General features: G+C 64.1%; 56 protein-coding genes, 1 other RNA gene and 1 pseudogene (1 of these 58 only partly in view). 28 read left to right on the top strand and 30 right to left on the bottom strand.

Annotated elements, in window-relative coordinates:
- Both FJ970_RS15640 and miaA read right to left on the bottom strand, forming a co-directional pair.
- On the bottom strand, nucleotides 1–666 hold the 5' portion of the coding sequence (locus FJ970_RS15640) for a GGDEF domain-containing protein (RefSeq protein ID WP_140758093.1). It extends 129 nt beyond the left edge of the window; the window shows 666 of its 795 coding nt (coding positions 1–666); its start codon is at nucleotides 664–666; its stop codon lies off the left edge, out of view.
- A gap of 105 nt (nucleotides 667–771) precedes the next feature.
- Complete coding sequence (miaA, locus tag FJ970_RS15635) at nucleotides 772–1,761, bottom strand: tRNA (adenosine(37)-N6)-dimethylallyltransferase MiaA (protein WP_140758094.1); 990 nt, start codon at nucleotides 1,759–1,761, stop codon at nucleotides 772–774.
- Here miaA and serB point away from each other — a divergent pair.
- The gene (gene serB / locus FJ970_RS15630; RefSeq protein WP_140758095.1) at nucleotides 1,751–2,638 is read left to right on the top strand and encodes a phosphoserine phosphatase SerB; all 888 of its coding nucleotides are present in this window, start codon (nucleotides 1,751–1,753) and stop codon (nucleotides 2,636–2,638) included. The genes miaA and serB overlap by 11 nt on opposite strands.
- Nucleotides 2,635–3,207 carry a GNAT family N-acetyltransferase gene (locus FJ970_RS15625; RefSeq protein ID WP_140758096.1) on the top strand — a complete coding sequence of 191 codons (573 nt, stop codon included), beginning with the start codon at nucleotides 2,635–2,637 and terminating at the stop codon, nucleotides 3,205–3,207. Before serB ends, FJ970_RS15625 begins: the two co-directional genes overlap by 4 nt.
- Nucleotides 3,208–3,249: 42 nt before the next feature.
- On the opposite strand, the gene FJ970_RS15620 is transcribed toward FJ970_RS15625, so the two are convergent.
- Entirely contained in the window at nucleotides 3,250–4,767 is a 1,518-nt protein-coding gene (locus FJ970_RS15620) for a DegQ family serine endoprotease (RefSeq protein ID WP_140758097.1), read from the bottom strand.
- On the opposite strand from FJ970_RS15620, the gene FJ970_RS33625 reads away from it, so the two are divergent.
- Complete coding sequence (locus FJ970_RS33625; RefSeq protein ID WP_263489008.1) at nucleotides 4,757–4,882, top strand: hypothetical protein; 126 nt, start codon at nucleotides 4,757–4,759, stop codon at nucleotides 4,880–4,882. The genes FJ970_RS15620 and FJ970_RS33625 overlap by 11 nt on opposite strands.
- A 30-nt stretch (nucleotides 4,883–4,912) precedes the next feature.
- Here FJ970_RS33625 and FJ970_RS15615 read toward each other — a convergent pair whose 3' ends face one another.
- From FJ970_RS15615 to FJ970_RS15595, 5 genes are all read right to left on the bottom strand, one after another.
- Nucleotides 4,913–5,101: a DUF2065 domain-containing protein gene (locus FJ970_RS15615; RefSeq protein ID WP_140758098.1), complete on the bottom strand. Its 189-nt coding sequence runs from the start codon at nucleotides 5,099–5,101 to the stop codon at nucleotides 4,913–4,915.
- Between the two features lie 6 nt (nucleotides 5,102–5,107).
- Complete coding sequence (hflC, locus tag FJ970_RS15610; RefSeq protein ID WP_140758099.1) at nucleotides 5,108–6,091, bottom strand: protease modulator HflC; 984 nt, start codon at nucleotides 6,089–6,091, stop codon at nucleotides 5,108–5,110.
- Complete coding sequence (gene hflK, locus FJ970_RS15605) at nucleotides 6,091–7,206, bottom strand: FtsH protease activity modulator HflK (RefSeq protein ID WP_140758100.1); 1,116 nt, start codon at nucleotides 7,204–7,206, stop codon at nucleotides 6,091–6,093. Before hflK ends, hflC begins: the two co-directional genes overlap by 1 nt.
- A 166-nt stretch (nucleotides 7,207–7,372) precedes the next feature.
- Nucleotides 7,373–7,891 carry a dihydrofolate reductase gene (locus FJ970_RS15600; RefSeq protein ID WP_140758101.1) on the bottom strand — a complete coding sequence of 173 codons (519 nt, stop codon included), beginning with the start codon at nucleotides 7,889–7,891 and terminating at the stop codon, nucleotides 7,373–7,375.
- The gene (locus FJ970_RS15595) at nucleotides 7,891–8,904 is read right to left on the bottom strand and encodes a DUF4424 domain-containing protein (protein WP_140758102.1); all 1,014 of its coding nucleotides are present in this window, start codon (nucleotides 8,902–8,904) and stop codon (nucleotides 7,891–7,893) included. The genes FJ970_RS15600 and FJ970_RS15595 overlap by 1 nt, the downstream gene beginning before the upstream one ends.
- A 148-nt stretch (nucleotides 8,905–9,052) precedes the next feature.
- Here FJ970_RS15595 and cobF point away from each other — a divergent pair, with 148 nt between their 5' ends.
- Entirely contained in the window at nucleotides 9,053–9,817 is a 765-nt protein-coding gene (gene cobF, locus FJ970_RS15590; protein WP_140758103.1) for a precorrin-6A synthase (deacetylating), read from the top strand.
- A 118-nt stretch (nucleotides 9,818–9,935) separates the two neighbouring features.
- Here cobF and FJ970_RS15585 read toward each other — a convergent pair whose 3' ends face one another.
- The 4 genes from FJ970_RS15585 to modA form a co-directional block, all read right to left on the bottom strand.
- A complete protein-coding gene (locus tag FJ970_RS15585; protein WP_140758104.1) occupies nucleotides 9,936–10,277 on the bottom strand; it encodes a winged helix-turn-helix domain-containing protein in 342 nt (113 codons plus the stop codon).
- Between the two features lie 74 nt (nucleotides 10,278–10,351).
- Nucleotides 10,352–11,464 carry a molybdenum ABC transporter ATP-binding protein gene (gene modC / locus FJ970_RS15580; RefSeq protein ID WP_140758105.1) on the bottom strand — a complete coding sequence of 371 codons (1,113 nt, stop codon included), beginning with the start codon at nucleotides 11,462–11,464 and terminating at the stop codon, nucleotides 10,352–10,354.
- A complete protein-coding gene (modB, locus tag FJ970_RS15575; RefSeq protein ID WP_140758106.1) occupies nucleotides 11,461–12,165 on the bottom strand; it encodes a molybdate ABC transporter permease subunit in 705 nt (234 codons plus the stop codon). Before modB ends, modC begins: the two co-directional genes overlap by 4 nt.
- Nucleotides 12,166–12,190: 25 nt before the next feature.
- Nucleotides 12,191–12,985, bottom strand: a complete 795-nt coding sequence (gene modA / locus FJ970_RS15570) for a molybdate ABC transporter substrate-binding protein (protein ID WP_140758107.1) — start codon at nucleotides 12,983–12,985, stop codon at nucleotides 12,191–12,193.
- A gap of 116 nt (nucleotides 12,986–13,101) precedes the next feature.
- Between modA and FJ970_RS15565 the strand changes: the two genes are divergently transcribed.
- A complete protein-coding gene (locus FJ970_RS15565; RefSeq protein WP_227792140.1) occupies nucleotides 13,102–13,296 on the top strand; it encodes a TOBE domain-containing protein in 195 nt (64 codons plus the stop codon).
- Nucleotides 13,297–13,307: 11 nt separating this feature from the next.
- Here FJ970_RS15565 and FJ970_RS15560 read toward each other — a convergent pair whose 3' ends face one another.
- Both FJ970_RS15560 and FJ970_RS15555 read right to left on the bottom strand, forming a co-directional pair.
- Complete coding sequence (locus tag FJ970_RS15560; protein WP_140758178.1) at nucleotides 13,308–14,102, bottom strand: thymidylate synthase; 795 nt, start codon at nucleotides 14,100–14,102, stop codon at nucleotides 13,308–13,310.
- Between the two features lie 361 nt (nucleotides 14,103–14,463).
- On the bottom strand, nucleotides 14,464–14,775 hold the full coding sequence (locus FJ970_RS15555) for a DUF2853 family protein (RefSeq protein WP_140758109.1): 312 nt from the start codon (nucleotides 14,773–14,775) through the stop codon (nucleotides 14,464–14,466).
- A gap of 168 nt (nucleotides 14,776–14,943) precedes the next feature.
- Between FJ970_RS15555 and ssrA the strand changes: the two genes are divergently transcribed.
- The 3 genes from ssrA to FJ970_RS15540 all read left to right on the top strand — a co-directional run bounded on the left by ssrA (nucleotide 14,944) and on the right by FJ970_RS15540 (nucleotide 16,497).
- Nucleotides 14,944–15,304, top strand: a transfer-messenger RNA (tmRNA) gene (gene ssrA / locus FJ970_RS15550).
- A 101-nt stretch (nucleotides 15,305–15,405) separates the two neighbouring features.
- Nucleotides 15,406–15,972: an AAA family ATPase gene (locus tag FJ970_RS15545; protein WP_140758110.1), complete on the top strand. Its 567-nt coding sequence runs from the start codon at nucleotides 15,406–15,408 to the stop codon at nucleotides 15,970–15,972.
- A gap of 87 nt (nucleotides 15,973–16,059) precedes the next feature.
- On the top strand, nucleotides 16,060–16,497 hold the full coding sequence (locus FJ970_RS15540) for a VOC family protein (protein WP_140758111.1): 438 nt from the start codon (nucleotides 16,060–16,062) through the stop codon (nucleotides 16,495–16,497).
- A 152-nt stretch (nucleotides 16,498–16,649) separates the two neighbouring features.
- Here FJ970_RS15540 and FJ970_RS15535 read toward each other — a convergent pair whose 3' ends face one another.
- The gene (locus FJ970_RS15535; RefSeq protein WP_140758112.1) at nucleotides 16,650–17,855 is read right to left on the bottom strand and encodes a multidrug effflux MFS transporter; all 1,206 of its coding nucleotides are present in this window, start codon (nucleotides 17,853–17,855) and stop codon (nucleotides 16,650–16,652) included.
- Between the two features lie 186 nt (nucleotides 17,856–18,041).
- Between FJ970_RS15535 and FJ970_RS15530 the strand changes: the two genes are divergently transcribed.
- The 4 genes from FJ970_RS15530 to FJ970_RS15515 all read left to right on the top strand — a co-directional run bounded on the left by FJ970_RS15530 (nucleotide 18,042) and on the right by FJ970_RS15515 (nucleotide 19,884).
- A complete protein-coding gene (locus FJ970_RS15530) occupies nucleotides 18,042–18,731 on the top strand; it encodes a TetR/AcrR family transcriptional regulator (RefSeq protein ID WP_140758113.1) in 690 nt (229 codons plus the stop codon).
- Nucleotides 18,732–18,877: 146 nt separating this feature from the next.
- Nucleotides 18,878–19,414, top strand: coding sequence for an SspB family protein (locus FJ970_RS15525; protein WP_140758114.1), 537 nt, complete (start codon nucleotides 18,878–18,880; stop codon nucleotides 19,412–19,414).
- A gap of 12 nt (nucleotides 19,415–19,426) precedes the next feature.
- Entirely contained in the window at nucleotides 19,427–19,660 is a 234-nt protein-coding gene (locus FJ970_RS15520; RefSeq protein WP_140758115.1) for a DUF4169 family protein, read from the top strand.
- Nucleotides 19,657–19,884, top strand: a complete 228-nt coding sequence (locus tag FJ970_RS15515; RefSeq protein WP_140758116.1) for a ribbon-helix-helix domain-containing protein — start codon at nucleotides 19,657–19,659, stop codon at nucleotides 19,882–19,884. The genes FJ970_RS15520 and FJ970_RS15515 overlap by 4 nt, the downstream gene beginning before the upstream one ends.
- On the opposite strand, the gene FJ970_RS15510 is transcribed toward FJ970_RS15515, so the two are convergent.
- On the bottom strand, nucleotides 19,881–21,680 hold the full coding sequence (locus tag FJ970_RS15510; RefSeq protein WP_140758117.1) for a chloride channel protein: 1,800 nt from the start codon (nucleotides 21,678–21,680) through the stop codon (nucleotides 19,881–19,883). The two genes, FJ970_RS15515 and FJ970_RS15510, sit on opposite strands and share 4 nt — an antisense overlap.
- Nucleotides 21,681–21,842: 162 nt before the next feature.
- Here FJ970_RS15510 and FJ970_RS15505 point away from each other — a divergent pair, with 162 nt between their 5' ends.
- From FJ970_RS15505 to FJ970_RS15495, 3 genes are all read left to right on the top strand, one after another.
- Entirely contained in the window at nucleotides 21,843–22,274 is a 432-nt protein-coding gene (locus FJ970_RS15505) for a MarR family winged helix-turn-helix transcriptional regulator (RefSeq protein ID WP_181178468.1), read from the top strand.
- A gap of 105 nt (nucleotides 22,275–22,379) precedes the next feature.
- Nucleotides 22,380–22,685, top strand: coding sequence for a hypothetical protein (locus FJ970_RS15500; protein ID WP_140758118.1), 306 nt, complete (start codon nucleotides 22,380–22,382; stop codon nucleotides 22,683–22,685).
- A gap of 33 nt (nucleotides 22,686–22,718) precedes the next feature.
- Nucleotides 22,719–23,612 carry a sigma-70 family RNA polymerase sigma factor gene (locus FJ970_RS15495; RefSeq protein WP_140758119.1) on the top strand — a complete coding sequence of 298 codons (894 nt, stop codon included), beginning with the start codon at nucleotides 22,719–22,721 and terminating at the stop codon, nucleotides 23,610–23,612.
- A 19-nt stretch (nucleotides 23,613–23,631) separates the two neighbouring features.
- Here the strand turns inward: FJ970_RS15495 and FJ970_RS15490 are convergent, their stop codons facing one another.
- Nucleotides 23,632–27,612, bottom strand: a complete 3,981-nt coding sequence (locus FJ970_RS15490; protein ID WP_140758120.1) for an AsmA family protein — start codon at nucleotides 27,610–27,612, stop codon at nucleotides 23,632–23,634.
- 133 nt (nucleotides 27,613–27,745) lie between these two features.
- On the opposite strand from FJ970_RS15490, the gene FJ970_RS15485 reads away from it, so the two are divergent.
- Nucleotides 27,746–28,708 carry a Dyp-type peroxidase gene (locus FJ970_RS15485; RefSeq protein WP_140758121.1) on the top strand — a complete coding sequence of 321 codons (963 nt, stop codon included), beginning with the start codon at nucleotides 27,746–27,748 and terminating at the stop codon, nucleotides 28,706–28,708.
- Between the two features lie 69 nt (nucleotides 28,709–28,777).
- On the opposite strand, the gene FJ970_RS15480 is transcribed toward FJ970_RS15485, so the two are convergent.
- Nucleotides 28,778–29,296 (bottom strand): hypothetical protein, encoded by a 519-nt coding sequence (locus FJ970_RS15480; RefSeq protein ID WP_140758122.1) that lies wholly within the window; start codon nucleotides 29,294–29,296, stop codon nucleotides 28,778–28,780.
- 101 nt (nucleotides 29,297–29,397) lie between these two features.
- Nucleotides 29,398–30,813 (bottom strand): FAD-binding oxidoreductase, encoded by a 1,416-nt coding sequence (locus FJ970_RS15475; protein WP_140758123.1) that lies wholly within the window; start codon nucleotides 30,811–30,813, stop codon nucleotides 29,398–29,400.
- A gap of 102 nt (nucleotides 30,814–30,915) precedes the next feature.
- On the opposite strand from FJ970_RS15475, the gene FJ970_RS15470 reads away from it, so the two are divergent.
- Entirely contained in the window at nucleotides 30,916–31,401 is a 486-nt protein-coding gene (locus FJ970_RS15470; protein ID WP_140758124.1) for a thioesterase family protein, read from the top strand.
- A 252-nt stretch (nucleotides 31,402–31,653) separates the two neighbouring features.
- Complete coding sequence (locus FJ970_RS15465) at nucleotides 31,654–31,851, top strand: hypothetical protein (protein WP_140758125.1); 198 nt, start codon at nucleotides 31,654–31,656, stop codon at nucleotides 31,849–31,851.
- A 102-nt stretch (nucleotides 31,852–31,953) separates the two neighbouring features.
- Here FJ970_RS15465 and FJ970_RS15460 read toward each other — a convergent pair whose 3' ends face one another.
- Nucleotides 31,954–32,433, bottom strand: a complete 480-nt coding sequence (locus FJ970_RS15460; protein ID WP_140758126.1) for an Lrp/AsnC family transcriptional regulator — start codon at nucleotides 32,431–32,433, stop codon at nucleotides 31,954–31,956.
- 89 nt (nucleotides 32,434–32,522) lie between these two features.
- On the opposite strand from FJ970_RS15460, the gene FJ970_RS15455 reads away from it, so the two are divergent.
- Nucleotides 32,523–33,443 carry an EamA family transporter gene (locus FJ970_RS15455; RefSeq protein ID WP_140758127.1) on the top strand — a complete coding sequence of 307 codons (921 nt, stop codon included), beginning with the start codon at nucleotides 32,523–32,525 and terminating at the stop codon, nucleotides 33,441–33,443.
- On the opposite strand, the gene FJ970_RS15450 is transcribed toward FJ970_RS15455, so the two are convergent.
- Nucleotides 33,440–34,339 (bottom strand): dienelactone hydrolase family protein, encoded by a 900-nt coding sequence (locus FJ970_RS15450; RefSeq protein WP_140758128.1) that lies wholly within the window; start codon nucleotides 34,337–34,339, stop codon nucleotides 33,440–33,442. The two genes, FJ970_RS15455 and FJ970_RS15450, sit on opposite strands and share 4 nt — an antisense overlap.
- A gap of 263 nt (nucleotides 34,340–34,602) precedes the next feature.
- On the opposite strand from FJ970_RS15450, the gene FJ970_RS15445 reads away from it, so the two are divergent.
- Nucleotides 34,603–34,749: a hypothetical protein gene (locus FJ970_RS15445; RefSeq protein ID WP_181178470.1), complete on the top strand. Its 147-nt coding sequence runs from the start codon at nucleotides 34,603–34,605 to the stop codon at nucleotides 34,747–34,749.
- A gap of 9 nt (nucleotides 34,750–34,758) precedes the next feature.
- On the top strand, nucleotides 34,759–35,190 hold the full coding sequence (locus FJ970_RS15440) for a hypothetical protein (RefSeq protein ID WP_140758129.1): 432 nt from the start codon (nucleotides 34,759–34,761) through the stop codon (nucleotides 35,188–35,190).
- Between the two features lie 405 nt (nucleotides 35,191–35,595).
- Here the strand turns inward: FJ970_RS15440 and FJ970_RS15435 are convergent, their stop codons facing one another.
- Nucleotides 35,596–37,911, bottom strand: a complete 2,316-nt coding sequence (locus FJ970_RS15435) for a glucose/quinate/shikimate family membrane-bound PQQ-dependent dehydrogenase (RefSeq protein ID WP_140758130.1) — start codon at nucleotides 37,909–37,911, stop codon at nucleotides 35,596–35,598.
- 259 nt (nucleotides 37,912–38,170) lie between these two features.
- Here FJ970_RS15435 and FJ970_RS15430 point away from each other — a divergent pair, with 259 nt between their 5' ends.
- Entirely contained in the window at nucleotides 38,171–40,873 is a 2,703-nt protein-coding gene (locus FJ970_RS15430; RefSeq protein ID WP_140758131.1) for an ATP-dependent helicase, read from the top strand.
- A gap of 38 nt (nucleotides 40,874–40,911) precedes the next feature.
- Here FJ970_RS15430 and FJ970_RS15425 read toward each other — a convergent pair whose 3' ends face one another.
- From FJ970_RS15425 to FJ970_RS15415, 3 genes and pseudogenes are all read right to left on the bottom strand, one after another.
- Nucleotides 40,912–41,226 carry a hypothetical protein gene (locus tag FJ970_RS15425; RefSeq protein ID WP_140758180.1) on the bottom strand — a complete coding sequence of 105 codons (315 nt, stop codon included), beginning with the start codon at nucleotides 41,224–41,226 and terminating at the stop codon, nucleotides 40,912–40,914.
- A gap of 156 nt (nucleotides 41,227–41,382) precedes the next feature.
- Entirely contained in the window at nucleotides 41,383–42,936 is a 1,554-nt protein-coding gene (locus tag FJ970_RS15420; RefSeq protein WP_140758132.1) for a trimethylamine methyltransferase family protein, read from the bottom strand.
- A 13-nt stretch (nucleotides 42,937–42,949) separates the two neighbouring features.
- A pseudogene (locus FJ970_RS15415) lies at nucleotides 42,950–43,141 on the bottom strand (glycine cleavage T C-terminal barrel domain-containing protein); the annotation flags it as partial.
- A 223-nt stretch (nucleotides 43,142–43,364) separates the two neighbouring features.
- Here FJ970_RS15415 and FJ970_RS15410 point away from each other — a divergent pair.
- Both FJ970_RS15410 and FJ970_RS15405 read left to right on the top strand, forming a co-directional pair.
- Entirely contained in the window at nucleotides 43,365–44,822 is a 1,458-nt protein-coding gene (locus FJ970_RS15410) for an esterase-like activity of phytase family protein (protein WP_140758133.1), read from the top strand.
- A 244-nt stretch (nucleotides 44,823–45,066) separates the two neighbouring features.
- On the top strand, nucleotides 45,067–46,527 hold the full coding sequence (locus tag FJ970_RS15405) for an MATE family efflux transporter (protein ID WP_227792139.1): 1,461 nt from the start codon (nucleotides 45,067–45,069) through the stop codon (nucleotides 46,525–46,527).
- 24 nt (nucleotides 46,528–46,551) lie between these two features.
- Here FJ970_RS15405 and FJ970_RS15400 read toward each other — a convergent pair whose 3' ends face one another.
- Nucleotides 46,552–47,757, bottom strand: coding sequence for an MFS transporter (locus FJ970_RS15400; RefSeq protein ID WP_140758135.1), 1,206 nt, complete (start codon nucleotides 47,755–47,757; stop codon nucleotides 46,552–46,554).
- Nucleotides 47,758–48,073: 316 nt separating this feature from the next.
- On the opposite strand from FJ970_RS15400, the gene FJ970_RS15395 reads away from it, so the two are divergent.
- Complete coding sequence (locus FJ970_RS15395; protein ID WP_140758136.1) at nucleotides 48,074–48,649, top strand: TMEM175 family protein; 576 nt, start codon at nucleotides 48,074–48,076, stop codon at nucleotides 48,647–48,649.
- A gap of 2 nt (nucleotides 48,650–48,651) precedes the next feature.
- Here the strand turns inward: FJ970_RS15395 and FJ970_RS15390 are convergent, their stop codons facing one another.
- Complete coding sequence (locus tag FJ970_RS15390; protein WP_140758137.1) at nucleotides 48,652–48,933, bottom strand: hypothetical protein; 282 nt, start codon at nucleotides 48,931–48,933, stop codon at nucleotides 48,652–48,654.
- A gap of 134 nt (nucleotides 48,934–49,067) precedes the next feature.
- Between FJ970_RS15390 and FJ970_RS15385 the strand changes: the two genes are divergently transcribed.
- Nucleotides 49,068–49,934 carry an SDR family NAD(P)-dependent oxidoreductase gene (locus FJ970_RS15385; protein WP_140758138.1) on the top strand — a complete coding sequence of 289 codons (867 nt, stop codon included), beginning with the start codon at nucleotides 49,068–49,070 and terminating at the stop codon, nucleotides 49,932–49,934.
- A 3-nt stretch (nucleotides 49,935–49,937) separates the two neighbouring features.
- Here the strand turns inward: FJ970_RS15385 and FJ970_RS15380 are convergent, their stop codons facing one another.
- From FJ970_RS15380 to FJ970_RS15370, 3 genes are all read right to left on the bottom strand, one after another.
- A complete protein-coding gene (locus FJ970_RS15380; protein ID WP_181178472.1) occupies nucleotides 49,938–50,366 on the bottom strand; it encodes a low affinity iron permease family protein in 429 nt (142 codons plus the stop codon).
- A gap of 286 nt (nucleotides 50,367–50,652) precedes the next feature.
- Complete coding sequence (locus FJ970_RS15375) at nucleotides 50,653–51,294, bottom strand: DapH/DapD/GlmU-related protein (protein WP_140758139.1); 642 nt, start codon at nucleotides 51,292–51,294, stop codon at nucleotides 50,653–50,655.
- A gap of 84 nt (nucleotides 51,295–51,378) precedes the next feature.
- Nucleotides 51,379–51,897, bottom strand: a complete 519-nt coding sequence (locus tag FJ970_RS15370; RefSeq protein WP_140758140.1) for a CreA family protein — start codon at nucleotides 51,895–51,897, stop codon at nucleotides 51,379–51,381.
- Between the two features lie 199 nt (nucleotides 51,898–52,096).
- Here FJ970_RS15370 and FJ970_RS15365 point away from each other — a divergent pair, with 199 nt between their 5' ends.
- Nucleotides 52,097–52,675 (top strand): SCO family protein, encoded by a 579-nt coding sequence (locus FJ970_RS15365; protein ID WP_140758141.1) that lies wholly within the window; start codon nucleotides 52,097–52,099, stop codon nucleotides 52,673–52,675.
- A 10-nt stretch (nucleotides 52,676–52,685) separates the two neighbouring features.
- On the top strand, nucleotides 52,686–53,558 hold the full coding sequence (locus FJ970_RS15360; protein ID WP_140758142.1) for a 50S ribosomal protein L11 methyltransferase: 873 nt from the start codon (nucleotides 52,686–52,688) through the stop codon (nucleotides 53,556–53,558).
- Nucleotides 53,559–53,673: the final 115 nt, after the last annotated feature.

Genomic DNA, 53,673 nt, shown 5'->3' with positions numbered 1-53,673 from the left:
CCGGACATTGTTGCCGGAGAGGATCGACATGTTGGCGATCGCCTTGCGGATGCGCTCGGCGAATTTGGCCAGAAGGTCCGCCTCCATATTGGGCGTGACAACGGCGAACTCCTCACCGCCCAGGCGCGCCACGACGTCGTGATAGCGTGTCATGTCCTTGAGGCAACTGGCGACCGCCCTGAGCACCTCGTCGCCGACATCGTGGCCATGCGTGTCGTTGACCTGCTTGAAATGGTCGAGATCGAGGATCATCAGCCCGACCGGCTTTTCGATGCGGCGGAACTCCTCGAGATATTCCTTCAGCGCGTCATCGAAATAGCGTCGGTTCTGCATGCCGGTCAGGCCATCGGTCAGGGCGGCGTGCTCGAGCGTTTCGGAGCGGGCGCTGAGCGAAACCGTCATGGCGCGAAGTTTGCCTTCTTCCGTCGCCTGTTTGCGGATCAGCGGGTAGATGAAGAAGACGCCGAAAAACAGCGCGGTCGCAAGCAGCACGCCCGTCGCGAACAACAGCTTGTTGAGGTAGATGACCTTGTCCAGGCCCGACTGCGTATGGAGTTCCGGGGCGAAGGATTGCAAGAGCCCATAGGAGTGCAGCGTCACCAGGCCGGCAGCCAGGATCACGAAGATGAAGACGAAGAAAGCGGATTCCGCCTTGTGAAAACGCATCTGCTCCCCGATGGAAAAGTACCCCAGGACCTTATGGCATGGACCGGCTTACGGAGCGTTAATTCCGGCAACTTCGGCGGGAACCTTGCCCTCAAGGCCAACTTTTCAAGTTGCATTAGCAACAAGTGTTTGGATCGTGGTTTCGAAATTGTCATCGGGGCGCAATCTTCGCCATTCCGGCCCCAGCTGATGTCGAAACCAGGTCGCCTGCCGTTTGGCATACTGCCTGGTTGCGATCTTGGCGCGCTCGATCGCCTCGGGAAAGCTCGATTGCCCTGCCATTGCGGCCTGCAGCTCGCGAACCCCGATCGCCTTCATCGCCGGCAGGTCTGGATCCAGATGAAGGGCCGCAAGCTGCTTGACTTCCTCCAGCGCGCCCTTGTGCAGCATCCGGTCGAAACGTCTTTCGATGCGGTCGACCAGCGCCGCCCGATCCGGCTCGATGACCAGGAACTGCGCGCTCTGCCTGTCGATCAGCGGCCGGCCGCGCTCGGCCTGCCATTCGAGGATCGACCGGCCGGACGCGTCGAGCACCTCGAGCGCCCGCACGATGCGCTGGCTGTCGGTCGGCTTCAACTGCATGGCGGCTTTCAAATCCTCGCGCAGCAGGATGCCATGCAATTTGACCGCGCCGTGCTCCTTCAACTCACAGCGCCAGCGGTCGCGGATTCGCTGCGGAATGTCGGGCATTTCCGAAATACCCTCGGCCAGCGCGCGAAAATAAAGGCCTGTGCCGCCGACGAAGATTGGCCGCCGCGAGAGCGCTCCGTCAGGCCGTTCGAAGAACGTGCCGTCATCGATGAGTTTCATCACGTCGCGCAGCCAGGCACCGGTCGAGTAGGCGGAGCTGGGATGCACATGCCCGTAGAGAAAATGCGGCGCTCGTGCGAGCTCGGTCGCCTCCGGCCGGGCGGTCAGAACGTCGAGAACCGAATAGCCCTGCATGGAATCGGTGTTGACGATGACGCCGCCTGTGCGTTCGGCCAGTTCGAGCGCCAGCGCCGACTTGCCGCTGGCGGTTGGCCCGGCTATCAGGATCGCGTTCTTCACGCGGCCTTTGCCCGCATCCGTCCCGGAATTCTCGATGCCGCTCATTGCCACGCTTGTTTCCCATCCCGCTGACCGCGCTCTGTCGCCGTCGCTTGCGAATATGGCCTCACGGTCGGTGGGCGCAAGCGCTGTCATCTGGCTGGCCGAGGGGATTGCCTGCGATCTTGCCTTGCCGCCAGTGGCGCAGGCTGATGAAACGATTGTAAACCTTCGTGCCGCATTGGCCGTCGAGCCCATCGACGTGATCGTCCAGCAGGCCGAAACACGCCGCAAGAAAATCCTTCTCGCCGACATGGATTCGACCATGATCGACCAGGAGTGCATCGACGAACTGGCCGACGAGATCGGCGTCAAGGATCACGTGGCCGCCATCACCGCGCGATCGATGAATGGCGAGGTCGCCTTCGAGCCGGCGCTGCGCGAGCGCGTGGCATTGCTCAAGGGTCTCGATGCCGCCGTGGTCGAGCATATCGTCGCCAATCGGCTGACGCTGGCTTCGGGCGGCCGCGCGCTGGTCCAGACCATGCGCGCCAACGGCGCCTGGACGGCGCTCGTCTCGGGCGGCTTCGAGGTGTTCACCACGCGCATCGCTGCGATGCTTGGCTTTCAGGAAAACCGCGCCAACAGCCTGCTCGACCAGGATGGACGCTTCACCGGGCTGGTCGGCGAGCCGATCCTCGGCCGCGCCGCCAAGGCCGAGGCGCTGCTCGAAATCTGTGCGCGCCTTGGCCTGACGCCGGCCGATGCCATCGCCGTCGGCGACGGCGCCAACGATCTCGACATGATCCGCCTGGCCGGCACCGGTGTCGCGCTCCATGCCAAGCCTAGCGTCGCGGCGCAGGCAAAAGTCCGGATCGACCATGCCGACCTAACCGCGCTGCTCTATCTGCAGGGCTACAGGCAGGAAGAATTCGTGCAATGAAACCAATCCGTACCGAACGCCTGATCCTGCGCAATTGGAAGGATCGCGACCGCGAACTGTTCCATCGCATCAATTCCGATGAACGCGTGATGGAGTTCTTCCCGTTCCGCCGCGACCGTGCCACCGCCGACGCCAAGATGGATGAGTTCCGATCCTGGATCGCCGAGGACGGCTATGGTTTTGCCGCCGCCGAGGTCGCGGCCACCGGCGAGTGCATCGGCTTCGTCGGGCTCCTCGAAACCGATCATGTGCCCTCCCTGCCGGCCGGCACGATCGAGATCGGCTGGCGGCTGGCACCGGAATACTGGGGCAAGGGCTACGTCACCGAGGCGGCGGAGGCCTGGCTCGCCTACGGCTTCGAGACGCTGGGCGTCAACGAGATCGTCTCCTTCGCCGTCGCCGACAATCATCGCTCCACCGCCGTCATGAAACGCCTCGGCATGAGCGCCGAGCCGGCCAGCGACTTCGACCATCCCGACATTCCGGACAGCCACCCCGCGCTCAAGCGGCATGTGTTCTACCGGCTGTCTCGCCAGGATTGGCAGGCGAGAAAAAGGGCGGCTCTCTAACCGCCCCTTCCATCAAAATCAGATTTTGCAGGCCCTACCGGATCAATCCATCCGGATCGTCACGAATCGGAGCTCACCGGTCTTCGACGCCAGCATCAGCAACGCGTTCTTGCGCCCCTGCTCCTTCAGGGCACCGATCCGGTCCATGACGTCCTTGGGCGTGGCGACCGATTCCTGCGCGATCTCGGTGATCACTTCGCCCGGCTGGATACCGCGTTCGGCGGCGGCGGAGTCCTTGGCCACATCCGTGATGACGACGCCGGAGACATCGCCGGCGATGCTGAACTTCTTGCGCGTCTCGTCGTTGAGTTCGCCGACCGTCATTCCGAGCACCGCGGCGGTCGAGACGGCCGGAGCCTTGTCGCCGCCCTTGTTCTGGTCGGTGTTGCCATTCTCGCCGCTGGCGAGCTTCTCGCCATCCTCGAGCCGCCCGAGCGTCACCTTCACCGTCTGCTCGACGCCCTTGCGCACGATCAGCACGTCGACGGCCTTGCCGACGGGGCTTTCAGCGACGACGCGCGGCAGGTCGCGCATTTCATGGATGTCCTTGCCGTCGAACTTGATGATGACGTCGCCGGCCTGGATGGTGCCGTTGTCGACAGGCCCGCCCTTGATGACGCCGGCCACCAGCGCGCCCTTGGCGGTCGTCATGCCGAGGCTTTCCGCGATGTCGTCCGTCACCGGCTGGATACGCACGCCGAGCCAGCCGCGCCGCGTCTCGCCATATTGGCGCAACTGCTCGACGACGCCCGCGGCGAGTTGCGAGGGAATGGAGAAACCGATGCCGATCGAGCCGCCGGACGGCGAAATGATCGCGGTGTTCATGCCGATGACCTCGCCGGCGCTGTTGAACAGCGGTCCGCCCGAATTGCCGCGGTTGATCGCCGCGTCGGTCTGGATGAAATCGTCATAGGGACCGGAATTGATGTCGCGGTTGCGCGCCGAGACGATGCCGACCGTGACCGTGCCGCCGAGGCCGAACGGATTGCCGACCGCCATCACCCAGTCGCCGACGCGCATCTTGGTGGAATCGCCGAATTTCACCGCCGTCAGCTTGTGGCCTTTCGGATCGACTTTCAGCACCGCGACGTCGGTCTTGGTGTCGGTGCCGACCAGGGTAGCCTTCAAGGTCACGCCATCGGAAAAATTGACCTCGATGTCGTCGGCATCGGCGATCACGTGGTTGTTGGTGACGACGATCCCTTGCTCGGCGTCGATGACGAAACCCGAACCGAGCGATTGCACCTTCTGCGACCCATTGTCCTTGTTGCCGCCGCGGTTCTTGAAGAAGTCATCGAAGAAATCCTGGAACGGCGAGCCTTCGGGCAGCTGCGGCATCGGCACGGCGCCCGGACCTTCGGTGCCCTTCACCGTCTGCGAGGTCGAGATGTTGACCACCGCGCCGAGCACGCCTTCTGCCAGGTCGGCCACCGAGGCAGGTCCATCGGCGGCGAATGTCGGCGTCACGAAGGACGGAACGGCGGCGGTGCCCAGGACAAGCGCTGCCGCGCCGGCGACCAACGTCCGTCGAGCGGCGCGCAAAAGGGTGTTGGATGTCATCGAGAAGCCTCCCGGCATTTCTGAAAGAGAAAAGCGCTTCGACGAAAACGCCGTGTTGCGCCATGATGGCAAGAAATACGGCACGTTTGCGGCTATGGCTATCGGCAGAGTGTAAATCGAGCGTTATTCCGCAAACCGCCCGCCTCTACCCGCCTCGGATCAGCCAGACGACGCCGACACCGATGGCGATCGCCACCAGCCCGCCAATCCGCAGTGCATTCTCCGGCATCGACAGCACTTCGCCCGCGAGTTTCCTCGCAAAGCCGGGGAAGCCGCCGTAGACCAGGCCCTCTATGACGAGGACCAGGCCTATCGCCGCGAAGAAATCCTGCACGGGCCGTTACTGGCCGGTGCTGGGTTGTGTCGTCGGCGCGGCAGGTGCCGTCGTCGGCGCAGCAGGTGCCGCAGCTGGCGCGGCGGGGGCCGGCGGCTTCGCCGGCCCTTCCTTGCCGTCGGGATCGCGGAAGAAGCGGAAGAACTCCGAGCTCGGCGACAGCACCATCGTCGTCCCGGTGTTATCCAGCGCGGTGCCATAGGCGTTCATCGACCGGTAGAAGTCGAAGAAGGCCGGATCACGCTGATAGGCTCCCGCGAAGGTGGCGCTGCGCTGGGCTTCGCCCTCGCCGCGCAGGATCTCGGACTCCTTCCGCGCTTCGGCAACGATCTCGACCACTTCACGATCGGCGCGCGCGGTGATGCGCTGTGCCGCTTCGTTGCCGCGTGCCCTCAGCCGCGCAGCCTCCGCCAGGCGTTCCGCCTTCATGCGGTCGTAGGTCTGCTGCGAGACTTCGGCCGTCAGATCGGTGCGGCGGATGCGGACGTCCTCGATCTGCAAGCCGAGCGACGTGGCGTCGGGCCTGAGCTGATCGCGAACTTCGCGCATCATCACGGCACGCTCTTCGGAGAGCGCGGCCTCGAAATCGCGCAGACCGTAGACGCGGCGCAAGGCAGCGTCGAGACGCGTCCTGAGCCGCGCTTCAGCCAGTTCGATCTGACCGGACACCGCCGCACGGAAGACGCGCGGATCCGAGATGCGGTAGGCGATGAAGGCATCGACCTCGTAGAACTTGCCGCCCGACACCTGGACGCGGATGTTGTCGAGATCGAAGCGCAGCACCCTGTTCTCGATCAGTTGCACCGTGTCGGCGTCGAAGAACGAGAACGGCGCCTTGAAGTAGATGCCGGGTTCGGTCTTGACGTCGACGATCTCGCCGAAGCGCAGCACCAGCGCCTGCTGGCGCGCATTGACCACGAAGACCGAGGAATAGATCAGGAACAGGATGACCGCGACTACGACGACGAAGATGGGAAGACGGTTGGCCATCACTGGGTACCTCCCGTTTTCGCAGCGGGCGCAGCAGGCGCCGGCGGTTTCGGCTGCAATGCGGGCAGCGGCAGATAAGGCACGACACCTTGTCCGTTGCCCTGTTCGACGATGACCTTGCTCGAGTCCTTCAGAACCCTCTCCATGGTTTCCAGATAAAGGCGTTTGCGCGTGACATCGGGGGCTTTGACATATTCGTCATAGACCGAGATGAAGCGCTGGGCCTCACCTTCGGCTTCCTGCACCACACGGTTCTTGTAGGCGGCCGCGTCTTCGCGGACCTGGGCCGCCTCGCCACGCGCCTGGCCGAGCTTCTGGTTGGAATACTGATTGGCCTGCTCGACGAACTTGTCCTCGTCCTGCTCGGCGCGCTGCACCTCGTCGAACGCGTCCGCAACCTCGCGTGGCGGTGCCGCATCCTCGATGGAGACGGCATTGACCTGTAGGCCGGCCTTGTAGCCGTCCAGCGTCGTCTGGATGATCTCGCGCACTGAGGCGGCAATGCCCTGGCGGTCGTCGCGGAAAATGTCCTGCGCCGGCCGGCGGCCGACGGCTTCGCGCATGGCGCTTTCGGCAACCTGCCTCAGCATACCGTCCGGGTCGGAGACATCGAACAGGTAAGCGCGGGGATCGGAGACCTGATAGGCAACCGAAAACTGTACATTGACGATGTTCTGGTCGCCCGAAAGCATCAGGCCGTTGCCGCTGGTATTGCCACCGCCAATGTCTACGAGCTGCTCTGAAATCTTGGCCGTCTCGACGGTCTCGAGCGGCCACCAGTGGAAGTGCAGGCCTGGCTGGGAAAGCTGGGCCTTCGGCTTGCCGAAGCGCAGTTCGACCGCGACCTCGTCGGGCTGCACGGTATAGACCGCCTGGAAGGCCCACAAAACGACCAGCACCGCGGCGATCAGCCCGAACACGGCCGGACTGGCGCCACCGCCGCCGGGCAGCACGCGCCTCAGCCGATCCTGGCCACGGCGAATGATGTCTTCGAGGTCGGGAGGCGACCCCTGCGGGCCGCTCGGCCCCTTGGGTCCCTGCCCCCAGGGTCCCTGATTGTTGCCGCCGCCACCCCACGGGCCGCCGCCTCCGCCACCTTTGTCGTTCCAGGGCATGAATGTCCTTTCGCTTGGAATTCCCTCAAGCGCCGCAGTTACGGCGCAAATCCAGTGTCGTTCTTCTATAGGGACGCCACGGCACGCTTTCAACGCGATGCCTGTCGACTTCATCCGTTTTGGGCCGGCAGCGACCCTTTGTCGTCCTACAATTGCGTTTTTGTCTTCAAACCATCTCGCGGCGGCGCTCGTAAACCGTATAGCGAGTCGCGTGGCTGTCCTTTTCTCCTGATGGGACCTCCTGCGAACCGACCACGTGCCATGTATCAGGGTCGATCGGCGGGAAATGCGCATCGCCATCGACGGCGGCCAGCACATGGGTGACGTGCAGACGGTCAGCCAGCGGCAGCGCCTGGGCATAGATCTCGCCGCCGCCGATGATGCAGACCTCGTCGACGCCTGTCATGCAGCGTCCGCGCACGGTCGCCAGTTGGATCGCGGCTTCCAGAGTATGCGCCACCTCGACGCCCTCGGCGCGCCAGGCCTTGTCGCGCGTAACGACGACGTTCAGCCTGCCCGGCAGGGGCCGGCCGATGCCTTCAAAGGTTTTGCGGCCCATGATGATGGGCTTGCCCATCGTATCGGCCTTGAAGCGCTTGAGGTCGGTGGAGAGCCGCCAGGGCAACCCGCCGTCCCGTCCGATCACGCCGTTCTCGGCAATGGCGACGTAGATCGCGACATGCATCAGTTTGCGTCCCCGCCATTGCTGTCAGATGGTTCGAGCAGGAGGATGTCGATATCGTGCTCGGGATAGAAATCGTGCGCCGTCATCTCGAAACTCGTCGGCCCGACCTTTTTGACGTTGTCGCCGCAGAACGAGACCAGGGCTTTCGGATTGCCCTTGTCGACGGTCAGCTTGAACTTGCCGATGGTGCCCGCCGCCCAGTTGCCGCCGGTGGTCAGGATATAGGCGATGCGGCTTTCGTAGAATTTGGGATAACCGTCCGGATTGGCCTTCGCCGCCTTGCGCACCGCATTCTCGAAGGTGTCGTCCATGCAGTAGCGGGTCTTGTAGCCTGCGTATGAGCCCTGGAACTGGCCCTCATTGAAAAAGCTCACCGACGACGTGCCGCCGACACTCGGCTTGTAGCGGTGCGAGACGTGAACGTCCTTGTTGGCCGGAAAAGTCGAGCGCCACCAATAGGTCGAGCGCAATTGCCAGAACGGCGCATAGCCGGGTTTTTGCCCACTCTCGGTTTCCGGATCCTCGATGATGATGCCGCGGTCGACCCAGTCGTCAGCCACCGTTTGCGGCAGTTTCGCGAGCGTCGCCTTGGCGGCGTCGCCGAACGGATTGAAGGGCACGTTTTGCGCCTTCAAATCGGCGCTGATATCGATGCCGAGCGCGAACACCTTCTGCTCGAGTTGCGGCTTTGCCGGCGCGCCGTCGATCGTCACCTCGAAGCCGAGGAAATTATCGCTCTGGTTTTCGGGGATCGCCGGCATCTCTTCGGGATCGCCCGAAATGTCGGGCATCGGGAAGGCGACGATCGCCTCGACATCCTTGTCGGTGTTGTTGTGGAAGACGTAATCGACCGTCACCTCTTCGGGCGAGATGAAAAGATCCTCGCTTTGCATCGCCACGGCATCGCTGCGCGACAGGATCAGACCGCCGGTGCCAAGCTCGGCAACCGAATCATTGGCGATTGCCGGCGCAGCCGACAGGGCCAGCACGGTGGTCAGAACATGTCGCAGCATGAAAGCCTCCTCGGCGAGAATGCCCGCAGGACCCTAGCCGTTTCAACGCGGCGTTTCAAAGTCCTTCCGCGTCAGTGCTCACGCTGGAGCGGTCTGGACACGCGTGCGGTCTGGACTAACAGGTTACGATCGGGCAGGAGTTCGCGCCATGCGCAAGCTTCTCGTCATCGGCATCGGCGCCGGCAATCCCGACCACATGACCGTCAAGGCCATATCAGGCCTGAACCGGGCGGACGTCCTGTTTATTCCCGACAAGGGCGCCGACAAGACCGACCTAGCCAACCTGCGGCGCGAAATCTGCGACCGCTTCGTCACCAACCCGACCTCACGCAGGGTCGAGTTCGACGTGCCGGTGCGCGCTGAACCAACGTCTTCCTATCGCTCGACCGTCGACGACTGGCACGAAGCCATCGCCGCCATCTACGAGGGACTGATCCGCGACGAGATTGCCGCCGATGGTTGCGGCGCCTTCCTGATCTGGGGTGATCCCTCGCTCTACGACAGCGCCTTGCGCATCCTCGAGCGCGTGCGCCTGAGGGGCCATGTCGCCTTCGAACTGGAAGTCATCCCCGGCATAACGGCCATCCAGGCCCTGGCCGCCAGCCACAAAACGGCGCTGAACCGCATCGGCGATCCCGTGCTGATCACCACCGGCCGCCGCCTGGCCGAGGAAGGCATGCCGGACAATGCCGGCAGCGCCGTCGTCATGCTCGACGGCAAATGCGCCTTCAACACGCTCGCGGACAAGAACCTTTTCATCCAATGGGGCGCCTATCTCGGCACGCCGGACGAGATCATCATCTCCGGCCGCCTCGGCGATGTCGGCGCCGAGATCGAAAAGCGCCGCGACGAAGCCCGCCGGGAAAAAGGCTGGATCATGGACACGTATTTGCTGCGGAAGCCGGAAGAATAGGCAGTAGGCAGTAGGGAAGAACACTAGACGCGCGTCAGATATGATTCGGAACAAAGATCTCTGCCGGCCAGAAATTGGACTAGGTGCCCTACTGCCTACTGCCTATTCCCTTACTCCCCTACCCCGCTTCAATCTCCGCCTGCAACGCATCCATATGAGTCGCTGCCGCGGCGGTCGCTGCGCGCTCGATGGCGCGAAAACGGCTGACCACCGCCAGGCCGACCGTCGTCAGTTGCGCGCCGCCGCCCTTGTGGCCTCCGGTTTGCGCCGAGACCAGCGGCTTGCCGAACACCCGGTTCATGTCCTCGACCAGATCCCAGGCGTGCTTGTAGGACATCTCCATGCCGCGCGCGGCTGCCGAGATCGAACCGAAGGTGGCGATGTGCTCCAGAAGCTCGACCTTGCCAGGGCCTATCCGTCCGTCCGGATCGAGATTTATTCGCAAGCTCAGCGACGGCATTTTTGCTCCTCCGCGATCGCTTCAGCTTAGGCGACCGTTATTCCAATACAATATAGCGGCGGTCACCGCTGCTGTCAGCCGTCGACCTCGAGCGGCAAGCCGGCGCCGGTGTTCGCCCGGTCGAAACTCACGGTCTTCACCACCGCAAAGACGTTGCCGCCGAGCCGCAGCTCAAGCACCTGCCGCGACTGTTCCGTGATGCGGGCCAGCACGGTTGCGCCGTTGCAGTCGATGCCGACTTCGACCGCTGGCCCCTCGCCCGGGCTGATCGCGACGACCGTGCCGGGCAGGATGTTGAGCGCGCTGAGGCCGGTCGGTTTCTCCGTCGCGATCATCACGTCGCGAGCGCGAATGCGGACACGCACGGGAGCCCCGGGCTTCATTGCAAGGCGCGGCACCCGGATCTCGCCGGCGGCCGAGCCGAGCACGGTCATACCGAAAGTCTCGTCGTGGCGCAGCACCTTGGTGTCCAGCACGGCGCCACCCTCGCCGCGCTCTTCGACCGGCAACAGGTCGAGCCTTTGCATGACAGCCTCGGTCGGACCGCCGGCGGTGACCTTGCCGTGCGCCAGCATCACCACGTCGCTCGCCAGCCGGGCCACCTCGGCAACCGAATGGCTGACATAGACGATCGGGATCTTCGTTTCGTCGCGCAGCCGTTCGATATAGGGCAGGATCTCGGCCTTGCGCGCTTCGTCGAGCGAGGCCAGCGGCTCGTCCATGAGCAGCAGCCTCGGGCTGGCAAGCAATGCCCTGCCGATCGCCACGCGCTGTTTCTCGCCGCCCGAGAGCTTTGCCGGTCGCCGCCCGAGCAACGGGCCGATGCCGAGCAGTTCGACAACACTGTCCATGTCCGCGTAGCGTTCCGCCGCCGGCGTGAACCAACGGCCGTAGTGCAGATTGCTCTTCACGCTCATATGCGGAAACAGGCGCGCATCCTGGAACACCATGCCGATGCGGCGCTTGTGCCTTGGCACGAAAATGCCGGCACCGGTGTCGACAAGCACCCGGCCGTCGACCTCGATGCGTCCCTTGTCCGGCCGGATCAGTCCCGCGATCATGTTGATCAGCGTCGTCTTGCCGGAACCCGACGGCCCGAACAGCGCCGTCAGCCGTCCGGCGCTCTCGAATCGGGCGTCGATGGCGAAATCGCCAAGCCGGTGGCTAATGTCGACACGGACGCTCATTCGATGTCCATCCGCCGCCCGACCCGCCGCGCCAGCACTTCCGAGGCGACCAGTGCCGCCATCGAGATGACGATGGAAATCAGCGTCAGCCGCAGCGCCCCTTCATCGCCGCCCGGCACCTGGGTAAAGGTGTAGATCGCCGTCGGCAGCGTCTGCGTCTCGCCAGGAATGTTGGAGACGAAAGTGATCGTCGCGCCGAACTCGCCCATCGCCTTGGCGAAGGACAGGATGGCGCCGGCGATCAGCCCGGGCAGGATCAGCGGCAGCGTAATGGTGCCGAACACCCACAAAGGGTTGGCTCCGAGCGTTCCCGCGGCCGCCTCCATCTTTCGGTCCACCGCCTCGATCGACAGCCGGATCGCGCGCACCATCAGGGGAAAGCCCATGACGCCGCAGGCGAGCGCCGCACCCGTCCAGCGGAACGAGAAGACGATGCCGAAATGCTCGGCGAGGAATGCGCCGGCCGGGCCGCGCCTGCCGAAAGTCAAAAGCAAGAGATAACCTGTCACCACGGGGGGCAGGATCAGCGGCAGGTGCACCAGCCCGTTGAGCAGTGTCTTGCCCCAGAATTCCCCCCGGGCAAGCAGCAGCGCGATCGCTATGCCCGGCGGCAGGCTGGCGAGCATCGCGGCCGTCGCCACCTTGATCGACAGCCGGACCGCATTCCATTCGTCGGGAGTGAGGTCCAACAGCCATGTCATCTCGCGGTATCGGGGCCTTTCGAACTCAGTTGCTCGGCGTGAGCACGGTAAAACCCTGTTCCCTGAAGAGCGCACCTGCCTTGGCGGATTGCAGGCACTTCAGGAAGGCTGGCGTATCCTTGTCCTTCGAATCGGCGGTCTGGGCAACCGGATAGATGATCGGCGGATGCGAATCCTCGGGGAAGGTGCCGACCACCTTGACGCCCTTTTCGGCGTGCGCGTCGGTGGCATAGACGATGCCGAGGGCCGCTTCGCCGGTTGAAACCAGCTTGAGCGCCGCACGGACATTTTCGGCCTGCGCCACCTTGCCCTCGACCGAGGACCAGACGCCGAGCGATTCCAGCGCCGCCTTGCCGTACTTGCCGGCCGGCACCGCCTTGAAGTCGCCCATGGCGAGCTTGCCGTCGCCGACCAGCCTTGCGAGGTCGAAGCCCTTCTCGATCTTGGCTTCGACCGTCGAATCCTTCGGCGCCACCAGCACGATCTCGTTGCCGAGCAACTTCACTTCCGTATCGGGCTTGGTCAGCTTTTTGTCGGAGAGATATTTCATCCAGTCGAGGTCGGCCGAGATGAAGACGTCGGCCGGCGCCCCGCCCTCGATCTGCTTGGCCAGCGCCGAACTAGCGGCATAGGAGACGGTCGCGGCCCCGCCGACATCGGCCTCGCAGGCCTTGTTCACCGCGTCCAGCGCGTCCTTGAGGCTGGCTGCCGCGAACACCACGACCTTGCCTTCCGCGTGCGCTACCGGCATTGCCGCCATCAACGTCGCCGCGAAACCGCCAATGGCGATCGCTTTCAACCCGAAACCTCTGCGCGTCATCGAAAACTCTCCCTGGGTCTGAAATCCGGTCGGCTCAAGCCTCCAACCGATATATCCGCATGGATATAACAAGGGAAGGCCTGCGCTGCTGGAACTCATCTGGTCGAGTGAGGCTCGTGGACGTCCTCAACGGAACGATCACCGAAATCGTCAAGGGAGCCACCTCCTCGCATGTCAGAATCGACATCGGTGGCGGCACCGTCGTCACCGCTTCGATCACCAACGAAGCCGTCGCCGACCTCAAGCTCGAAAAGGGCAAGCAGGCCTATGTCGTGGCGAAGGCTTCGGACGTGATGGTCGGCATCGACTGAAAAGCCGCGGCTCAGACCGCGATCGGCGCCTTGATCGACGCATCGGCGACGTAGTTTTCCAGCCGGAAATCCTCGAGGCGGAAGGCGAACAGGTCCTTCACCTCCGGGTTGATCCACATCGTCGGCAGCGCCCGAGGCGTGCGCTGCAACTGTTCGCGCGCCTGCTCGAAATGGTTGGAGTAGAGATGCGCGTCGCCGAGCGTGTGGACGAAATCGCCCGGCTTCAGCCCGGTCACCTGCGCCACCATCAGCGTCAGCAGCGCGTAGGACGCGATGTTGAACGGCACGCCGAGGAAGATGTCGGCGGAGCGCTGGTAGAGCTGGCAGGAAAGCCGGCCCTCGGACACGTAGAACTGGAACAGGCAGTGGCAAGGCGGCAGCGCCATGGCTTCCACCTCGGCGGGATTCCAGGCCGAGACGATCAGCCGCCGCGATTGAGGATTACGGCGGATCTCCTTGAGAAGATTGGCGATCTGGTCGATCGAGCCGCCGTGGCCATCCGGCCAGGACCGCCACTGCTTGCCGTAGACCGGACCAAGGTCGCCATTCTCGTCGGCCCATTCATCCCAGATCGAAACGCCGTGATCGGTCAGGTATTTGATGTTGGTGTCGCCGGCCAGGAACCACAGGAGTTCATGGATGATCGACTTCAGGTGCAGCTTCTTGGTGGTGGTGACCGGAAAACCGCGCGCCAGATCGAAACGCATCTGGTAGCCGAAGACGGAGCGCGTACCGGTGCCGGTGCGGTCGCCGCGATCGGCGCCGTTGTCCAGCACATGCTGCAAGAGGTCGAGATATTGGCGCATCGGTTCCGGGCTCGATTCGAGAGTGTGGGTATTATAGCTGCCGAGCGGGCTGCCGAACACACCAAAAGGGGATGAGGCGTCGCTTGCCCCCATCACTCTTCAAAGGTTAGCGCTGCCCCTCACCTGCCTGCCGGCATCCTCTCCCCGTATAGTAACGGGGAGAGGGACGCTATCGTCCGTGAATTCGCCAATTGTCAGCGATAAATACACGTCGAGGCTGCGGCCAGCCCATTTCTCCCCATCACTATACGGGGAGAAATGCCCGGCAGGGCAATGAGGGGCGGCGCCTACATCCGGCAAGTAGCAGAATCGACACTGAAGCGACGCATTCAGCCACCAGTGTCGCCATGCCACCAAATCCTTAGAGGGAACCGAGCTTGCCCAGGTCCTTGGCCACCAGATAGTAGAAGGTCACGCGGTTCTTGGTGTTGTCGGCGTGCATCGCCTTGCAGGTCTTTTCGATCGCCGCGTCGGCTTTCGCCCTGTCGCTGACGCCGAGCTTCTTGGCCACCCAGCTCTCCTTGACCCGCGCCAATTCCTTCGGGTCCGTGCAGGACACCAGCGAGGAGTCGCGGTTCCTCAGCGCAATGCCCAGATGCTTGACGATCTTTTCGACCGCATCGGCGTTTGCCGCGCCGTCATATTTCTTCACATCCGCAAGATAGTCGACCATCAAAATTCCCCTCGTCGGCGCCACGGATCCGATCGGTGAGGGCTGTGGCGCGCTTCGCAACTTATGCGCTAGGTCGGTAACTCCTCACCGCTCGCAAAGCTTCGGTTGAGACCGCTCCCAAGTCAACCCTCGGCGTCGCGATTTGACACAGGGACAAAGCGCCATTGCGGCCTTTCATTTCCACGCGACGCACCCTATATTCGCTTCGTCGGCTTGACCGACTATGGCGATAAATGGGCGATGAAATAAGCCGTTCGGACCCGGGGGCGGTACCCGGCGCCTCCACCAAAAGCCGCTGTTTAAGACGGAGCGGTTTTTGCTGGGGGCGAAATAGGATCGACGAAGGTGTAAAGATCGTACTTTTGCCCGGCATTGTACCACCGTTATCGGGCTAAACTTATAGTTGCCAACGACAACTATGCGGAAGCACGTCTCGCTGCTTAATGCAGTGCGATAGCTTCAAATCAAGCCCTAGGGGTTCGCACTTCTAGGCGGGGTTCGGAGGTACCTGGCAACAGAAACCTCCACTTCTCCCCCTTCAATTTGCGTCACGCACGACGGCTCCTGTCGTCAAGACTTCGCACGGCCGCGAAGCCGCTGCGTCGCGTGCCTCTTTCTCCATGGACAGAGATGCAAAACGATTCCGATCGATTCTTCGTGCTGACGGGCGGCCCAGGCTCCGGCAAGACCACTCTGATCGAAGCCTTGCGGCAGGCTGGCTTTGCGACATCCGTCGAGGCCGGACGCGGCATCATCCGCGACCAAACCGCCATTGGCGGAACCGCCCTGCCCTGGAGCGATCGGGCATTGTTCGCCGAACTGATGCTGTCTTGGGAAATGCGCTCGTATCGTGCGGCCAGCGAGTTGGCCGGACCGGTCTTCTTTGATCGCGGCGTGCCGGACACGATCGGCTATCTCAGGCTCTGCGGCTTGCCGGTGCCGGGTCACCTCGCCAGTGCCGCCATGGAGTTCCGCTATGCGCGTCGCGTCTTCATCGCCCCGCCATGGCCGGAGATTTTCGCCCGGGACGAAGAACGCAGGCAAACGCTCGACGAGGCCGAGCGCACTTGCCGATCGGTGGCAGGCGTTTACGCCGAACTCGGCTGCGAATTGGTGACCTTGCCGCTCGCGCCAGTCGGGGAGCGCGTGCGCTTCCTCCTCGACGCTGCTGGATTGCCGCTGACATCGCGGACATAAAGAGGCGGACAGATCCGACCTTTCATGCGCGTTGTTGGAACCTGGCGATACCTTATGGATTGAGCCGACATCTTGGAGATCGGACACATGGCGCTCAAGCGGATGGACAATGTGGGAATCGTCGTCGAAGACCTCGGAGCGGCGATCGATTTCTTTCGCGAACTCGGCCTCGAGTTCGAGGGGCGGGCCACGATCGAAGGAGAATGGGCCGGACGTGTCACCGGGCTGGGCGATCAGCATGCCGAGATTGCCATGATGCGCACACCCGACGGCCACAGCCGGCTGGAGCTCTCCCGCTTCCTCACGCCGCCTGTCGTCGCGGATCACCGGAACGCCCCGGTCAACGCCCTGGGCTACCTTCGCGTCATGTTCACCGTGGACGACATCGACGATACGCTTGAGAGGCTCCGCACGCACGGCGCGCAGCTCGTAGGCAAAGTGGTTCAGTACAAGGACGTGTATCGGCTCTGCTACATCCGTGGGCCCGAAGGGCTTCTCATCGGCCTCGCTCAGGAACTCAGCTGAGCGCCGTCAGCAGCCAAAGAGTAATCGTGAACCCCGGAGGCAAACGCCGGTTTTGTAATGGGTTAAGCGACTGCAGCTTGTGTCGCCCACTATGCCTCCGGCACAAAAAAGGCCGGGATCGACCCGGCCTTTCCTGGTTCATTGAGGATTTCCTATTCCGCCGGCGCCTCGACGGCTGCCCGCGAACGGCCGAGCGTGGCCTTGGCCAGTGCGAACGATATCACCGCGCACAGCGTGATGCCGGCGACCATCGGCAGCGGCGTGCCGTCGAAAAACACGCCGGCAACGCCCATGGCAAGTGCGCCGATGGCAAAGTGCAGTGTGCCCATCAGCGCCGACGCCGTGCCGGCGATCTCGCCATGCTCTTCCATGGCCAGCACCGACGTGGTCGGGATCACCAGGCCGAGGAAGCCGTAGCCGACGAACAGCAGCGCGGCCATCACGTCGAGCCGGTCGACACCCGTCGCCATGATGGCGAACAGCACAACCATCGTCGTGGCGTAGCCGGTCACCGCCACCCACACCACGCGCTTCAGCCCGAACCTTTCGGAAAGCAGGCCGGTCAGTTGCGACATACCGATGAAGGCAACCGCGTTGATCGAGAAGAACACGCTGTAGACCGAAGGCGACAGCCCGTAGTGGTCGATCAGGATGAAGGACGAACTCGACAGATAGACGAAGAAGCTCGCAATGCCGAAGCCGGCGATCGCCACCAGGCCAAGGAAATTCCGGTCGCCCATCAGGAAACGGTAGCCGGCAAGAGCGGTGCCGAAGGAGGACCCGACCCGTTCTTCCGCCGGCCGCGTCTCCTTGAGTGAGGTCGCGAGCAGGATGGTGGCAAGCACCGCCGCGCCGGTCACCGTCCAGAACACGGCGCGCCAGCCGAAATTCTCGATGATCTGGCTGCCGGTCAGCGGCGCCAGGATCGGCGACACCGAAAACACCAGCATCAGCAGCGACATCAGCTTGGCCGCCTCATTGCCGGTGTGCAGGTCGCGCACGATGGCGCGCGGAATGGCCATGCCGGCGCTGGCGCCAAGCCCCTGCAGGAAGCGGAAGGCGATCAGCCACTCGATGGTCGGCGCCATTGCCGAACCGATGCCACCGGCCATGAACAGCGCCAGGCCGCCATAGAGCGGCAGCTTGCGGCCGACCATGTCCGAGATCGGCCCGACGACGATCTGGCCGAAGCCCATCGACAGGAAGAAGATCAGAAGGCTCATCTGCACGGCGGCGGTGCCGGCATGCAGATCGGTGCCGATCGACGGCAGCGCGGGCAGATACATGTCGATGGCGAACGGGCCGATGGCGGACAACAGGCCGAGCACGACCGCGATGCGGAGGAATTTGGGACTCATGATATTGGCTTCTTTCGAATCTGGTTGCCGTCGCCAGGCGACGTCTGACCCCAGGACGTTCCATCCCGTGGAATTCCGACTCCTGGAGCGAATTTATTCGTCCCTCTGGAGCGAAATCCCCTTATGTCGCGTCCACAAATTTAGACAGCCTTGTCTAAATCGTCAATCACCTCTATATAGATTTTCATGAGACCGGGCGTTTCTCCTGACATTTTCCCGCCACGCGGCCATGAGGCCAAGCGTCTGTCGATCATCGACGCCGCCGCCGGTGTGTTCTGCCGCGAGGGCTTCGCCGGCGCCAATATCGACCTGATCGCGATTGAGGCGGGCGTGTCGCGCCAGACCGTCTACAACCACCATGGCGACAAGGAAAAACTGTTCATCGCCGTCGTGCGCGACCTGACCGAGCGCTGCAACGCCGGCATTTTCGCCACCATCGCCACCTTCCCCGATCAGCCCGGCGATCTTGAAGCGGACCTGATCGGTTTTGCCGTGCGCCTGAACCAGAACTGCATCTGCAATCGCGACGGAAAGTTCCTGCGCAAGCTGATCCAGACCGAGGGCGAGCGCTATCCCGAACTCTTTGCCGAATGGCGCGAACAGGGCCCGGGCCGGACATGGCCGGCAATCGCTGCCCGCTTCGCCCGCCTCGCCTATGGCGGCCACCTCACGATCGACGATCCCGACGTCGCGGCACGCCAGTTCCTTGGCCTCGTCAATGCCGAATTGCAGACCACCTTCATGCTTGGCGGCACGCCGCGCGAGGACGAGGTGGTGCAATCGGCAACCAACGGCGTGCGCACCTTCCTGCGCGCCTTCGGCAAGCGCCCTTCCCCGGCCAGCGCGAAAAAACACACTGCGCTGGCTAACGCATGACATTTGCGGTTGCGGCGAAGCCGCCTTGCCGATCAAATCGTTGGCAATAGTCCTCGCTTCGGCGCGGCGGCGGTCTATATCAGGTTTACGCCGCGCTCAAGCTTGATTACAGCTATGCGGACGATTCAACGGAACCCGACCAACTCATGGCCGACGACCACATCCGCTACGACATTCTGGCCCAGGAGGCGTTGCGCGGCGTCATGCGCAAGGTCCTGGCCGAGGTCGCGCGCACCGGCCTCCCCGGCAACCATCATTTCTTCATCACCTTCCTGACCGGCGCGCCGGGCGTGCGCGTGTCGTCGCGCCTGCGGGAGCGCTATCCCGAGCAGATGACCATCGTCATCCAGTTCCAGTATTGGGACCTGAAGGTGACGGACACTGGGTTCGAGGTCGGTCTCTCTTTCTCCGACGTGCCGGAGAAACTCGAGATCCCGTTCTCGGCCGTGCGCGGTTTCTACGATCCTTCGGTCAATTTCGAACTCGAATTCGACGTCAAGACCGATGCGCAGCCCGACGAGGAACCGGCAGCACCGGCGCCCGAGCCGCTGACCATCGTCTCCGAGAAGAAGCCGAAGGCCGAGAAGAAGGCCGCAGCCGAAGCGGAGAAGAAGCCCGCCCCTGCCGATGCCGGCGCCAAGGGCGCAGAAGTGGTCTCGCTCGACGCCTTCCGCAAGAAATAGGCTTCGCGGTCCGTGGCCGACATCGTCAATCTCCGCCAGGCTCGCAAGCAGAAGGCGCGGGACGACAAGGAACAAGCGGCCAGCCAGAATCGTGCCTTGCACGGCCGCACCAAGGCCGAAAAGCAGCGCGACCGCCTGATCGCCGACAGGAGCGAAAAATTCGTCGCGGGCCATCACCGCGAAAAGCCCGGCGAACCTTGCGACCCCAGCCAATCTGACGATCCCAGCCAACCAGACGGTCAATGAGCGCCGTCGAAAAACGCTCGGTGACCATTCGCGGCCATCGCACCAGCTATTCCCTCGAAAAGCCCTTCTATGACGATCTCGTCGCCATCGCAGCGGCGAGAAAGCTGACGCTCGCCGCCCTCGTTGCCGAAGTCGACGAGATCCGGCCGCGCGACACCAACCTGTCCTCGGCGCTGAGGCTCCATGTCCTGGAGTGGGCGAAGCGCGGCGCCGGCAATACTTAAGACGAAACCGTGCCTTCCTCACTCTTGCGTCTGGTGCCGAAGCCGAGCAAGGTCGAACGCTCGCGCTCCTCGGCCTGCTTGCGCGAGCGCACGCGCATCAGATCCTTCCAGCCGACATAGCCGACCAGTCTTCCATCCTCACGCGCCACGACCGGCAGATGCGATACATTGGCCGTCAACAGTTTGTCCGACAGGCCTTCCAGATATTCGTCGGGATAGGCCAGCGTCACCTTGCTTCCGGCCAGCAGTTCGCCGAGCGTCGTCGTCCGGTGCTTGCCGGCACGGCGCCAGCGCAGGATCGCCGGCGGATCGATAAGACCGAGCACCTGCCTGTTTTCATCGACCACGGGAAAACTCGGATGCCGGGTTTCCGGCGCGGTCAGGAAGGCGGCCGCGCCATGCAGCGTCATCGTCGTCGGCACGCTCTCGACGTCCGACGTCATCACCTCGCGCACCCTGGTGAGCGCGAATGGGTCGACGCGATATTCGCGAACCAGATGATGTCCCCGTCTGGCGATCTTCTCGGTCAGGATCGAACGCTTCATCAACAATACGGTGACCGCATGCGCCGCCGCACAAGCCGCGATCAGCGGCACCAGCACATGCGTGTTTCCGGTCAGCTCGACTGCGAAGAAAGTGGCCGTCAGCGGCGCGCGCATCGTGCCGCCCATGGTGGCGGCCATGGCCAGCAGCGCCCAGAAGCCCGGGTCCGCCGCCGGCAGGATTCCGGCAAGCACCGCGCCCATTGCGCCACCCATGATCAGCAGCGGCGCCAGCACGCCGCCCGAGGTTCCCGAGCCGAGCGCCACCGACCAGATGATGGCTTTGACCACCAGCAGCAGCAGTGCCGCGGTGGCGATCGTGCGGCCGTCCAGCATGTCGGCGATGTTGTCATAGCCAACGCCGAGCGCCCGCGGGTCGATCAAGCCGCCGATGCCGACCACCAGGCCGCCGAGCATCGGCCACCACATCCAGTGGATCGGCAGCTTCTGGAAGCCGTCCTCGCAGGCATAGACCATCTGCGTCAGCAGTCCCGACAAAAGACCTGCGCAGATGCCGATCAGCACCCAGCCGCCAAGGCCGAGGAAAGAAATCGCCATGCTGCCCTGGAACGGAAAGATCGGCCCCGGCATGTGCAGCATCGTGCGCTCCACCTCCGCCACGATGGCCGCCACCGCCACGGGAATGAAGCTGCGTGGCGTCCATTCGAACAAAAGCAGTTCCACCGCCAGCATGATGGCGGCGATCGGCGTGCCGAACACGGTGGTCATGCCGGCCGCCGCCCCCGCGACCAACAGTGTCTTGCGCTCGTTGTCGCTGACCGGCAGCATCTGCGCGATCAGCGAGCCGATGGCACCGCCGGTCATGATGATCGGCCCCTCGGCGCCGAACGGCCCGCCGGAGCCGATCGAGATCGCCGACGACAGCGGCTTCAGGATTGCCACCTTGGCGTCCAGTCTGGAACGCCCGAGCAGGATCGCCTCGATGGCCTCGGGAATGCCGTGGCCGCGGATCTTCTCGCTGCCATAGCGCGCCATCAGGCCGATGATCAGCGCGCCGACGACCGGAACGATGACAGCGGCAAGCCCGAGCGGCGTATCCTGCAGCTTCAGCTCGGCGAGCGAGAACTGACCGAAATAGGCGATGTTGGTGGCCAGCCGGATCAGCTTCAGAAGCACGATGCCGGCAAACAGCCCGGCGGTCGCCACCACCACCGCTATCGCGGCGACGAGCAACACTCGGGCATCCGTGGTGAAATCCCTGAGATGACCGGGATTGGAGTTGTGGGTCTTCATGGTGGCTTTGCTTCCTGGCGGTGGCCGTGTCTGGTTCAGCGGCACGGTCGAAGTGGCCAGCCGGATGTCGGTCGGCTATGTATCGTAACACGATATATCTGTTCAAGCCGGTTACTCGAAATTTCGTTTGAGCTTTCACCGGAAAACGAAGACATCTCCGATATGAAGCAGCCGCCCAAGACACCACGCCCCACCATCAGGCAATCCGACTACCAGCGGCTGTCCGAGTTCCGCTACCTGATCCGCCGCTTCCTCGAATTCAGCCAGGTGCAGGCCGAGGACGCCGGCCTGACCCCGCGCCAGCACCAGGCACTGCTGGCGATCAGGGGATTTCCCGGCGGCGGGCCGGTGACGGTCGGCGACCTGGCGGAACGCCTGCGCATCCGCCACCACAGCGCCGTCGAACTGGTCAACCGCCTCGGCGAGGCGGGATTGGTCGTGCGCGACCAGGACAAGGACGACCACCGCCGCGTGCTGCTGCGGCTGACCGAGCGCGCCGACGATTGCCTTGCCGAATTGTCCGCCGCGCATCTCGACGAGCTCTCGCGCATAGAACCCATGCTGCGGCGCCTGCTCGATCGGGGCCAAGACTGACGCCCGGCGTCCGTGCGGGCCGATATCGAACAATTTATTCGGAATCCGAATCCTTTGGCCTGGCCGCGGCGTCTTGGACACGCGATAGCCAAAGGAGCCGATGCGATGAAACACCATCTGATACGCTACAAGACGAAGCCGGACCGGGCCGACGAGAACGAGCGCCTGGTCAAGGCTGTGTTCGAGGAACTGCGCGGCAAATCGCCGGAAGGCGTTCGCTACATGACCTGGCGCTCCGGCGACGGCACTTTCGTCCATCTCGTCGAGATCGAAACCGACGAGCATGCCGACATCATCACAGGACTTGCCGCTTTCGAGGCCTTCCAAAATGGCATCAGGGATCGCTGCATCGACCCTCCGCATCGTGACGTGATGACGGTTGTGGGCCATTATCGGATGCTGGATGAGTAGCCTGGATAGAACCACGCCAAGAACGGCCGCAGCATGAACAGTCAAGGCGAAATCCGCGAGCCTTTCGACCGCTTGTTCGGCGAATTGCGCCCCAAGCTGCATCGCTACTGCGCCCGCATGACAGGTTCGGTCGTCGATGGCGAGGACGTCTTGCAGGAGGCCTTGGCCAAGGCATTCGAGGCCTTGCCCGGCGCCGGGCCGATCGCCAATCCCGAAGGCTGGCTGTTTCGCATCGCCCACAATGCGGCGCTCGATTTCCTGCGCCGCCGCGCCCGTGAGAAGACTTTCTCCGACGAGGAGCCGGACATGATCGCCGACCCGGCAAATTCCATCGCCGCCCGGCAGGCCGCGGCAGCCGGATTGCACAGTTTCATGCGCCTTCCCGTCGCGCAACGAAGCAGCGTCATCATGATGGATGTCCTGGGCTATTCGCTGCAGGAGATCAGCACCACGCTCGACACCAGCATCCCCGCGATCAAGGCCGCGCTGCATCGTGGCCGTGGCCGGTTGCGTGAAATCGCCGAGGAACAGGACGATCGTCCTGTTCCTCGGCTGAGTGCATCGGAGCGCCTGTTGCTCGACGCCTATGTCGATCGCTTCAACGCCCGCGATTTCGACGCCGTGCGGGACATGCTGGCCGATGAAGTGCGGCTGGAACTGGTGGCCAGGGCAAGGCTGAACGGTCGCAAGGAGGTGGCCACCTATTTCGGCAATTATTCGCGGGTGCAGGACTGGCATTTCCAGCCTGGTTTCGTCGAAGGCCGTCCGGCAATCCTCGTGCGCGATCCCAACGACCCGAAGGCTGCGCCGACATACTTCATCCTGCTGGGTTGGCAGGGCGGCAAGCTTGCCACCATCCGCGACTTCCGCCACGCCAGATACGTCGCTGACGGCGCCGAAACGTTCGAGACGATGCCTCTCGGGTGAGCAGCCGGACAGCGCGGCCCTATTGCAGCGACTTCAACAGGTTGTCGACCGTGAATGGATTGGCTTTCGGCTTGGCCGGAGACGGATTGTCGTTGGCGGGCACGCGCTCGGCCTTGGGCGCCTGTTCCGCCGCCTTGCGCTCGGCTTCGAGCCTGGCTTTTTCCTGGGAGGCAATGCGCATCGCCTCCTCCGCCTTCTGACGCTCCTGCTCGGCCTGCGCCTTGGCCGCCTCGTCCGCCGCCTGCTGTTCCGCTGCAGCCTTGGCATCGGCATCGGCCTTGGCTTTCGCTTCTGCATCCGCCTTGGCTTTCGCTTCCGCGTCGGCCTTCGCCTTGGCATCCGCTTCAGCCTGGGCCTGAGCGTCGGCTTCCGCTTTCGCCTTGGCGTCGGCCTCTGCTTTCAGGCGCGCCGCTTCCTCCTGTTGGCGCAGTTCCTCAGCGGCCTTGTCGCGGGCATCCTGGAGTGCCGCGTAGTAGCGCACCTCGCGCCGCAGCCGCTGTTTCTCCAGCAGCGCGGCCTGCATCGCCTCGACGCGTTGCTGTTCTTTTTCCAGCGCGCGCTGGGTCAGGAACTGCGCCAGCGGCTCGCTGTCGAACTGCCGTTTCACGGCGCCGAACGGGCCCTCCGCGGTGAAATTCACGACCGGCTCGGAGCCGACCAGCGCCGCGTCGCCGGGCCGATAGGTGACCGCGCCCTTGGCCGAAACCGTGCTGGCATTGAGGTCGGCCGTGATGTCGGCCGACAAGGTCGCCGCCGGATTTTCAAGGCTGATCGGCGGCGCCCTGAGCGTGCCGCCGGCAATCGTGAAGGCGACCTCGGCGTCTTTTGCGGCGAAGCTGCCGGCGGCGGCGATGCCAGGCGCGAAGCTGGCCGTCTTGGCGGCGTCGATATCGCGGCCGATCGCATCCGCCTTGGCGAGGAACGCGGCGAACGCGTCAGGATTGACGCCGGCGATCTGCAAGCCCTTCAGCGTCGCCGTGCCGGATCCCGACAGAGCGGCAATCATCGCATCGACCGACTTGCCGCTGGTCGACAGCGTCGTCGAGAAATCGCCGCTGCCGCCGATGCCCGCGTTCGGCAACACATCAGCCAGATCGGCACCCGCCAGTTTCATCTGTCCGGTGAGAAGCCCGGTGCCGTCATTGTTCTTCAATTCGAACAGGCCAGAGAGCGCCCCGCCGAGGAACTTGGCTTTGAGATCGGCGACCCGAATGCCTTCCGGGTCGAGCTTGAGCGAGAAGGCCGCATCATAAGCGGTGGCCAACGGGCCGGCGGCCAGCGAAGCCGTGGTCAGGTCGAGATCGGCAGTGAACGGCAGGCTGGACTTCTGGCTGAACGGCGCCGACGGCCACGCACCTGCCTTCTCACTCTTGTCGGCCCCATTCTTGTCCATGAGAAAAGCGGAATCGCCAAACAGCGCCACCGCCATCGGATCGAGGTCGAGTTCGTCGAGCGCCAGTGCGCCGGCCAGATGCGGCACGCCGTCCTTGCCGTCGACCCCTTGCTTGACATCGAGGTTGATGTCGCCCGACACAGCCGCCTCGTTGATGGCGCCGCTGAGCCCGGAGAGCACCAGCAGGCCGTTGCCGTAATCGGCCTGCGCGGCCAGCGATGTCGACATGCCGGCGCCCATGCCGGGCAGGCCGATTCCCGTCGTCATTAGCCACGGCTCGATGTCGGACGCGTCGAGATTGACCTTGCCCTTGGCCGTCGGACCTTGCGGCGTGTCTGCGACCGTTCCCTCGAAGCCGGCCTTGAAGTCGTTGCCGGCAAGGCTGAAGGTCGTCGCCAGGCCGCCGCCAAACGTGCCCTTGGCCTGGATATCGGTGCTTGCTTCGCCCAGCATGCCGAGCGGCAGCGCCGGCAGGCCGTAGAGCGCCAGCAAGGCGGTCGCGTCCGGGTTCCTGGCATTGAAAGTCAGTGTCACCGGCGCGTCGGCGAGCTTGTCCACCGCGCCCCTTCCCGACAGCGACGCCGAAAACGCCGAGCCGCCGGCCTTGCCTTGGCCGCTCACCGCCAGGCCCGTGGTGCCGTCGCCATTGTCGGCGGCACTGGCCACGAGGTCGATGCGCGCATCCTGGAACAGGTCGGGATAAGCGGCGGCGCGGCCCGCGAGCCCCTTCAGCACGGCATTGTCAGGATAATGCTGCGCGGCGACGTCGATCAGCGGTTTGAGGTCGACCGCGACAACGGACGCATCGAGCTTGCCGGTCGGGCTCGCCGGGAAATCCTTGATCCGGCCGGTGGCGCTGATCGAGGCGCCGGCCAGTCCGCCGACCGACAGCCGGTCGATTTCGAGCAGCCCGTTCCGCAGCCTGAGCGCGGTATCGACGGTATCGGCGGTCAAGCCACCGGCGCTGACCGGGCCGGCCTTGATCTGGAAATCGAGGTCGCTGTTGGCAAAGCGGTTGGCGCCCTTGTCGCTGACGAAGATCGAGGCGAAGGCCGCCAGCCCGTCGACATCGAGGTCACCGCCCTCGAGCCGCATCAGCACCGAGGGCTTTGCGTCCTCAGGCTGGCTGGAATCGATGCGGCCGGAAAACTTCGCCTTGCCCAGGATCAATTCGAGGTCGCTGAAGGACTGATGGTTTTCGGAGAGATCGACCTTGGCCTTGAAGCCTGCGGCAGGCAGACGGCGGATCGCCTCGTCGACATCCTTCGACAGCCACGCCGCAAAACCCGAAGGTTGCGCCACGGCCAGCAGCAACGAGCCGGTGAAGCCGAAACGGCCCTGCACGTTGAGCATGACCTTGCCGTCGGCCTCCAGTTTGGTGCGGCCCGGCAAGGTCGCGGCCAGCGATTTCACCGACCAGCCGTCACCGACCGGCTCGGCCGAAAGATGAACATCGCGCACCGTCGTGTCGCCGGCCACCACCGCTGGCAGCTTGACCTCGACCGTGCCGGGAATGGTCGGCTTCGGCAGATCGAGCAGCGCCTGTTCGAGCCCGGCGATACGCTGGTCGAGCGTCAGGCCGGCGCCGGCCGGCGCACCCACCGCCTCGTCGAATTGCACCTGTGCGCCGTTGGCCTCGATGGCGAAGCTCGGTTTCTGGCCGAGATCGATCGAAGCCTTGCCGTCGGCGGTGTAGGGATTGTCGAGCGGACCGGTCTCGAAACGGAATTCATCGACGCCAAGCTTGTGGTGGTCGAGCGAGAACTTGCCGTTCAGCCGGAAACCCGGATCGGGCTTGCCGGCGCTGACCTTGACCGTCTCGCCATCCGTGCCGCGCAACTCGGCTGAATTCTTGTTGGCACTATCCTTGTCGGCACCCGAAATCTTGAACTGGCCGGAATAGACGGCGGCACCGTTGACGATGCCGGCATTGCCGTCGGTCTCGATGACCAGTGGATAGGCATCGGGGTCCGCCTTCACCCGCAACCGCATCTGCCCGGAGGGTTCGGCCTTGCCGGTCGACGCCGCGACCGTCGTCCGCAACCCGTCCAGCCGCAACGTGCCGTCCATGCGCCACGGACCGGCCAGCGACTTGGCTGAAATGGTCGAGTTGATCTCGGAAAAGATGTGGCTACGGCCGCCGGCGGCATGGCGCAGTTCGACCTGCCCTTCCGTCACCGACAGCTTCTCGATCGAGATCTGGCTGGGGTCGAAGGGCGAGGATGGGCGCATCGCCCAGTCGACGGTACCATTGGCGGCGATATCTATGGTCGCCTTCGGTCGCACCAGCCGCATGTCGAAGATCAGCACTTCGCCGCGCAGAAAGGGCGCCAGTTCGGCATCCATCGAAAACGTCTCGACGGTCATGGCCGGCTGGCCGTCGGGACCACCGGCGACGGCGACGTTTGAAAAGGTTACCGAGGGAAACGGCAACAGCCTTGCCGTGGCGTCGCCCCGTACGGTCACCTTGCGGCCGAGGATGGCGCTTGCCTCGCGCTCGAACTCGGCGCGGTAGCCGGTCCAGTCGACGAAATACGGCACCACCAGCGCCGCAAGCAGCACCAGCACGAACAGGCCACCGAATATCACGAACAGGCGTGCGAGCATCAGCTCCGAACAGGTTGATTGAATTCTTGCCGCACTCTACCCGCATCCGCGTGTCGATAAAGAGGCAATTCATCCGGTGTTGCCTGATGTCGGACGATCTGAAACAAATCCGTGAACAAGCGGAGATTCTTGGATGTCGGGCAAGAACTGGGATCGCGTGCCGATCGATGCGCAGAGTGTCGATGCCCCGCTGTCGCAGTCGGCGATTTTCCTTGTCGTCACCGTCGCCGACGAACAGCCGGCCCTGGCCAGGGTGTGTTCCGTGCTCGGCGAGCTCGACGATCTGGTCAAGACTGTCGGATTCCGCGACCTTGGCGGCCGCTTGTCCTGCATCGCCGGTATCGGCAGCGATCTCTGGGACCGGCTCAGCCCCGGCCGCCGGCCGCTGGAGTTGAAGCCGTTCGCGCCGATCAAGGGCGCGGTCCATTCGGCGCCAACGACACCGGGCGACCTGCTCTTCCACATCCGCTCCGAGCGGCCCGACATGTGCTTCGAATTCGAACGCATCCTTCTCGACAGGCTTGGTCCCGGTGTGAGCGTCGTCGACGAAGTGACGGGCTTTCGTTATTTCGATGCCCGCGACCTGCTCGGTTTTGTCGACGGCACCGCCAACCCGGCCGGCCTCGATTTGCCCGCCTCGGCGCGGGTCGGTGACGAGGATCCCGACTTTGCCGGCGGCAGTTATGTCGTGGTCCAGAAATACCTGCACGATCTCAAGGCCTGGGCGCGCATTCCGACGACCGAGCAGGAGGCGATCATCGGCCGCACCAAGATCGACAACATCGAAATCGACGATGACGACGCGCCCCGCAAATCGCACAAGTCACTGGCAACCATCGAGGATGCCGACGGCAACGAATACGATATATTGCGCGACAACATGCCGTTCGGCAGGCCAGGGCAGAACGAGTTCGGCACCTACTTCATCGGCTACAGCAGATATCTCTGGGTCACCGAAAAGATGCTGCAGCGCATGTATGTGGGCGATCCGCCCGGCGCCTACGACCGGCTGCTCGATGTCTCGACGCCGCACACCGGCACGACCTTCTTCGCCCCGACCCGCCCCATGCTGCAGACGCTTGTGCAGGCGAAGTAAGAGACGCTTGTCACTGCACGGTAGAGCAGCGGCTGGCGGCCTCTATCCGCTGCCCCAACCGCGCGGCCCTCAACGTGCGTCGCGTTTCGCCTGCGCCACTTTGGCCGCCTTGCGCTGCCGGCCGAGTTCCGCCGGTCTAACCAGACTTGGAACCTTCTGGTTGGCCACGGCCCGCATGCCCTTGTGGGCGGTGCGCGAATTGTGCGTGGCGCCGTCCGGAGCTTTCTGCTTCAAGGCCAGCGCCTTGCGCGCATTGTCGATCAGCGAAATGCGGGCCGCCAGCTGGCGGCGCCGTTCGGCCTCGCCGTTCAGCCGCCGCATCGCCATCGCCAGCACCGCGAGCTTCACTTGTGAACCGCCATCGGCCTTCGAGGGTGCGGCGCCCTTTGCCGAGCCCTTGCCGCGTATCTCGCGCCGCCGACGATGTGCTTCGGTCTGCGCCTTGTCGCGCCGCTCCCGCAACAGCTTGACCAGGCCGGAGAGGTCGGAGTCGGAAAGCTCCTGCACCGCCGGATGGTGCGATTTCTCCACCATCTCGTGTTCGTCGGCGCTCAGCGCGCGCGCTTCTTCCTTGCGTGAAATGGCCATGACAGTCCTCCTCAGCCGGCACGCCTGTCTTTCCAGGCTTGCCGGCTGAGGAGCCTCGACCCGAATGGCCGCGCGGTCAAGACGCGCTCTTCACGACGCCCTTAGCCCGCGTCAGGCAGGATCTTGCCCGGATTCATGATGTTTTGCGGATCGAGCGCCTGTTTGATGGTCCGCATGATGTCGACGCCGTGGCCGAGTTCATGGCGCAGGAAGCCGATCTTGCCCTGACCGATGCCGTGCTCGCCGGTGCAGGTGCCCTCCATGGCGATCGCGCGCATGTTGAGCCGCGCGACGAATGTCTCCGACAGAGCGATCTCCTGGGGATCGTTGACGTCCATCAGCACCAGCACGTGGAAATTGCCATCGCCCGCATGGCCGACGATCGGCGCGATCAGCCCCATCTCGGCGATGTCGGCTTCGGTTTCGGTGACGCATTCGGCAAAGCGCGAGATCGGCACGCAGACATCGGTCGACAGGCCCTTGGCGCCCGGCCGCAAGGTCAGCGACGCCCAGTAGGCGTCGTGCCTGGCCTTCCACAGTTTGGTGCGCTCCTCGGCGACGCTGGTCCACAGGAACGGCCCGCCACCATTTTCTTCCGCGATCATGCCGAAGGTCTCGGCCTGCTCGGCAACGCCGGCGTCGCTGCCGTGGAACTCGACGAACAGACATGGGCTCTCGGGATAGTCGAGCTTGGAATAAGTCTTCATCGCCCGCATCTGCAGCGCATTGACGAGTTCGATGCGCGCCACCGGAATGCCCATCTGGATCGTCGCGATGACGGCGTTGCAGGCCGCCTCGACGCTCGGGAACGGGCAGACGCCGCCCGAGATCGCCTGCGGAATACCTTGCAGCTTCAAAGTCAGCGCGGTGATGATGCCGAGCGTGCCCTCGGAGCCCACGAGCAGCCGTGTCAGGTCGTAGCCAGCGGAACTCTTCTTCGCCCGTTTGCCTGTCGTAACCGTCTCGCCGTCGGCCATGACGGCCGTCAGCGACAGCACGTTCTCGCGCATCGTCCCGTAGCGCACGGCATTGGTGCCGGACGCCCGCGTCGCCGCCATGCCGCCGAGCGAGGCATTGGCGCCCGGATCGATCGGGAAGAACAGCCCGGTGTCGCGCAGATGCCGGTTCAGGTCCTCGCGCGTCACGCCGGGTTCGACGGTGCAGTCGAGATCCTGCGGGTTGACCGAAAGAATGCGGTTCATCCGCGACGTATCGACCGAGATGCCGCCGCCCGGCGCATTGGTGTGGCCTTCGAGCGACGAGCCGACGCCGAACGCGATCACCGGCACGCGATGCGCGGCGCAGGCACGCACGATCTCCTGCACCTCGGCCGTCGTCTCCGGGAAGGCAACGCCGTCGGGCGCCTGCGTCGGAATGTAGGTCGTCGTATGCGCGTGCTGCGAGCGGATGGCCTGTCCGGTCTGGAAGTGCTCGCCCAGCCGCTGCTTGAGGATGCCGAGCACCGCCGCGATGCCTTCCTCGTTGCGTTCGACCGGATTGAGGTCGCTCAGAGCCATGAATTCCTCCGCGAATGGACCAGCATGCATGCTTGTTATGCGATTATGGATGCGTAGTCTCACCGGCTACGCTCTGTCCAGCACCAGAACAAGGAAGTTTCGATGTCCATCCCCGCCCCCTTCGTCTCCAGGTCCATGGACATCGAGAAGGACTGGATCGACTATAACGGCCATCTCAACATGGCTTTTTACAACGTGCTGTTCGACCGCTGCTCGGACGAGGCCTTCGAGGCGATGGGCATGGGGCTGGACTATGTGAAAGAGCGGCGGCTCACCATTTACACCGCCGAAGTCCATGTCTGCTACGTGCAGGAGCTGCATCTTGACCACAAGGTCACGGTCTCCTTCCAGCTCATCGATCATGACGAGAAGCGGCTGCGGGCCTATCAGGAAATCCGCCATGTCGATGGCTGGCTCGCCGCCACTTCGGAGACCCTGTCCCTGCATGTCGACATGTCGGGGCCGAAGGTGGCGCCCTTCCCGGCCGATGTGCTGGCCAGGATCGAAGCCATGCGCGCCGCCCATTCGGCGCTTCCAATGCCCGAACGCGCGGGCCGCTCGATCGGGATCAAGCGCAAACAGGGCTGAGCCGGCATCCATCTCGCCCCTCGGCGCGGAGACCGGGCTGGCCTCAAAGCCACACCCGAAACTCAAAATCGCAGAACCTCCGATATCCGCCGGCACCTGCGCTTGAAGCGGGTTCGCGCCGGCATTAACCTTACCGAGGTTTTAACGGGAACAAGCCATTTGAGCCGTTGAACGACTCAGCGGAGCGGTTGAAAACGTCCGCACAGGGGTTGTTTTACGGGCGGCGAGGCGAAGCCGGTTCGAGGAACGTGCATGAAAACCGACATCAAGATCGAGGTGGACAGGCTGGCGGCCGATCCGCGCATATCAGACTATGATTTCTGGCGTTCGCTCAAGAATGTCGACAACGAGATCTTTCACATCGCCAACAACAACGAACCGATTCCGTTCGACATGATTCGCTGGCGCAGCATCCTGAAGCGCGCCCGCCTGAAGCGCGGCCACGCGTGAGGCTGGCGATTTCGATCGCCATCTGGCGCCGACATATTTCTCGTGGATTGGCGCCGCCCCTCATGAGGGGCAGGCGCGACGTTTCAAGCAACATCTCACGGATCAAACCTGCCGCCTGATCGCCGCCAGCGGCGAGCGCGCGATCACCGGCGACGACTGGATGATCGCCGTGTTGGTCATCGCATGGGGGATGATGCGGTCGATCACCCGTTCGAGTTCGGCCACCGAACCGACATGCGCCAGCGCGATGAAACAATCCTCGCCGGTGACCCGGTCGCATTGCGCGATTTCGGGCAGATCGCGGATGATCTCGGCCACGACGGCCAATTGCCCCGGCACCGGCCGGATGCGCAGCCATGCCGATAGTTTCAGGCCAAGCGCCGCGGGATTGATCTTGACGCAATAGGCTTCGATCACGCCGTTTTCCTGCAGCCGCTTGATGCGCTCGGCCACACTCGGCGCCGACAGGCCGACCGAGCGCGCCAGCTCCGCCGTGCTGATGCGCGCGTCCTCTTCCAGGAGGCGCAATATCTTCATGTCGGCCGCGTCAAGATCGGCATTTTCGGTTCGAAGGCGTTTCACGGAAACCTCCTTGCTTCCGGAACAGAAGTGGCCTGATATGCCACTCATCATCCATATGAACCGGAGAGATCGGCTGCGATACTGATCCAATGGATGACCAGACGCAAGTCCCACCTGCCGGTCCCGGCGCCACCAGGCCTGCCCTTGTCGGCCCCGACAGCCTGGCGACCAGGCTGCCGCCGCATCTTTGGTTCGCGGTCAGCGCGGTCTTCCACTATCTCGGGCCGGCTTTCGCCGTGCTGCTTTTCCCGCATGTCGGCGTGCTCGGCATGGCGTGGCTGCGCATTGCCACCGCAGCGCTGATCTTCGCGCCGCTGACCCGCCCTTGGCGAACCTTCGCTCGCGCCGAATCCCGGACGCGGCTCCTGCTCATCGTCTTCGGCACTTGCTTGGCGGTGATGAACTGCTCGTTCTACCTGGCGCTCGACCGCCTGCCGATCTCGCTGGTGGCCGCGATCGAATTCGTCGGCACCATCGCCATTGCGCTGGTCGGCCTCAGGACCGCCCGCAATCTGGCCGCTCTCGCCATCGCCGTCATGGGAACCTTGCTGTTGATTGACGTGAAGTGGTCAAGCGACCCGGTCGGGCTGTTCTGGGCCTTCCTCAACGGCACGCTCTTTATCGGATACATCGTGCTTGGCCACCGTGTCGCCCGCGCGGGCGCCGGCGACGGGATCGCCGGCCTGGGGGCTGCCATGGCGGTCGCCTTCGTCGTCGTGCTCCCGATCGGTGTCAGCGACGCGCTGCCCGCCTTTTTCTCGCCGCCACTGCTCATCGCGGCCATCGGCGTCGGCATCTGTTCTTCGGTCATACCGTATGTCTGCGATCAACTCGCCATGTCTCGGTTGCCGCGCTCGAGTTTCGCAATAATGCTGTCGCTGCTACCGGTCACCGCGACGCTGATCGGCGTGGTCGTGCTGCGCCAGATTCCAAGCCTCGGCGATTGCCTCGGCGTCGCGCTGGTCGTGGCTGGTGTTGCCTTCCACAAACCGGTGGCCGATCGCGCCTAGGCCAGCTTCTGCTTGAGGAAGGCGATCGTCCTGCCCCAGGCGAGATCGGCCGCCTCCTTGTCGTAGCGCGCCGCCGAGGTGTCGTTGTTGAAGGCATGGTTGGCGCCCTCATAGACATAGACCGTGTATTCGACATGCGCGGCGTCGAGCTCTTTCTTGAAGGAGTCGATGCCGGCATTGGTGCGCGTGTCGAGCCCGGCATAATGCAGCAACAGCGCAGCCTTGATCTTCGGGACGTCGGCGGCCTTCGGCTGCATGCCGTAATAGGCGACGCTGGCTGCGAGGTCGGGCGCATTGACGGCCAGCATGTTGGCCGTGCCGCCGCCCCAGCAGAAGCCGATGGCGCCGACCTTGCCATTGCCGTCCTTGTCGGCCTTGAGAAAGGCGACCGTCGCCACGCCATTGGCCACGGTCTGCGTCGGGTCGAGTTTCCCGAACATGTCGCGCGCCTTGTCCTCATCAGTGGGCGTGCCGCCGAGCGGCGACAGGAAATCGGGCGCGAGCGCCACGAAGCCCTCCAGCGCCACGCGCCGGGCGACGTCGCGGATATGCGGGTTGAGCCCCCTGTTTTCATGGATGACGATGACGGTGCCGAGCTTGCCGGTCTGGTTCGCCGGTTTGACCAGATACCCCTTCATCTCGCCGCCGCTGCCGGGATAGGTGATGTCCTCGCCTTTCACGCGGGGATCGTTTTCGGCCACGATCGCCGCCTGGGCGGAGTTCGCCGCCAGCATCGGCGCGATCGCGGCCGCTGCCGCGCTTGATCCGGCAAGCCTGGTCAACTGCCCCATGAAGCGGCGGCGGTCCAGGGTCAGATGCGTGTATTCGTCATAGGCGTCGATCATCGCCTGGGTGATGACAGGCTGGGCGGGTGTCGCGACGGCTGATTTCGACATGGTACATTTCCTCGGCTTCGAATTTCGATATCCGAGCTAGATAGGGACGCGGCCGGGCGGGTCCAGCCCGGACGAGCGCTGCGGCGGGCATTGCCTGCAAGCCCGTGAAGTCGGCAACACGCGCGTCCGTGTCATCACATTTTGTTCATCGGCGAGAAACCTGCTGGCGCCGCCACGATAGCTAGGAAAACTGCCGGCGATCGATGGCGCGGTACCCGTGCCTTCACGTTCCGGTCACATGTCCCAGTCACAAGGAGCGATGCATGACCATGCCCTCCCCGATCCTCGCCGGTGCATTCGTCCTTGCCGCCGCGGCTGCCCTGGCGCTACGCTCCATGGTCGTGCAGGCAGGTAGGCGGTCGATGGTCAGGGTCCGCAACCACCGCACGAACCAGAAAATCCAAGGCTGAGGTGAGACCATGAACATCCAGGATATCGTCAACACCGTCTCGCAGAAGGCGGGCCTCGACCAGGCAACGACGGAGAAAGTCGTCGGCACCATCTTCTCTGTGCTGGAGCATGAAGCCGAAGGCACCAGCGCGTCTTCGTTTTTCGCCAAGATCCCCGGCGCCGACGACCTCGCGCACCAATATGACGTCATGGCCGCCCCGGCCGGCGGCGGCGGCTTCCTGTCGTCGCTGCAGGGCGCGCTTGGCGGCGTTCTCGGAGAAAAGGCGGGCGCGCTGGTCAACGGCCTCGCCGCGCTCAAGGCCTCCGGCCTCGACATGGCGCAGATCCAGAAGGCCGGCGAGACGCTGGTCCAACAGGCCGAGGCCGCCGCCGGCCCCGATTTGACCAACCAGGTGCTCGGCTCGGTGCCTAGCCTGAAGAGCCATCTGGGGCTCGGCTAGAGCAATTCCAGGAAAAGTGCGTAGCGGTTTTCCGTCCGGAATTGCGTAAAAACAAAGAGTTAGAGCGGTTCGGCGATTCTATCAAGCGCTGAACCGCTCTAGAGGGGCACGGCCAACCGGCAGTCGCTGGCGGGAGGGCGTGCCGCATTGCGACGCTTTACTGACCATGGTTAGCGCCGCCCCTCATCCGGCTGCCGCCACCTTCTCCCCGTAAGGGACGGGGAGAAGAGGCAACTTCAGCGCTGCGCCATTCCTGCAACGCCGGCGATTGGCGAAGCCATCGATGACGCGTCCTTCTCCCCGTCCCTATACGGGGAGAAGTGCCCGGCAGGGCGATGAGGGGCGACGCCAAAGTTGCCGGAATTGCAAACCTGGCGGATCACCCATCCAGCCAGAATCTTGCCCCTATTTCGGCAGCGCGTAGGCCATCACATAGTCGCCCGGCTTGGTGCCAATCGAGCCGTGGCCGCCGGCGACGATGACCACGAACTGGCGCCCGTCCGCGACCGTATAGGTCATCGGCGTCGATTGCCCGCCGGCCGGCAGCCGCGCCCGCCAGAGCTGCTTGCCCGATGTCAGGTCGTAGGCGCGCAGATAGTCGTCGACGGCGGCACCCAGGAAGGCGACACCGCCGGCGGTGATCATCGGCCCGCCAATGCCGGGCACCCCGACCTTCAGCGGCAGCGGCAGCGGCGTCATGTCGTAGACGGTGCCGTTGCGGTGCTTGTAGGCAATCGTGCCGGTCCTCAGGTCCACGCCGGCGACATAGCCCCAGGGCGGCGCCTGGCACGGAATGCCGAGCGGCGACAGGAACGGTCCCATCACCACCGCGTAGGGCGCGCCTTCGTTGCGGTTCAGCCCCTGCTCGCTGCCCTTGGCGTCGCCCGGCGGCGGCACGTCCGCGCGGGGCACAAGCCGCGACGTGAAGGCGAGATAGGTCGGCATGCCGAACATCACCTGTCGCACGGGATCGACCGCTACGCCACCCCAGTTGAAAGTGCCGAAATTGCCGGGATAGATCAGCGATCCCTGCAGCGAGGGCGGCGTGTAGCGGCCTTCATAGCGCAATTTGTGGAGCGCGATCCGGCAGGCCAGCTGGTCGAACATGGTGATGCCCCACATGTCGGCCTCGGTCAGCGGCGGCGGGTTGAAGGAAAGGTCGGACGCCGGCTGCGTCGGCGATGTGTGGTCGCCCTCGATGGCTCCCCCGGGCGACGGCACTTCCTTGACGGGGATGACCGGCTCGCCGGTGCGCCGGTCGAGCACATAGAGGTCGCCCTGCTTGGTCGGCCCGACCAGCGCGGGCACCACGGAGCCGTCGGCCTTGGTGATGTCGATCAGGCTCGGCTGGGCCGGCACGTCCATGTCCCAGAGGTCATGGTGCACGGTCTGCCGAACCCATTTCAACTGCCCGGTGTTGAGATCGAGCGCCGTGATCGAGGAGGAGAATTTTTCGACATTGGCGCTGCGGCCCGTGCCGAGCTGGTCCGGCGTCTGGTTGCCGAGCGGCACGTAAAGCAGGCCGAGCTTCTCGTCGGCGCTCGGCGTCGACCACATATTGGGCGAGTTGGCGGTGTAGGTCTGGCCGGCCGCCAGCGGCGTCGTCTGGTCCGGATTGCCGGAATCCCAGTTCCACAGCAGCTTGCCGGTGCTCGCATCATAGGCGCGGATGACGCCGGACGGCTCCTGCGTCGAATAATTGTCGTTGACCGCGCCGCCGACGATGATCTTACCGCCCGCGATCAGCGGCGCCGAAGTCGAGTAATAATAGCCCGACTTGGGATACGGCATGTTCGTCAACAGATTGAGCGTGCCGGCCTCGGCAAAGGCCGGGCAAACCTGCCCGTTGGCGGCATCGAGCGCGATCAGCCGCGCATCTGAGGTCGGCAGGTAGACGCGCGCCGCGCAGGGCTGGCCGGCGGCGCCCGCGGCATCGGCATAATAGGAGACGCCGCGGCAAGTCTGGTGCTGGCGATCCTTGTCGAGCTTGATCTTGGGATCGTAGCGCCACTTCTCCTTGCCGGTCGCGGCATCGACCGCGATGGCGAAATTGTGCGGCGTGCAGATGTAAAGCGTGTCGCCCACTTTGAGCGGCGTCACCTGGTAAGTGGTCTCGCCGACATCGTCCGGTCCCTTCACGTCGCCGGTGCGATAGGTCCAGGCCGGTTTCAGCTCGGCGACATTGTCCGGCGTGATCTGGTCGAGCGGCGAATAGCGCTGGCCGAACTGCGTGCGCCCGTAATAATGCCATTCGCCCGCCGGCACATCGCCGCCGAGATTGGCGTTGGGGATCACCTTGTCGGTATCGAGCGCGCCGGCGATATCCTTCGGATCTGCGGTCATCGAATAGCCGGCCACCGCCAGCGATGCCAGCACGGCAAGGATCAGAGGCGCGCGCCCGTCCGGCCCGGCAAGGCCGCGCCGCGCCCACGGCGTCAGCAGCCACAGCGCCACCAGCACGATGATGCCGCCGCGCGGGCCGAGCTCCCACCAGTCGAAACCGGTCTCCCAGACCGCCCAGGCCAGCGTGCCGAGCACGATCGCCGCATAGAGCCAGAGCGCAGTGGAACGGCGCCGGTAGAGCAGCCAGGCGGCGATCAGGAAGGCGAGGCCGACAATGATGTAGTACCAGCTGCCGCCCAGCGAAGCCAACCAGATACCGCCGGCGCCAAGTGCCAGGCCAATGAGGAAGAGGATGAGGGAGGTGATGGTGACAGCCAAGATGATACTCCTTCGACTGTTGCGCGCATGGTGGCGGCCCTGGGCAACCCGGCATTGCGTGCCGCCCCCTGCGCAACTTTCTCCCGACCGCCGCGCCTGTCAAGCGTAGGTCATCGGCCTGCGGCAGCAACCTCGTTCCGCCCGCGGTTGTTCACAACGCCGGCTGCCATGTCGCTCAACTGGCCGTATCAGGCACTTTACCGGAACAAAACGTAGACAGTTCTGGTCTTTCGCTGCCGAATCACTACATTCGGGGGCGATGTCCGGCTTTTCCGAAGACATGCCCTTTTTCGACGAACCCGATGCGCGGCCCACGGCCCCGTCGGGCATTGCCGCGCGCGCCATGGCTGCCCGCGGCGGCCAAAACAATGCGCCGGACTATCTCAGGGGGCTTAATCCCGAGCAGCGGCTGGCGGTGGAGACCACCGAAGGCCCGGTTCTGGTGCTGGCCGGCGCCGGCACCGGCAAGACCCGCGTCTTGACCACCCGCATCGCCCACATCCTCGCCACCGGCAAGGCCTTCCCGTCGCAGATCCTCGCCGTGACCTTCACCAACAAGGCGGCGCGCGAGATGAAGCAGCGCATCGGCATCCTGATCGGCGAAGGCAATGTCGAGGGCATGCCGTGGCTCGGCACCTTCCACTCGATCGGCGTGAAGCTGCTGCGCCGCCACGCAGAGCTTGCCGGCCTGAGGTCCGACTTCACCATCCTCGACACCGACGACGTCGTGCGGCTGATCAAGCAGCTGATCCAGGCCGAGGGGCTGGACGACAAGCGCTGGCCCGCAAAGCAGTTCGCCCAGATGATCGACGGCTGGAAGAACAAGGGCCAGGGTCCGGCCGACATCGACGAGGGCGATGCGCGCAGCTTCGCCAACGGCAAGGGCCGCGAGCTCTACAAGGCCTATCAGGAGCGCCTGCAGACGCTGAACGCCTGCGACTTCGGCGACCTGCTCTGCCACCCGATCCGTATCTTCCGCGCCAATCCCGATGTGCTGAAGGACTATCACCGGCGCTTCAAATACATCCTCGTCGACGAATACCAGGACACCAACACCGCCCAATACATGTGGCTGCGGCTTTTGGCGCAAAGGCCGCAAGGCAAGCCGATCTCCCCCCTTGAGGGGGAGATGTCCGGCAGGACAGAGGGGGGCGCCTCGCACCGACAGGCCGGCGGGCCAGCGCCCCCCTCTGTCGCCTCCGGCGACATCTCCCCCATAAGGGGGGAGATTGGGCACTCTTCGGCCGAAGTTCGCACTACTGTTAACATTTGCTGCGTTGGCGACGACGATCAGTCCATCTATGGCTGGCGCGGTGCCGAGGTCGACAACATCCTGCGCTTCGACAAGGATTTTCCCGGCTCCACCATCATCCGGCTGGAGCGCAATTACCGCTCGACCGCGCACATACTGGGCGCCGCCTCCCACCTCATCGCCTATAATGAGGGCCGTTTCGGCAAGACGCTGTTCACTGACCGCAACGATCCGGAAGACGGCAAGGTCAACGTCCATGCCGCTTGGGATTCGGAGGAAGAAGCCCGCGCCATCGGCGAGACCATCGAGGCCTACCAGCGCCAGAAGCATAATTTGAACGACATGGCGATCCTCGTCCGCGCGTCCTTCCAGATGCGCGCCTTCGAGGAGCGCTTCACCACGCTCGGCCTCAACTACCGCGTCATCGGCGGCCCGCGTTTCTACGAGCGCATGGAAATCCGCGACGCGATGGCCTTCTTCCGCGTCGTCGCGCAAGGCGCCGACGACCTCGCCTTCGAGCGCATCGTCAACGTGCCGAAGCGCGGCCTGGGCGAAGCCACCATCCGCCAGATCCACGACACGGCCCGCGCCCTGCGCATCCCGATGCTGGAAGCCGCCGGCAATCTCGCCGAAAGCGACGAACTGAAGCCGAAGCCGCGCGCCGCGTTGCGCGAGGTGGCGGCCAATTTCGAGCGCTGGCAGAAGGCGCTGGAAACGACGCCGCACACCGAGCTCGCCGAGACCATTCTCGAAGAGAGCGGCTACACCGACATGTGGAAGAACGACCGTTCGGTCGAGGCGCCCGGCCGACTGGAGAACCTGAAGGAACTGATTCGCTCCATGGAGCAGTACGAGTCGCTGCGCTCCTTCCTTGAACATGTCGCGCTGGTCATGGATGCCGAGCAGAACGCCGGACAAGACGCCGTTTCCATCATGACGCTGCACTCGGCCAAGGGCCTCGAATTCGAGACCGTCTTCCTGCCCGGCTGGGAGGAAGGCCTTTTTCCCCATCAGCGTGCGCTGGACGAAGGCGGCCGCTCCGGGCTGGAGGAAGAGCGGCGGCTCGCCTATGTCGGCCTGACGCGGGCCAAGAAGAACCTGCATATCTGGTTCGTCTCCAACCGCCTCATCCACGGCCTGTGGCAATCGACCATCCCGTCGCGCTTCCTCGAGGAACTCCCGGAAGCCCATGTCGAGGTCGCCGAAGCCGGCAATTCCTATGGCGGCTACGGCAATCCCTATGGCGGCGGCTCGTTCGCGTCCGGCCGTGGCGGCGGCCAGGGGGCTGGAAGACAGAACCCGTATGGCGCCTCGCGTTTCGACAATGTTGGTGCCAACACGGAAAAATCCGGCGCCTTCTCGAACACCTATTCGACGCCGGGCTGGCAGCGCGCACAGGCCAACCGCACCGAGGCAACCGACCGCAATTGGGGCACGCGCTCGGGCCACCAGGTCGAACGCATCGGCTATGGCGAGACAGACTCCGGCTACGGCGCCGGCCGCACCAGCGTGAAGGGCCGCACCATCGACGGCGAACTGGTCGCCAAATCCGTCTCCGACACGCCGTCGGCCTTCAACGTCGGCGACCGCGTCTTCCACCAGAAATTCGGCAACGGCAACATCGCGGCCATCGAAGGCAACAAGCTGACGATCGACTTCGACAAGGCCGGCCAGAAGCGCGTGCTGGACGGGTTTGTCGCGGCGGTGTGAGTTGAATGCGGCTGGCCTCGCAAAGCTGGCTTTCCGCCTCAATCCACCTTCTTCTCGCCCTTCTCCCCAGCCTTCACGATATCCCCTGTCGTAAACAGGATTTCCTTCAGTTCCACGCGCCAGTCCGTCTTCTGGCGCAGCAGGAATTCGAGGTCCATGCCGAAATGCTTGAACTCCTCGCTCTGCGCGTTCTTCATGATCGCCTTGGCCTGCGGGTCCTTCTCCACCGACATGCGCTGTTCGTACCAGCTGATCGCTTCCGCCTCCTCGATCAGCGAGGTGATCATGCGGGCAAAGGTCCGCACTTGCTGCGACAGTTCTTCCGGCGGTTCGTGATACTGGTCGAAACCCATGTCGTCCTCCCTCAACGGCTCGCAAATGGAGCCAGGCATTGGCCCGCTTCCATGAATGCGTGGGAAGCGCTGCGGGTTCCGGGACCACCGCCACAATTCTGGAACGTTGAATAGGCAAGCTGTCTCACGACCAAGCTGTCTTACGACCAAGCTATCTCATGACACCGGCGCCGCACCGCCCTCTTGCGTGCGCCGCGCGATGAACGCGTCGAGCACGCCTGACGTGGCTGCGGCCGCTGCCGGCGGCTCGAAATCGGCAAGGATGCGCTTCCAGATGCCGGTGGCGCGTTCGGTCGCGTTCTTCGACCCGCTTTGCGTCCAGTTGCCGAAATTCGACCAGTCGGCCACCAGCGGCTCGTAGAAGGCGGTGCGGTAGCGCGCCATGGTGTGGCCGGCCGAGAAGAAGTGGCCGCCCGGCTGCACTTCGGCGATGGCCTCGAAGCCTATTGCGTCGTCGTCGCCGGGCGTCGCGGTACAAAGTTCCGCCACCGTCTGCACTGCTTCGATGTCGGTGACCAGCTTTTCTAGGGAAACACTCAAGCCCCCTTCCAGCCAGCCGGCGGCATGGATGCAGACTGTGGCGCCCGACAGCACCGAGCCCCACAGCGCGAACTGCGTCTCGTGCGCGGCCTGCGCGTCCGAAATGTTGGCCGCGCTGCCGCCGCCCGAGCGCCAGGGCAGACCGGTAAAGCGCGCCAGTTGGCCTGCACCCAGCGTGGCTTTGACGTGCTCCGGCGTGCCGAAGGCGGGTGCTCCGGATTTCATGTCGACATTGGAGGAGAAGGAACCGTAGACCACCGGCGCGCCCGGCCGCACGATCTGCGCCAGCGTCAGCCCGGCCAGCGCTTCGGCATGCTGCAGCGTCAGGGCGCCGGCCACCGTGATCGGCGCCATCGCACCGGCCAGACAGAACGGCGTGATGATCAGGACCTGGCCCGCCTTGGCGAAATCGATGATGCCTTGCGCCATCGGAATATCGAGCTGGCGCGGCGAGTTGGTGTTGATGACGGTGTAGCAATGCGCGCCCGTGCGGAACGCGTCTTCGGACAGCCCGCGGGCCAGCCTGATCATCTCGAAACTGTCATCGACCTGCGGCGTACCGCGTGCGAACACGAACGGGAATTTGTCGGAGAGCGTCAGCTGCGCCCGGTTGACGGCATAGTGGCGGAAGCGATTGTCGATGTCCTGCGGCTCGATGCACGGCCCCAGCATGTGCAACACATCGAAATGCTGCACCAGCTTCATGAGCTCCTCGAAGGCGGCCAGCGTTCCGGGCCGCCGGCCGCGGTCGAGATCGGTGACGTTGGGCGCGCCGGAGCCCGCCAGGAACGTCATCGAGCCCAGTTCGAGCGACAGATCGCGAGCGCGCGCGCCCGCATTGGCGTGGATCGATCGCGGCGCCGAGGCAAGTGCGGCCAGCACCATGTCGCGGCCGATGCGCACCATGTCGGTGTCGGGATCGACCAGGGCGCCGGCGCGGGCGAGCACCTCGCGCGCCTGCGGCAACAGCACCTTGATGCCGAGCTCCTCCAGCACGCGCAGCGCCGTGTCGTGGATCGACGCCACCTGGTCGTCGGAAAAGATCGGCTGCGGCAGGAACGGGTTCTTCAGCGACCGGTAATTGGGCTTGCGGGTTGATTCGCTGCCGGCCTCGCCCATGCGTCCGCGCCGGCGTTCGCGCCTGCTGTCTCGTGCAGCGTCATCGATCATCAGAAACTCCTCCTCATTGCCGCATCGCCTTGCCCTGGGGATCATAGGGCGAGGCCGCGATGACCCGCGCAGTCCGCTCGACGCCGACAATGTGCACGCAAAGCGCCGTCCCCTCCCCGGCGAAATCGTCGTCCACCAACGCCAGCGCGACGCCCTTGCCGATCGTGTAGCCAAATCCGCCCGAGGTGACGAAGCCGACGCGGCGGCTTCAAGGCTTCTCCCCGGTCAGTTCGAAGCCGGCACCCTATATGCACTAGACATAAGTGTCCAGTAAGCTGGCGGAGCGGCATCGCGCACTGTCACGCAAGCATCATGTTCACGCCTTAGATCGCTTTCGGGGAGGCACGCACGGCACCGTCGAGGCGGCACCTCTTTCCGTTTTTGTCCTTCGGCCGCTCCGGCATGCTTCGTCACAAAGAGGATTGTCCATGAAACACCTGCACCGAACCGCCTCGCTCGGCGTCGCGCTGGCCTTGTTCACCGCCCTCACCCCGGCGCTTGCCGACGGCATGGCTTACATCAACAAGGGCCTGGTCGGCGTCGGCCGCATGCCGGCCGACCAGCGCGACAAGTTCGGCGAGACCTTTGGCTCCGCCTCCGGCATGGCGATCGACACATCAGGCTGGACGCATGAAGCGGGTACCTACAAGGGGTCGCTCTGGCTCCTGCCCGACCGTGGCTACAACGTCGGCGGCACCACCGACTATCGCCCGCGCCTCAACGCCGTCGGCATCGAATTCACGCCTGTCGCGCCCGACGCCGGCCAGGAGCAGACGGGCGTCAAGGCGACGCTTGCCGACACGATACTGCTCACCGATGACAAGGGCGTCGATGCCACCGGCCTCGATCCATTGTCGGATGTACGCGCCGCGGCCGGCGACATGCCGATGCTGCCCGTCGCCACCAACGGCAAGCTCGCTCTCGACAACGAGGCCATCGCGCGGCTGCCCGACGGTTCGATGTTCATCTCCGACGAGTACGGCCCCAACATCTACAGGTTCTCCGCGCAAGGCCGCCTGATGTCGGCGACCCAGCCGCCGGCGGCCCTTGTGCCGATGCGCAAGGGAGCGCCGAACTTCTCCTCCGACAATCCCGGCCCGGGTGCCGCCGACCCTGATCCGAAGGATCCCGACACCGGCCGCCAGAACAACCAGGGCCTCGAAGGCATGGCGATGACGCCGGACGGCAAATTCCTGATCGCCGTGCTGCAGTCGGCGCCGAGGCAGGACGGCGGCGATTCCCCAGCGACACGGCAGAACACCCGGGCGCTGGTCTATGATGCGTCCGACCTCGCCCATCTGAAGCTCGCGCATGAATATGTCGTGCCGCTGCCGGTGTTCAGGGATGCCAAGGGCAAGACCAAGGTCGCCGCGCAAAGCGAGATCGTGGCGCTTTCGGACACGTCCTTCCTGATGCTGGCGCGCGACAGCGGCAACGGCCAGGGCTTGAAGAAGGGTGACGCGTCACTCTATCGCCAGATCAACATCGTCGACGTGTCCGGCGCGACCGACATCGCGGGCGGCGCATTCGACGCGGCCGACAAGCCGGTCGCGCCCAAGGGCGTGCTCGATCCCTCTGTGACGCCAGCCAAGCTGACGCCGTTCATCGATATAAACGACGCCGCGCAGCTTGGCCGCTTCGGCCTGCACAATGGTGGGGCGAAGGACCGCAACGAGCTTTCGGAAAAGTGGGAAGCGATGTCGGTTGCCAGCGTCCTCGACCCGAAGCTGCCCGACGACTATTTCCTGTTCGTCGCCAACGACAATGACTTCCTCGCCCAGGACGGCTTCCAGGTCGGCGCGCCCTACAAGGCCGATGACGGCGCCGATGTCGACACCATGTTCCTGGTCTATCAGGTCACGCTGCCCGGCCTCGGCAAGAAGTAACGATCACTGCACAAGCGGGCGCGCGCCTGGCGTGCCCGCTTGTGCAGGTTGTGAAGGCTTGCTTCAAGAACTCCGCATCCTTTGGCACGCCCGCATCGATTGGCTCGGCCGTCCTGCTCGATGACCTTGCCGGCAGCCGACACCGCGCACGAAGCTCCCCGCCCCCGCATCGACCTGTTCGGTTGAATCATGCGATCATCGCGCACCGGACTCGAGATAGGCCTTATCGCCCATGGACGAAAAAATGCCCGCGCGTCGGCGCACCGGCGACCTGACCAGCGGCCCGATCCCACGCACGCTGCTGCTCTTCGCCTTGCCGGTGCTCGGCTCCAACGTGCTGCAATCGCTGAACGGCTCGGTCAATGCCGTCTGGGTGGGCCGCTTCCTCGGCGACTCGGCGCTGACCGCGACATCCAACGCCAATCTCGTTCTGTTCCTGATCCTCGGCACTGTGTTCGGCATCGGCATGGCGGCCACCATTCTGGTGGCGCAGTCGGTCGGCGCCCGCGACCTGCCCGAGGCGCGCCGCATCGTCGGCACCAGCGCCACTTTCTTCTTCCTCGTTTCGGTGGTCTTCGCGGTCTGCGGCTGGATCTGGGTCGATGCCATCCTGGGCGCACTTGGCACGCCGGCCGACGCCTTGGCGCTCGCGCACTCCTACCTGCGCATCATCTTCGTCGCCGTGCCGATGATGAACCTTCTGTCCTTCGTCATGACCGTGCTGCGCGGCGCCGGCGATTCACGCACGCCCTTCATCTTCATGGCACTGGCGGTCGTTCTCGACATCGCGCTCAATCCCTTGCTCATCCGCGGCATCGGCCCGTTTCCCGAACTCGGCATCGCCGGTTCCGCCACCTCGACGCTGATCGGTCAGACCGTCAGTGTCATCGCCATCCTCGTCGTGCTCTACACGCGCAAGCATCCGTTGCGGCTGGCCGGCGCCAATCTCGTCCTGCTGCGCCCGGATCCGGCGCTGCTGCGCATCGTCGTCTTCAAGGGGGTGCCGATGGGTCTGCAGATGATCGTCATCTCGGCGGCGGCACTGACGGTCATGGGCATCGTCAACTCGTACGGTTCGCAGGTCGCCGCCGCCTACGGCATCGCCGCGCAGCTCTGGACCTACATCCAGATGCCGGCGCTCGCGATCGGCGCCGCGGTCTCTTCCATGGCGGCTCAGAATGTCGGTGCCGGCCGCTGGGACCGGATCGGCCGCGTTGCCGCTTCCGGCGTCGGCTTCAACCTCGTCCTGACCGGCGCTCTCGTCGCGCTGCTATGGGTCTTCGACCGCTCGATCCTGAGCTTGTTCCTGAGCAGTGACAGCGCAGCGATCGACATTGCCGCCCACATCAACACGGTCGCGTCCTGGTCGTTCATCCTGTTCGGCATCACCATCGTGCTGTTCGCGACCGTGCGCGCCACGGGGGCCGTGATGCCGCCGCTGATCATCCTGGTGATCTCGGTGCTCATCGTGCGCACCGGCTTTGCCTATTACATGCGCGGCGTGATCGGCGAAGAGGCGCTGTGGTGGAGTTTCCCGGCCGGTTCGATCGCCTCGCTGGCCCTGGCCGCGGCCTACTACCGCTTCGGCGGCTGGCGCACCTTGCACATGATCGAGAACAGGCCAGCGGCCGGAGAACCGCCCGACACCGGGCTCGGCGTGCCGCGCCAGCGCGCGAACATGGCACCTGAAACGCCGAACGGCTGAAACACGCCTGCCGGCGCGGCGGTCTCAGCGCCTTTGTCTGAGCCCGAAGGCGAGCGCCACCAGCGCGAACACGATGATCATGGCCGCGAAGGCCAGGCTCGCGGCGACAGGGCTTGCATAGGTCGACACGACGCCGATGCCGATGACAGGCAAGGCGTTGCCGACAAAGCAGCAGACGAAGAAGCTGGATACGACCTCGGCACGGCGGTCCTGCGGCGCGATCTCGTTCACCACCTGCAGGCCGCCTCGGTAGCCGAGTGCGGCCACGACACCGCAGCAGGCCGTCGCCACGATCATCAGCGCCATCGAGGCCAGAATCTGCGCCGCCACCACCAGCAGCACGCTCGGGATCATCAAGGCCAGGGCGGCCAGCATCGCCTTGCTGCTCTGCACGCGCATCAGCACCACGATGCTGGCCGCCGCGACGATCGCCAGTTCAAAGAACAGTGCGCCGGCAACGGCATGGTTCGTTTCGTGCAGCTGCTGCGCCAGGATGCTCGGCGCCACCGCGGCATAGAAGCCGACCAACGCCATCGCGCCGAAACCGGTCACCGCCGGCGCGACGAAGCGGGTGCGTATCTTCTGGGGTACGGAGAGGCGCGGCCGCATCGAAATCCGCCCGAGGCCACCCGGCTTGGCCACCGTTTCACGGGTGCGCCAGACCAGGACCGCCACCACCGCGAGTGCCATGAGATAGATGATGAAGACCAGCCGCAGGGGCCAGGGCTCGTATTGAGCCAACAGTCCCGATATCAGCGACCCGAAACCGAGACCGAGGAAATTGGTGCCGGTGGTGATGACGCTGGCACGCGATTTGTCGGCGGCGGCGAGAAGCTCGGCAATCCAGGCAGTCCCGGTCCCCGCACCGATGCCGATGCCAAGTCCGCTCAGGATGCGCGCCACGTCGAGCGAGACGACATTCCCGGCGAACAGGAAGATAAGCGCGCTGACAATGGCCACGATCATCGCCGCCAGCGCTGCGGGCCGGCGTCCGACCACATCCGACACGCCACCGAACACCAGCAGGGCGCCGAGGTTGCCGACGACATAGACCGCGTAGATCAGCGTCAAGGTTATCTGCGAAAAGCCGAATTGCTGCTTGTAGATGATATAGAGGGGCGTCAGCGCCGTGCTGCCCGCAAACAGCACCGCGATCATCGCCGCGACAGTCGGGATCGCGAGGACGTTGTCGGCCTCGTTCCGGGTTTGCGCCAAATCACGAAAGGCCATCGCCAACCTCGTCACCAGTTTCAGGGATCGCGAGGTTAACGCACCCTTACCGCCGGCGTTCCAGTGAACGGCCAGGCTCCTGACACCACGGTGGGCCTTGCCCGATCAGGCAAGCCGATGATCTCACAATTGCGGATCGGGGCCAGCGGCCCCGATCCATCACGGCATCCCTTGTGCCGTATCAGATGCAATCAGTCCTACTTGCGGGAAACCGGGCCTATTGTTGAGGAATTTTCCTCGCACTGTTTATCGGCGCCCCAACATCCGCTAACGATTTACTATCTTTCAGCAATTCATCGCGGACCGGGTTTTGATCATGGGCAAAGGCAGGGTCGAGGCATTCACCGACGGCGTGGTGGCGATCATCATCACCATCATGGTGCTGGACCTGAAGGTGCCGGAAGGCGAGGATTTTTCGGCGCTGTTGCCGCAGTGGCCGGTTTTTCTATGCTACGTGCTTTCCTTCATCAATGTCGGCCTCTACTGGAACAATCTGCACAACATGTTCCACACGGTGCAGCGTGTCGACGGCCGCGTGCTGTGGGCCAACTTGCATCTGTTGTTCTGGCTATCCCTGATGCCGGTGACGACAGCCTTCATGGGCGAGAACCATTTCGCCACGGTTCCCGTCGCGGTCTACGGTTTCGACCTTGCAATGTGTGCGACCGCCTACTTCATCCTGGTCATTGCGCTGCATCGGCTGCATGGGCCGGATACCGCATTCGCCAAGGCCATCGGCCGCGACCGCAAGGGAAGGATTTCGCTCGCCGTCTACATAGCCGCCGTTGGGCTGACATTCCTCGACAGGTGGATCGGCGTCGCGCTCTATGTTGCCGTCGCCTTGGTCTGGCTGGTGCCGGACACGCGCTTTGCACGGGTCCTGGAGAAGTAATTCTATTTACGCATTGCCTTCAGCTTTTCCGCCACCGAAGCGGCAAGGTCGGCATAGCGCTCTTCCAGCCGCTCCGCCGCCTTGATGATCGAGAAATCATGGCCGAACTTCTCCAGAGCCATGCGCAGTTTCTCGACGAATTCCGCTTGCTTTTCCAATTCGGAGAACAAGGTTTTCACCTGAGCTTCGCTGATGTCCGGGTTGGCCAGCATCTGCGGCACCTCGCGCCCCATCTGGTCGCCGGTGGCGGTCTGCTCCTTCAGAATTGCAACCCAATCCGTCAATCGGAAATCTCCCTTTTGGCGTCGCAGCATGCGCAGCCATGACCGGAGTGGTCAACCCGACAAGCCTGACGGAGGCTTGCACAAGCCCGTTCCGGCGCTAAGTTCGGCGCCATCGAAAAAGGAAGCCATCGCAGATGATCCCCGACGCCGAGATCCAGACCGCCCTGCCAGCGCTTGGCCAAGGCAATACCGCCGTCATCACCGGCGCCGCCAGCGGCATTGGCCTTGCGGCGGCCAAACGGCTGGCGCTGATGGGCATGAAGATCGTGCTCGCCGACATTGGCGGCCCGCGCCTCGACGATGCTTCTCGAGCCGTTTCCGCGATCGCCGGCGACGACGCCGTGCTTGCCGTTGCATCGGACGTTTCGAAGGCCGATGAGGTGGACCGCCTCGCCGACCGGGCATTCGGCGCCTTCGGCGGGGTCTCGCTGCTGATGAACAATGCCGGCGTCGGCGACAACCCGGGAAAACCCTGGGAAAACCGCGACGGCTGGAAACGGCTGCTCGATATCAATTTCTGGGGCATCGTACATGGCGTAGAAGCCTTTGCGCCACGCATGCTGGCGTCAGCCAAGCCAGGCCTGATCGTCAACACCGGCTCCAAGCAAGGCATCACCACGCCGCCTGGCAACCTCGCCTACAACGTTTCCAAGGCTGGCGTGAAGACCTTTACCGAGGGCCTGGCGCATGCGCTGCGCAACGAGCCCGGCGCCCGCCTGTCGGCGCATCTGCTCATCCCCGGCTTCACCTATACCGGCCTGACCGAAGGCGCGACGGAAAAGCCCGCCAGCGCCTGGACCGGTGAGCAGGTCATTGATTTCATGCTGGAATCGCTGGTCAGGGGTGACTTCTACATCCTGTGTCCCGACAATGAGGTGGCGCGGCCACTGGACGAAAAGCGCATGGCCTGGGCGATCGGCGACATCATCGAAAACCGTCCTGCTCTGTCGCGCTGGCATCCCGACCACAAGGATGCGTTCGCGGCGTTCATGAAAGACTGAGCCTCAAGCCGCGCTCTTTTTCGCGCCCCGCTTCTGGGCAACCGCCTTCTTGGCCGCCATGGTCGCGACTTTCTCGTCATGCCGCTTCGCCGCCCGCTCGCATTTGGCGCGGATCTCCTGGACCTCGGCTTCAGTCAGGTGCTCGATGCCGATGAAGGTGTTTTTGGCCGCGCCGACCCGTATCAGCTCGTCGAGCTTGGCCTGGATCGCCGCGCCGTCGCGATTCTGGGTGTTTTGAATGAGAAACACCATCAGGAAGGTGATGATGGTCGTGCCGGTGTTGATCACCAGTTGCCAGGTGTCCGAGAAGGCGAAGAGTGGCCCGCTTACTCCCCAGACGACGACGATCAGGCAACAAAGTGCGAATGTCGGCGACAGGCCAGCAAGGTGGGCCACCCGGTTGGCGATTTTGGTGAAAAGCTTCTCGATCATGGGCTCCCTCAAAACAGCGCCGCGCCGTTCGGTACGCCGGAAGAAACAACCGGCAGCCATTCGGGTTCCCGCGCGCAAAAAATACAACCGATGCAATTAAATGCACGCGGCGCGCGCATTCGGCACAAAACACACCTTATCGGTTCAATGTCATGGTAGCCGCGCAGGCAAGAGCCTGTTCCTTCCGCTTCACGGCGGTTTACCTCCAGCCCCTTCCGCCGCGCCATCCCCGCATGGCGGAAGGGGTTTTATTCCGGAGAGCGCCAAGAATGGTTCCCTGCGGAGCTCAAACGGCGTCGTTTTCCCAGCGGTCGAGGAAGGCCTCGATCGGCATTGCCTGCATGTCGGGAACCGCTTTGGCGAGTTTCTCGACCGGCCAGTCCCACCAGGCGAGAGCCTCGATCCGGGCCGCGACGGCCACGGGGAAGCGCGGCCTGATCGGTTTGGCCGGCACGCCGGCGACGATCGTGTAGGACGGCACGTCACGCGTCACCACCGCATTGGCGCCAATGACCGCGCCGTTGCCGATGGCGATGCCAGGCAAGATGACCGCGCCGTGGCCGATCCAGACATCATGGCCGATGGTCACGGCCTTCGACCGCCGCCGCTCGCGGAACGCGGCATCGACGCCCAGCCAGCGGAAATACTCGTTCGGCCGATAGCTGACCTTGTGCTGGGTCAGCCGCTCGATCGGATGCTCCAGCGCATTGATGCGGCTGTTGGCGGCGATGGAGCAGAATTTGCCGATCGTCGTATAGATCGCCTCGGCATGGCGTTCGAAATAGGAGAAATCGCCGACGATGACCTCGCGCAGCACGACGCGTTCGCCGATCGCGGCATAGCGGCCAAGCTTGCAGCCCTTCATCTCCGCGGTAGGATGGATACGCGGTTCGGGGTCTTTCGCAACGAGATCTTCGGAACGGTCCATGCCGGCGGCTTTACGTCAGGACGATTGGTCCCGCAAGCGGGGCCAATCGTCCGTCGGAACAGGACCAGGAGGAGTCCGACCCGCCTATTTCGGCGTGGCTTTGCTCCACACCACGTTCTGGCCGTAGAGCGGCACCGTCGTAACCGACATCTTGGCCGAGCCGTTCTGCACCTGGCGCGAGTGCGACAGATAAATCAGCGTCTCGCTCTTCTTGTCGTAGATGCGGTTCACCACCTGCTTCTTCCAGATCAGGCTGAGGCCTTGCTTGAACACCTCCTCGCCGCTCTCGCTCATGTCGATGTCGCCGATGGTGATCGGCCCGGTCTGACGGCACGAGATCGAGGAATCGCTGGGATCCTCGAACCAATTGCCCTTGTGCAGGCGGTCGATGATGCTTCGGTCGAAATAGGCGACATGGCAGGTCACACCATCCACCTTCGGGTCCTTGATCGCGTCGATGATGATGTCGTTGCCGACCCAGTCGACGCCGACCTTGCCGACTTCCTCGGCAACGGCGCTACCGGCGCCAAGCACGATAAATGCCGCCAACGCGCCGCCGATCAGTTTCCGCCCAGTCAGTTCGAGCCCAATCAGTTCGAGCAAAGAAGCCTCCTCGGTTCGAGTTGCCGGTCTCAGTTGGGGCGAACTGTTCGGCTTTGCAAGCAGATGCGTCAACACCACAGCCGGTTGCGTCAACGCGGCATCTTTGCGTGTACCCCGTCGAACCGCTAAGACTGTGGCCGAACAAGAGGCGCACCGGTTTGGCCGGTGCGTCCCATGACATGACAGACGGACATTTCTGATGATGCGTTCTATCCTGGTCGGCATTCTCGTTCTGATGGCTGCCGGCATCGGCTGGCTGACCTTCGACTGGTATCGCGGCCACTATGGCGGCGAGCCTTTCGGCGCGGCGTTCACCCTGGTCGACCAGAAAGGCGCACCGATCACCGAGGCCGCTTTCCGGGGACAGCCCAGCGTCGTTTTCTTCGGCTTCACCCATTGCCCCGAAGTCTGCCCGACCACGCTGTTCGAACTCGCCGGCTGGCTGAAGACGCTCGGCGATAACGGCAAGAACCTGCATGCCTATTTCGTCTCGGTCGACCCGGAGCGTGACACACCGCAGGTCATGAACGCCTATGTCAGCAATTTCTCCGACCGCATCACCGGCATCACCGGCGACCCGGACAAGGTCCATGCCATGGCCAAGGCGTTCGGCATCTACTGGAAGAAGGTCGATACCGGCGACGGTGATTACACCATGGACCACACCGCCTCGGTGCTGCTGCTCAACGCCAAGGGCGACTTTGCCGGCACGATTGCCTATGGCGAGAGCGCCGACACCGCCGTCGAGAAGCTGAAGCGCCTCGCCGCGAACGGCTGACAAAATTCACATGACCCAGACGCGGCTCCACTTCACCACCGGAAAGATCGAGGCGGAGCGCATCTTCGCGGCGCTCGAAACGGCCTTCGAGGATGAAGGCTTGCCGATCGCCGTGCTGGAGGTCGACGAAGACGCCGACATCCACGAGGTCTCGCTCTACGCCGATGGCGACGTCGACGCGGTCGAGGCGCGGCTGAAGGACACTCTCGCCGGCCTCGCTTTGTCGAGACCGGTCGAGCGCGAGGCGCTGCCCGACATCGACTGGGTGGCACGTTCGCTGGAAGGCCTGAAGCCGGTGCGCGCCGGCCGTTTCTTCGTCCATGGCGCGCATGACAGCAGGAAGCGCCACAGCGGCGAACTGGCCATAGAGATCGAGGCGGGCCTCGCCTTCGGCACCGGCCATCACGGCACCACCGCCGGATGCCTCGAAATGCTGGAGAAAGTCGTGCGGCGCGAGCGTCCGCGCAACGCGCTCGACCTCGGCACCGGCAGCGCGGTGCTGGCGATCGCCGTCGCCAAGCTGGCGCATATTCCGGTTCTGGCCACCGACATCGATCCGGTGGCGGTCAAGGTCGCCGCCGCCAATGCGCGGCTGAACCACGTCAAAGGCCTGATCGAGACGATGACCGCGCCGGGCTTTCATCACCCGATCTTCGCCAGGCGCGCGCCCTTCGACCTCATCGTCGCCAACATATTGGCGCGGCCGCTGATGCGGCTGGCGCCGCAAATGGCGGGCCACATCACGCTTGGCGGTTCGATCGTGCTGTCTGGGATTCTCGATCGCCAGCGCGACGCGGTCATCTCGGCCTATGTCGGCCAGAATTTCCGCCACGTCAGTACCTTGCATCGCGAGGGCTGGGTGACGATCCACCTCAAGCATTGACGTTGCGCGGCAGCGTTATCTTGTTCCGACCTAAATCGGGCAAAGCGACGGAGTTGGACATGCGGTCACAGTCGACAGCTTCTCGCGCTTCACAAGTTTCGGCCGTTCATATGTC

The sequence above is a fragment of the Mesorhizobium sp. B2-1-8 genome (genome assembly GCF_006442545.2).
Lineage (GTDB): Bacteria > Pseudomonadota > Alphaproteobacteria > Rhizobiales > Rhizobiaceae > Mesorhizobium.
This window is presented reverse-complemented; position numbering and strand designations above follow the sequence as displayed.

What these genes read in the sequence shown, in the direction of transcription:
- serB (WP_140758095.1), top strand. Translation starts at nt 1,751, where the DNA reads ATGCCGCTCATTGCCACGCTTGTTTCCCATCCCGCTGACCGCGCTCTG.
- miaA (WP_140758094.1), bottom strand. Translation starts at nt 1,761, where the DNA reads ATGAGCGGCATCGAGAATTCCGGGACGGATGCGGGCAAAGGCCGCGTG.
- FJ970_RS15625 (WP_140758096.1), top strand. Translation starts at nt 2,635, where the DNA reads ATGAAACCAATCCGTACCGAACGCCTGATCCTGCGCAATTGGAAGGAT.
- FJ970_RS15620 (WP_140758097.1), bottom strand. Translation starts at nt 4,767, where the DNA reads ATGACATCCAACACCCTTTTGCGCGCCGCTCGACGGACGTTGGTCGCC.
- hflC (WP_140758099.1), bottom strand. Translation starts at nt 6,091, where the DNA reads ATGGCCAACCGTCTTCCCATCTTCGTCGTCGTAGTCGCGGTCATCCTG.
- hflK (WP_140758100.1), bottom strand. Translation starts at nt 7,206, where the DNA reads ATGCCCTGGAACGACAAAGGTGGCGGAGGCGGCGGCCCGTGGGGTGGC.
- FJ970_RS15600 (WP_140758101.1), bottom strand. Translation starts at nt 7,891, where the DNA reads ATGCATGTCGCGATCTACGTCGCCATTGCCGAGAACGGCGTGATCGGA.
- FJ970_RS15595 (WP_140758102.1), bottom strand. Translation starts at nt 8,904, where the DNA reads ATGCTGCGACATGTTCTGACCACCGTGCTGGCCCTGTCGGCTGCGCCG.
- cobF (WP_140758103.1), top strand. Translation starts at nt 9,053, where the DNA reads ATGCGCAAGCTTCTCGTCATCGGCATCGGCGCCGGCAATCCCGACCAC.
- FJ970_RS15585 (WP_140758104.1), bottom strand. Translation starts at nt 10,277, where the DNA reads ATGCCGTCGCTGAGCTTGCGAATAAATCTCGATCCGGACGGACGGATA.
- modC (WP_140758105.1), bottom strand. Translation starts at nt 11,464, where the DNA reads ATGAGCGTCCGTGTCGACATTAGCCACCGGCTTGGCGATTTCGCCATC.
- modB (WP_140758106.1), bottom strand. Translation starts at nt 12,165, where the DNA reads ATGACATGGCTGTTGGACCTCACTCCCGACGAATGGAATGCGGTCCGG.
- modA (WP_140758107.1), bottom strand. Translation starts at nt 12,985, where the DNA reads ATGACGCGCAGAGGTTTCGGGTTGAAAGCGATCGCCATTGGCGGTTTC.
- FJ970_RS15560 (WP_140758178.1), bottom strand. Translation starts at nt 14,102, where the DNA reads ATGCGCCAATATCTCGACCTCTTGCAGCATGTGCTGGACAACGGCGCC.
- FJ970_RS15555 (WP_140758109.1), bottom strand. Translation starts at nt 14,775, where the DNA reads ATGGTCGACTATCTTGCGGATGTGAAGAAATATGACGGCGCGGCAAAC.
- FJ970_RS15545 (WP_140758110.1), top strand. Translation starts at nt 15,406, where the DNA reads ATGCAAAACGATTCCGATCGATTCTTCGTGCTGACGGGCGGCCCAGGC.
- FJ970_RS15540 (WP_140758111.1), top strand. Translation starts at nt 16,060, where the DNA reads ATGGCGCTCAAGCGGATGGACAATGTGGGAATCGTCGTCGAAGACCTC.
- FJ970_RS15535 (WP_140758112.1), bottom strand. Translation starts at nt 17,855, where the DNA reads ATGAGTCCCAAATTCCTCCGCATCGCGGTCGTGCTCGGCCTGTTGTCC.
- FJ970_RS15530 (WP_140758113.1), top strand. Translation starts at nt 18,042, where the DNA reads ATGAGACCGGGCGTTTCTCCTGACATTTTCCCGCCACGCGGCCATGAG.
- FJ970_RS15525 (WP_140758114.1), top strand. Translation starts at nt 18,878, where the DNA reads ATGGCCGACGACCACATCCGCTACGACATTCTGGCCCAGGAGGCGTTG.
- FJ970_RS15515 (WP_140758116.1), top strand. Translation starts at nt 19,657, where the DNA reads ATGAGCGCCGTCGAAAAACGCTCGGTGACCATTCGCGGCCATCGCACC.
- FJ970_RS15510 (WP_140758117.1), bottom strand. Translation starts at nt 21,680, where the DNA reads ATGAAGACCCACAACTCCAATCCCGGTCATCTCAGGGATTTCACCACG.
- FJ970_RS15505 (WP_181178468.1), top strand. Translation starts at nt 21,843, where the DNA reads ATGAAGCAGCCGCCCAAGACACCACGCCCCACCATCAGGCAATCCGAC.
- FJ970_RS15500 (WP_140758118.1), top strand. Translation starts at nt 22,380, where the DNA reads ATGAAACACCATCTGATACGCTACAAGACGAAGCCGGACCGGGCCGAC.
- FJ970_RS15495 (WP_140758119.1), top strand. Translation starts at nt 22,719, where the DNA reads ATGAACAGTCAAGGCGAAATCCGCGAGCCTTTCGACCGCTTGTTCGGC.
- FJ970_RS15490 (WP_140758120.1), bottom strand. Translation starts at nt 27,612, where the DNA reads ATGCTCGCACGCCTGTTCGTGATATTCGGTGGCCTGTTCGTGCTGGTG.
- FJ970_RS15485 (WP_140758121.1), top strand. Translation starts at nt 27,746, where the DNA reads ATGTCGGGCAAGAACTGGGATCGCGTGCCGATCGATGCGCAGAGTGTC.
- FJ970_RS15480 (WP_140758122.1), bottom strand. Translation starts at nt 29,296, where the DNA reads ATGGCCATTTCACGCAAGGAAGAAGCGCGCGCGCTGAGCGCCGACGAA.
- FJ970_RS15475 (WP_140758123.1), bottom strand. Translation starts at nt 30,813, where the DNA reads ATGGCTCTGAGCGACCTCAATCCGGTCGAACGCAACGAGGAAGGCATC.
- FJ970_RS15470 (WP_140758124.1), top strand. Translation starts at nt 30,916, where the DNA reads ATGTCCATCCCCGCCCCCTTCGTCTCCAGGTCCATGGACATCGAGAAG.
- FJ970_RS15465 (WP_140758125.1), top strand. Translation starts at nt 31,654, where the DNA reads ATGAAAACCGACATCAAGATCGAGGTGGACAGGCTGGCGGCCGATCCG.
- FJ970_RS15455 (WP_140758127.1), top strand. Translation starts at nt 32,523, where the DNA reads ATGGATGACCAGACGCAAGTCCCACCTGCCGGTCCCGGCGCCACCAGG.
- FJ970_RS15450 (WP_140758128.1), bottom strand. Translation starts at nt 34,339, where the DNA reads ATGTCGAAATCAGCCGTCGCGACACCCGCCCAGCCTGTCATCACCCAG.
- FJ970_RS15445 (WP_181178470.1), top strand. Translation starts at nt 34,603, where the DNA reads ATGACCATGCCCTCCCCGATCCTCGCCGGTGCATTCGTCCTTGCCGCC.
- FJ970_RS15440 (WP_140758129.1), top strand. Translation starts at nt 34,759, where the DNA reads ATGAACATCCAGGATATCGTCAACACCGTCTCGCAGAAGGCGGGCCTC.
- FJ970_RS15430 (WP_140758131.1), top strand. Translation starts at nt 38,171, where the DNA reads ATGTCCGGCTTTTCCGAAGACATGCCCTTTTTCGACGAACCCGATGCG.
- FJ970_RS15425 (WP_140758180.1), bottom strand. Translation starts at nt 41,226, where the DNA reads ATGGGTTTCGACCAGTATCACGAACCGCCGGAAGAACTGTCGCAGCAA.
- FJ970_RS15420 (WP_140758132.1), bottom strand. Translation starts at nt 42,936, where the DNA reads ATGATCGATGACGCTGCACGAGACAGCAGGCGCGAACGCCGGCGCGGA.
- FJ970_RS15410 (WP_140758133.1), top strand. Translation starts at nt 43,365, where the DNA reads ATGAAACACCTGCACCGAACCGCCTCGCTCGGCGTCGCGCTGGCCTTG.
- FJ970_RS15405 (WP_227792139.1), top strand. Translation starts at nt 45,067, where the DNA reads ATGCCCGCGCGTCGGCGCACCGGCGACCTGACCAGCGGCCCGATCCCA.
- FJ970_RS15400 (WP_140758135.1), bottom strand. Translation starts at nt 47,757, where the DNA reads ATGGCCTTTCGTGATTTGGCGCAAACCCGGAACGAGGCCGACAACGTC.
- FJ970_RS15395 (WP_140758136.1), top strand. Translation starts at nt 48,074, where the DNA reads ATGGGCAAAGGCAGGGTCGAGGCATTCACCGACGGCGTGGTGGCGATC.
- FJ970_RS15385 (WP_140758138.1), top strand. Translation starts at nt 49,068, where the DNA reads ATGATCCCCGACGCCGAGATCCAGACCGCCCTGCCAGCGCTTGGCCAA.
- FJ970_RS15380 (WP_181178472.1), bottom strand. Translation starts at nt 50,366, where the DNA reads ATGATCGAGAAGCTTTTCACCAAAATCGCCAACCGGGTGGCCCACCTT.
- FJ970_RS15375 (WP_140758139.1), bottom strand. Translation starts at nt 51,294, where the DNA reads ATGGACCGTTCCGAAGATCTCGTTGCGAAAGACCCCGAACCGCGTATC.
- FJ970_RS15365 (WP_140758141.1), top strand. Translation starts at nt 52,097, where the DNA reads ATGATGCGTTCTATCCTGGTCGGCATTCTCGTTCTGATGGCTGCCGGC.
- FJ970_RS15360 (WP_140758142.1), top strand. Translation starts at nt 52,686, where the DNA reads ATGACCCAGACGCGGCTCCACTTCACCACCGGAAAGATCGAGGCGGAG.